A 57,358-nucleotide genomic window follows, 5' to 3' on the forward strand; every position below is an offset into this window, starting at 1 on the left:
CATCCTCGTGGCATTCCAGCGGTTCAAACCCACCGGCCTCTACGTAGGCGCGGGCACTCACGCCCAGGTTGGCACCGTGGATATGCCGATGCCCGTCGCGGGCCTGGTAGGCCTGCTGATAGCGAATCTGCGCGGCCGGGTCGAAGCCTTCGCTCCAGGCGTCCACGGTGACTGTGCCGCACACCGCGTCGCAACCTTGGGCCAGTTGGGCCACCAACCAGTCAGGGGCGACACGGCTGTCGGCGTCGGTGCAGGAAATCCACCGCGCGCCTTGCTCCAGCAAGTACCCTGCACCCACGCCGCGGGCGTGCCCGACGTTGCGGGCCTGCACGTGCAGGCAATGCACCTCGTGGGCCTGGGCAATGGCCGCGCTGGCATCGCTGCAACTGTCGAGTACTACCAGAATCTGTACCGCTTCACCCAGCAAGCCCGGGTGGTTGGCGGCGATCCGCGCAGCTCTCAGGCAATCATCCAATAGGGCTTCTTCGTTATGTGCCGGGATCAGAATACCGATCATCGTAAACCCTCGTGGCGAGCGACCGAGGTGCCATCGAGGCTCCACAGGTTGAGCAGGAAATCCGGGTCCTGGTACTGCACCAACGGTGCTACACCCAGACGCTGTTGGAGCACGGCGTGCACCTGTTCGGCGGTTTGCGGGCAACCGTCAATGGGCACTCGCCAATGACAGGCCAGAATTTGCCCGTCAGCGGTCAAGGCGGCGAGGGCGCAATCGATCAGACGATTAAAATCATCGACATCAAGGTAATAACAAAGCTCACTCAATACGATCAGTTCGAATTGCCCGCCGGGCCATTGTTCTGGCAGGCGACGCTGCTCCACGCGGGCATGAGGAAAATGCTCCAGCCGCGCCTGTGCCAGACGCACCGCAGCGGTGGCGGTGTCGCAACACAGCAGGCGGTCGCAACGCGGCGCCAGCTCGGCACTCAGTTCGCCGTTGGCACAACCCGGCTCGAATATCGACGCATAGCGCAGCCGCGTCAGCACGGCCAAGGTCAGGGCGCGCTTGCGTTGTTCGTACCAGCGCTGACGAAAAGCCCAAGGGTCGTCATTGCCGGCAAACAACTGGTCGAAGTAGGGGGTTGCCACACTCATACGAATACCATCTCAAAAGGTTGCAGCAAGCGCTCCACCACATAGGGCGCCAGCACCGGTGGCAGGCCGATTTGCGGGTCGCCCTCCAATTGGCTGGCAAAGGCGTGGATCGCATGGCGTTTGCGCGCCACTTGCTCGGCGGTCAGCGGGATCTTGCGCGCCCGATGCCAGGGCACCTTGTGGTCTTCGGCGGTGGCCCAGTGCCAGGTCCACACCGGTAGCTCACACAACACTGCGCCGACGGCCTTGGTTGCCTTGGCACTGGCGCGGCCCACGGCCTCATGGTCGCAATGCCCGTCCTCGCACCACGTGGCGAACACCACGTCGTTGGGCTTGAGGTGGCGCTGGATAAACTCGCAAAGCTGGGCTTCGCGCTCGGCCACATGGCTGTCGGCAAACCCGCCGCGCAGCCATTTCAAACTGTGCAGCGGCAAGCCAAGGCGGTGCAAGGCCTGGGCCGATTCCTGCGGACGCACCACACTCAGACGCTCCACCGGCCAGCGCCGGGAGCCCGGGTGGCTGGCGCTGCCATCGGTGACGGAGATCAGCTGGATAGGGCGATCCAGCGCAGCCAACCCTTGCAGCAAGCCGCCGCTGCCCAGCACTTCATCATCCGGGTGCGGGGCGACGATCACCGCTCGATGCCCTGGCGGCACCAACTGCGCCACACTGATGTGCGGCAACTCGGCCAATCGTGCGCTGTTTTGCCAGTGGCTCAGCGGTGTGCCCTGGCCAACAATCGGATTGGGCTTCATAGCGCCCATCTCCCTGTGGGCTCGCCGGCGACCTGTTCGCCGAGGGCGGCCAAGTCGCGTTCGGCATGGCTTTGCCGCACATACACCGGCAAATCCGCCATCAACTGGGCAAAGTGCGGGTCCTTGCAATACGGCCCGGCGCCGACCCCACGGCCCACATGCTGGATCACTTGCTCGACGGTGTCCTCGATACACGCACGCGTCTGTTGCGCCAGTTGCCGCGCATCGGCGCGTGGCTCGCGGTCGATCTGCGCGGCGCTGGCGCGCAACACGCAGGCGGCGCTGTTCAGGGCGCTGTCGACCGCGCCGAGGTGGGCCAGCGCATGGGGCTCTGCACGTGTGGCGCACTGGGCGCGCAGCACTTCACCCAGGCGTTGCGCCGCGCCGTACCAGCATGCGGCAATGCCGATCCCACCGTGCCAGAAGCCCGGACGGGACAGATAGTCCCCCGGGCCGCCCACGGCAATTCCCCTGGCGGCGCTGAACAGGATGTCGACGCTACCGGTCGCCGCCATGCCCACCGCCTTCCAACCCTCATTCGTCACCGTGATGCCCGGCTGATCCATCGCCACGGCCACCAATTGCTGGCGGTCCTCTTCGTCCCAGGCCGTCAACAAGCCATGGCTGAGCACCGCCGCACCGGAACACCAGGCTTTGCGCCCCTCGACGAGCAATTGCTGCCCGTCGCGACGCACGCGCACCTTGGCGGTCGGCGGCTCGGCCGCCCACATGCCCCAGGTGCTGCCCAGCGGCGGCAAGGGACTGTCGAGTTCGGCAATGATCGCCAGCGCATCGGTATGGCCTTCGAACAACTTGCACAGGCGCAGGTCATGCCCGGCCACCTGGGCCAATTGGCTCAGGCGGGCGAGGGTATGGCCGCTGCCCGGCAGCGGCAGTTGATCAAGGCCTTCCTCTTGAAGGGCCCTCAGCGCATTCCCCAGGGCTTGCGTGTCGGCGTAGCCCCGGTAGCCCTGAAGGAAACCGTGCAACGCCATCTCACACCTCGCCTTCGTGCTGCAGTTCAAACAGCAGCAGCGAGCGAGCGGTGACCGCGTACTCATGCTCGAAATCAAAGCGTTCCTGGCCACGCACAGCCGGGTCGTTGGTGTCGAGCAGGCATGTCCAGAACTCGCCCTCCGGCACCGGCGGCAGGCGGAAATTGACCTGATCGTGATGGGCGTTGACCACCAGCAGCAGCGTGGCGTCGGCCCCGGCACGACGAATCCCGGTTTCCTGGGCGCGGCCATCCATCAGCATGCCCAGGCAGCGGCCCTGGCTGTCTTCCCATTGCTCGGTGGTCATTTCGTTGCCATCCGGCGCGAGCCAGGTGACGTCCTTCACGCCGATGTCTTCGTTGTAGTCGCCCACCAGGAAACGCCCGCGCCGCAGGATCGGGTACGCCAGGCGCAGCTTGATCAGGCGCTTGACGAACTTGAGCAGGGCCTTGCCGTCATCGTCCAGGTCCCAGTTGACCCAGCCGATCTCGCTGTCCTGGCAATAGGCATTGTTGTTGCCGTGTTGAGTGCGAGCGAACTCGTCCCCGGCGACGATCATTGGCGTGCCTTGGGCGAGCAGCAAAGTGGCGAAGAAGTTGCGCATCTGGCGCAGGCGCAGCGCGTTGATCTCCGGGTCGTCGGTAGGGCCTTCGACACCGTGGTTCCAGGACAGGTTGTTATTGCTGCCGTCCTGGTTGTTCTCGTCGTTGGCCTCATTGTGTTTGTCGTTGTACGACACCAGGTCGTGCAGGGTGAAGCCGTCGTGGGCGGTGATGAAGTTCACCGAGCTGTACGGCCTGCGCCCGCGGTGGTTGAACATCTCGCCCGAGGCGGTCATGCGCCCGGCGAAATCGGCGAGTTGGCCATCGTCGCCTTTCCAGAACGCACGCACGGTGTCGCGGAAGCGGTCGTTCCATTCCACCCAGCCTGGTGGGAAGTTGCCCACCTGGTAGCCACCGGGGCCGCAGTCCCAGGGTTCGGCGATGAGTTTCAACTGGCGCAGCACCGGGTCCTGGCGGCAAGCCACGAGGAAACTGTGGCGCTCATCGAACCCGTCGCGGTAGCGACCGAGGATGGTCGCCAGGTCGAAGCGGAAGCCGTCCACGTGCATCTCGGTGGCCCAGTAGCGCAGGGAGTCGGTGACCATTTGCAGCACGCACGGGTGGCTCAGATCCAGGGTATTGCCGGTGCCGGAATCGTTGATGTAGAAACGCTTGTCGTCGGGCATCAGCCGGTAGTAGGAGGCGTTGTCGATGCCGCGCATCGACAGGGTCGGGCCGCGCTCGTTGCCTTCGGCGGTGTGGTTGTAAACCACGTCCAGAATCACTTCCAGCTTCTGCTCATGCAGGTGCGCGACCATCTCCTTGAACTCGGCGATCTTGCCGCTGGCCAGGTAGCGCGGGTCAGGGGCGAAGAACGCAATGCTGTTATAGCCCCAATAGTTGGTCATGCCTTTTTCCAGCAGATGCTGGTCGTTGACGAAGGCGTGCACGGGCAACAGCTCGACCGAGGAAATGCCCAACTGACGGATATGCTTGAGCACGTCATCTTCCATCAAACCGGCGCAGGTCCCCCGCACCGACTCGCCGACCGAAGGATGACGCATGCTGATGCCGCGCAGGTGGGTTTCGTAGATGATCGTGCGGTCCCACGGCACTCGTACCGGTTGGTCGTTGCCCCAGGTGTGCGCCGGGTCGATGACCTTGCACTTGGGCACGAAGGGCGCACTGTCGCGTTCATCGAAACTGAGGTCGTCGTCCGGGTGGCCGATGGTGTAGCCAAACAGCGCTTCGGACCATTTGAGTTCGCCCACCAGTTGCTTGGCGTAGGGGTCGATCAACAGCTTGTTGTGGTTGAAGCGATGACCATTGGCCGGGTCATAGGGGCCGTATACGCGATAACCGTAAATCAGCCCGGGGTGAGCATCGGGCAGGTAGCCATGAAAGATTTCATCGGTGTATTCGGGCAGTTCGATGCGTTCCAGCTCAACCTCGCCGGTATCGTCAAACAGGCACAGCTCCACCTTGGTGGCGTTGGCGGAAAACAGCGCAAAATTCACACCCAGGCCATCCCAGGTGGCGCCGAGGGGGAAGGGCAAACCTTCACGGATCCGCGACGGCTCATGAACCGGCGTCGCTGTGGTGTTGTCGGGTTTGCTCATCGAGTTGCTCCTGCAAGGGGTCTTTTTTCGGGCCGAACGCCGCCGTACTGACGGTGCTTCAGCGCATGGCTTGGACGGAAAAGGGCCTGCAGCGCGTAATGCGTGCTGCAGGCCCGGGAAATCATGGGGCGGGCGGTTTGGGCTTCTTCGGGGCGGCGGGTTTCTTCGCCGCAGGTTTGGCGGCGGCAGGCGCAGCAGGTTTGGGCTTTGCCGCAGCCTTGGGCGCGGTTTTCGGCTTGGCGGCCGGTTTAGGCTTGCTCGGCGTCAGCGCCTCGGCTTCCGCCAGCTTGCGCGCCATCTCCCAGTGGCGATCATGGGCGCCATCAGGCTTGCCTTCAGACTCCCAGATCTGATGCGCCAGTTCGCGAATGCGTTTGTCTTCTTTACTCATCACAAACTCCTCACAGAAAATTTTCAGCTTTCTTGATTATCAGGATTGATAAAGACATTGACCGGGAGATCCCCCAGGGCAGCGCTGATCAACAGCTCCTTGTTGGGTGTGACTACGCCCGTTTGAAAAAGTCCCTTCCAGTTTTGTGCAGGGGCGGCGAACGGTAATTTCACCCGCGTATCGCCCCAAACCTGGGCATTGATCTGGGGAAACATCCCGTTTTCAAGCAGCGGATAAGACCAGCGCGGCACCACCACCAGCAACTGCCTGCCCTGATGTTCACGGTAGAACGCAACCACCCGTTCCGCGTGCTGGCCCAGCACTTCCAGCGGTGTATAGCTGCCATGGCGCAGCAGCTCGGGGCAGGCTTTACGCAGGCCCAGTACCTGGGCGATCACTGCCTGTTTGATACGCCCGTCGCGCCAGTTGAACAACAGTTCGCCGATGTCCGGTGGTGCCTGCAATGCACGTTGCCGCGCAGCGAAGTCCACCGGGCGCCGGTTGTCCGGGTCGACCAGGCTGAAGTCCCAGAACTCATCGCCCTGGTAAATATCCGGCACACCCGGCACGGTCAGATGAAGCAAGGTTTGCGCCAGCCCATTCAGGGCGCCGGCGGGGGCGATGGCCTGCGCAGCGCTGTCCAACGCACTGCGCAGCGGCGCACCGGCCTCACTGAGCAGCAGGCGCTTGAGGAACGCTTCCACCGCCTGTTCGTAAGCCTCGTTGGGCGCGCTCCAACTGCTCTGCAACTTGGCCTCGCGCAGGGCTTTTTGCTGCCACTGCCACAGGCGTTGCTGGTACGCCTCCAGATCAGGGTTGGGCTCCAGCGGCCAACTGCCCAGCAGCACCTGATAAAGAATCAGTTCATCACCCGCCGAGGGGCTCTCGGCGCTCTCGCGCAAAGGCTCGGCCAGGCGGCGCCAGTGCTCGACCTGTTCGGCATACCAGGAGGCGCACTCGCTGAGTACCGCCAGGCGCGCACGGGTGTCTTCGCCGCGTTTGTGGTCGTGGGTGGCGGTGGCCAGCAGGTTGCCGGGGAAGGTCTTCAGGCGTTGTTGATTGGCCGCATGGAAATCTGCCAACGGCGCACTGAATTGCTCGGTACTGAAACCCACATCGTTGCGCGACAACAACACCGCCGAACGATAGAAGGCGGTGTCTTCCACAGCCTTGGCGGCGGCGGGCGAGGTCAGTTGCTGGAAGCGCACGCAGGCATGCTTGAGCATCTTGCGCGCCCGGCCTACCGGGCGATTGCGCCAGGGCTGACCACCCAACCATTGTTCCAGATGGTCGAGCACCGGCCAGTCGCCTTCGTTGAGGGTACTGCGTGCACCCTCCATGGCCTGCTGGAACACCTTGTCGTCGGCCGCACTGCGGCCCTTGGCGCTGATATAGGTGCGGTACACCGGGAAATGCACAATCAGTTCCTGCAGGGCCCGGCGGATGGCGCCCAGGGTCAGGTCGCGGGTCATCACGTCATCGCGGGCCACTTGCAGCAGCGCCTGGGCCACGCTTTCGAAGTCGCCGCCCAAAGAACCATTGAGGATCTGCTGGCGCGCCAGCCGCGCTTCTTCGCTGAAGGCTGAAGGCCGTTCGCTGTGACGCGTCCACATCTCGGCCAGCGGTGCAAAACCTTCGGGATGGTGTTGCAGCAAGGACAACTGGTTCATGAACTCGTAGCCGGTAGTGCCGTCCACCTGCCAGTCTTCACGCAAAGTTTCGCCTTCGCCAAGGATCTTTTCGACGAAGATCGGCAAGTGGCGCTCGGGTGACAGCGCGTCCACACGCCGACGCAATTTGCGGCAATAGCCACGCGGGTCAGCCAGGCCGTCGATATGGTCGATGCGCAGCCCGTCGACCAGCCCAGCGCTGATCAGCTCGAAAATCTTGCCATGGGTGGCTTCGAACACCGCCGTGCGTTCGACCCGCAGGCCGCCCAATTCATTGACGTCGAAGAAGCGCCGCCAGTTGATGTCGTCTGCGGCGGTGCGCCAACTGGCCAGGCGATAAGTCTGTTGTTCCAGCAGGTGATGCAGGCGCTCGAAGCCCTCGGGCTGGCGACTGTCGAATGCGGCCAGGCGTTGTTCAATAGCGGGTAGCAGCTCGCTGGCGCGTTCGGCCAAGGCTTGTTTGAGCGTGGTGGCTTCGGCGTAGGCGTCGTGCTGATAGGCGAGGGCGGCGAAACGTTCGGCCAGCGGTTTGAGTAACTCATCGTTGCCCAGGATCAGGCCGTAGTCCCTGGGGCAAATCGGAAAACGGTGCTCGTAATGCTCGACGTAGAAACTCCCCTGGGCGGCATCGAACTTGAGCGGGAGCGTGCCGTTTTGCAAGGCTTCGCCGTAATCGCTGCCGAGGAAGGGCATCAGCAACTGGCCCTTGAGCAGCGGGTCGGGGGAGTGCCACTGGATGTCGAAAAACTCGCTGTAGGGGCTCAGGCGGCCCCACTCCAGCAGGTCGAGCCACCAAGGGTTATCCGCGCCGCCCACGGCCATATGGTTGGAGACGATATCGAGGATCAAGCCCATGTCGTGCTCACGCAGCGCGGCGACCAGGCGACGCAACGCCGCTTCGCCACCCAGCTCTGGGTTGACGCGGGTCGGGTCTACCACATCGTAGCCGTGCATGGAGCCTGCGCGGGCGCTTAACAGTGGTGAAGCATACAGGTGGCTGATACCCAGTTGGGCAAAGTACGGCACCAGTGGCACCGCGTCATCGAGGGTAAAACCTTTATGAAATTGCAGGCGCTGGGTGGCGCGCAGGGGCAGTGCGTTCATCGGTCACGCTCATAGGCTTGGTTGCGCGCCACGGCCAGCAGTTCGAGGCGACGCGCGGCGCTGTCATTGTCGAGCAGGCTGGCGGCTTCGCCGGGCAAGCGGCGGCGCCAATTGGGGTGGGTGTCGAGGGTGCCCGGCAGGTTGGCTTGCTCCTCGATGCCCAAAGCATCTTCCAGGGGCAACAACACCAGGGGCGCGCGGGTATGGCCCAGGTAGCGCACGCTGGCGTCGATCATATGGTCGGTGTCGTTGCGGATCTCATCGATGAAGTTCTGCGGGTCCTGGCTCAAGGCTTGGCGCAGTGCCTGGCGTTCGCGCAGGCGGTGTTCGCTCCATTGGTCCACGGTGGGCGCATCGATCAGGCCCAGCTGGATATTCCATTCGATATCGCGGCTGTGCCACCAGCCATTGAGGGTCGGCAAGTCGTGGGTACTGGTGGTGGCCAAGGCGTTGTCGGGCCAATCGAGGATGGGCTTGAACTGGCCGTCATGGTTCTGTTCGAACAGCAGCACACGCATACCCAGGATCGAGCGGGCGCTGAGCTTTTCGCGCAGGCCCTCAGGCACGGTGCCAAGGTCTTCACCGAGGACGATGGCCTGGTGGCGGTGCGATTCCAAGGCGAGCAAACGCAGCAGGTCGTCCACCGGGTAATACAAATAGGCGCCTTCGCGGGGTGATGCACCCAGGGGGATCACCCACAGGCGTTGCAGGCCCATCACATGGTCGATGCGCAAGCCGCCGGCATGGGCGAAGTTGGCCCGCAGCATTTCGATAAAGGCGCGAAAGCCATTGCGCTTGAGGCCCTCTGGGGAAAAGGCAGAGATCCCCCAACCTTGGCCTGCGCGGTTGAGAATGTCCGGTGACGCGCCCACGGTCAGGTCGGCCAGCAGTTCGTCTTGACGGCTCCAGGCCTGGCTACCGCCGCCATCGGCACCCACCGCTAGGTCGGCGATCAGGCCGATGCCCATGCCGCTGCCACGGGCGGCTTGTTGCGCGCGCTCAAGGCTACGGGCGATCAGCCATTGGGTGAAGGCGAAATAGCCGATTTCGTCGCGGTTTTCCTCGGCGAACTGCGCCAGGGCCGGGCTTTGCGGCGTGCGCCAGGCTTCGGGCCATTGGCGCCAGTCCAGGTCCTCACCGGCGGCAGCACGCTGGGCCTGTATGGCTTCGAAGCGGCAGTGGTTTTCCAGGGCTTCGCCGCCGGTCTGGCGGAAGCTTTGGAAGTCGGCATGCTGGGGATGCGCGCCGTGGCGGAAGTCTTCATACAGTGTGCGCAGCAGGCGTTGCTTGGCCTTGGCGGCGGCCGGCCAGTCGATCAGCGGGAGCTGTTCCAGGGCATGCAACTCGTCAGCCAACCCGGCAGCTTCGATGGCGTTGCGCACCTCACGTTCACCGAGGATGCACGCCGGCGAAGCATACAGGCTGTTGAGAAACAGGCGGCTGGAGGGTGAATAAGGGCTGAAACGCTCGGTGTCGGCGCTGAACATCGCGTGCATCGGGCTGATCGCCACCGCGTCGGCGCCGCGCTCGGCGGCGGAACGCACCAGGTGCTCCAGAGCCAGGGTGTCGCCAAAACCGCCATCGCCGAGGCGGCGCAAGGCATAGAGTTGGGCGCTGAGGCCCCAGGCGCGAGCGGGTTGGCTGTCGACCGCGTCGGCCACGCTGTAGCAGTGGCTGGGAGCGACGGCCAGGGTGAAGGTTTGCCCGTCGATATGCACCTGGTGGTAGCCCAGGGCGATCACGCCGGGCAGCACAGCCTCGCCATCCAGGCGCAGCTCCAGGGTTTCGCCGATTTCCAGGCTGACGCGACACGGGGTATCGGGGGCGAAATAACGCGCCAGGTCCAGGCCCGCACCACTGTCGGTGGTCATCAACGGCGGCAGGTGGGTGTCTTGCTGCGCCTGCTCAAGTTGCTGCAGGCTGGCGTCGATCTCGGCATCGCTGTCGGCCGGGTGCCCAAGGCCTTTGAGCACAGCGCGCAGGGCGTCAGGCTTTACATGCTGCGGGCGACCGTTGGCATCGATCCAATCGACGGCCAGGCCTGCGCGGCTGGCGAGAATTTCCAGGTTCGCTTCGCTCAAAGAATGTCTCCAACAGGGGATAAGCAAACGCGTGCGCTCAAGGGCGGTAAGTGCGCACCTTGCTGGGCAGGCGTTTGGAAAATAATCGGGTGGGGTGCCGGATGATCCAGGGGCTGTTCACTCAGGTTCAGGTCGATCTGCAGCACACGGCCGTTGCCCAGACGCCAGCGCGCGGTGACGGCATGGTCAGCCAGCACCTGCGCGCCCAGGGCCACCGTGCCGGGCAAGTGCGGCACCACGTGTGTGTGACGCAGGCTCAGCAGGTGACGGTAGAGCTGGGTGTGGTCGTTCTCGACGAAGGAGGGCACCGACTGTAAAAAGGTTTGCAGCGCGTTGGGGTCGGGGATGCGCTGGCGTTGCTCGGGGTCGTGAAACGCCGCGAAGTCGGCAAATTCATTGCGCCGCCCCTCACGCACCGCCTCGGCCAGTTCGCCATGATGGTCGGTAAAAAACAGGAAGGGCTCGGCGGCATTTACTTCGTCGCCCATGAACAGCATCGGGATCATGGGGCACAGCAGCAGCAGGGCGGTCGCGGCTTTCAGGGCCTGGGGCGAACACAACTGGTGCAGGCGTTCGCCCAGAGCGCGGTTGCCAACCTGGTCGTGGTTCTGCAGGAATGCGACGAAGGCGCTGGGGGGCAGTTCCGCACTGGGTTCGCCCCGTGCATGACCATGGCGTGTCGTTTCGCCCTGGTAGATGAACCCCTCGGCCAGGCAGCGCGCCAGCTTGGCGGTGGGCTGCTCGGCAAAATCGCTGTAGTAAGCGTCGGTTTCACCGGTGAGCAGTACGTGCAGCACATTATGAAAGTCGTCATTCCATTGGGCGTCGAAATCGTGCTGCAACAGGCTGGCCTGGTTCAGTTCGTTTTCCAGCATCAGCCACACGTGGCGTCCGCCGTCCACCTGCTGGCGTACCCGTTGTGCCAGTTCCTGTAGAAACCCGGGGTTGTCAATGGCGTGCACGGCATCCAGGCGCAGGCCGTCGAAGCGGTATTCGAGCAGCCACATCAGGGCGTTATCGAGGAAGAAATCCCGCACTTCACGGCGCTCGAAATCAATACCAGCGCCCCAGGGGGTGTGCACGTCCTCCTGGAAGAACCCCTGGGCGTACTGGCCCAGGTAATTGCCGTCGGGGCCGAAGTGGTTGTAGACCACATCGAGGATCACGGCCAAACCGTGGCCGTGGGCACTGTCGATCAGTTGCTTGAGTTGCTCGGGAGTGCCGTAGGTGGCGTGGGGCGCATAGGGCAGCACGCCGTCATAGCCCCAATTGCGTTCGCCGGGAAATTGCGCCAAAGGCATCAATTCAATTGCGGTGACGCCTAGTTCGGCCAGGCGGGGCAGGTGTTTCTCGACGGCAGCGTAGCCGCCCATGGCGCCGACGTGGAGTTCGTAGATCACCGCCGTGTGCCACGGGCGACCCTGCCACTGGCTGTGGCGCCATTCATAGGCGAGGGGGTCGACTACTCGGCTCCACCCATGCACATCCAGCGCCTGGGCCCTGGAAGCGGGGTCGGGCACCGTGTTTTCGCCATCGATATTAAAGCGGTAAAGCGTGCCGGCAGGGCACGCGACTTCGACTTCGAACCAACCACCGGTCTGGGGAAGCATGACGATGGTTTTACCCTGTTCCAATTCAACGCTGACATAAAATGCGTCTGGCGCCCATAACGCAAAGCGCGTGCGGTGCGCGTCCAGCATGATTGCGCCGTGGGGCCAGGTTTCCAGAGTCCTTGACGGCATCTATGAAGACCTCCCTTAGTTGTTCCAGTCGTTACTTGTTCGATTTTCCCAATGCCTTGGCCACCAGTCGTTCATAGAGCTCGGCGTAGGGTTCCACGGCCTGGCACCAGTTGAACGGCTGGGTCATGGCACGGCTGCGCATGGCGTTGAGCAGACCGGGGAAGGCGAACACCTTGAAGGCGCGGCGCAGCGCCTCTTCGTAGCTTTGCACGGTGGATTCATTGAACAGGAAGCCGGTGACGCCATCCTCAATGGTGTCCGCCAGCCCGCCGGTGTTACGCGCCACCGGCAACGAGCCGAAGCGCTGCGCATACATCTGGCTCAGGCCGCAGGGTTCATAGCGTGACGGCATCAGCAGGAAATCGCTGCCGGCGAACATGCGGCGCGCATCGGTCTCGTTGAAGCCGATACGTACCCCCACCTGGCCCGGGAAGCGCAGTGCCAATTCGCGCATGGCCTGTTCTTCTTCCGGCTCGCCACGGCCGATGATCGCAATCTGGCCGCCGTTTTCGACGATGAAACTGGCGACGGCTTCGGTCAGGTCCAGGCCTTTCTGGTAGACCAGGCGCGAGACCACAGCGAACAGCGGGCCAGTGGATGGCTGCAGCTCAAACAACTCGCGCACATGGGCGGCGTTGATAGCCTTGCCCTCCCAGTCGCCGATATTGAAGTTGTGAATCAGATGCGTGTCGGTGGACGTCTCCCAGCTTTCGTCAATACCGTTGGGAATGCCGCTGAGCAGACCTTGCTGGGTCTTGCTGGCGAGGAATCCATCCAGGCCGCAACCGAATTCCGGGGTGGTGATCTCCTGGGCGTAGGTGGCGCTCACGGTGGTGATATGGCTGGAATACGCCATGCCCGCCTTGAGAAACGACATCTTGCCGTAGAACTCCATGCCTTCTTGTTGCAGGGCATGGGGCGGAATGCCCAGCTCTGGCGTCGAGGCCAGGCTGACCACGCCCTGGTAGGCCAGGTTATGAATGGTGAACAGGGTTGGCGTGCGTGACCCACGCCAGTGCATGTACGCCGGAGCCAGGCCCGCAGGCCAGTCATGGGCATGCACCAGGTCCGGGCACCAGTGGATTTGCGCGAGGTTGGCGGCCATGTCGGCGGCGGCCAGGCCCAGACGGGCGAAGCGGATATGGTTGTCTGGCCAGTCGCGACCGTTGTTGGCGCCGTAGGGCGTGCCTTCACGCTCATACAGTTCGGGGCAGATCAGCACGTAGATGACCAGGCCGTCCTTGAGGTCCATGCGCCCGATCTTGCACGGTGGCAACGCAGCGTGGCCGCCTAGTTCACCGACGATATGAATCGGGTTGTCGCTTTCCATCACTTGCGGGTAGCCCGGAATCAGTACTCGCACATCATGCAGGTGAGCCATGGCGCGGGGCAGGGCAGCGGAGACGTCGCCCAGGCCACCGGTTTTCACCAGGTCCGCGAACTCGGAGGTGACAAACAAGACTTTCTTTCGATTCGGATTCTGACTCACGACCGGCCGCACAGTGTTGGGCAGGTCGGCCAAAGACTTTGGCCCTCCTGCCGGCTGACTAAAACGCTCTCCCTGAGTATCTACTGCGGCACTGATCATAATGCACTCCCATCTGTTGGTTGGCTAATGGCCCGCTGCCATCGGCTCCGAGTGACCGCATCCTGCGGCCAGGCACACAAGCGCTATACAAGCTGGCAAGGCGTATGCCAGTTGCAACGTCGGCTTAAAAAGATTGGATGAGCGGGCATTCGGCCTAAAGCGCGCGTGCTCGCCCTTACCTAAAACTTGACCAGCGGCAGGTTTCGAAAGTTTAGATTTTTTGCGGGGTTTTTGTTTTGGAACGGACCCATCGGTCATGAGTCTAGGACAGATCCCAGCGCCTGCTGGGTTTTCAAGCCGATTTTGTAGGACAAAAAACTTTTATCGATATACCGCCCTGCCTCTGTAGGAGCGAGCTTGCTCGCGAAAAACCAAAGGCCGCCGAGTAAAACCAGAATGACCGCGTTATCGTTGGCGTTTTTCGCGAGCAAGCTCGCTCCTACCAAAAGACAGGGTGAAATAACGCACTAAAGTGGTGCGTCAGGTGAGCCCGCGAATGGGCACACCCTTGGCCCAGGCTTGGATATCTTCGATCATCTGCTGATAGAACTGCCGGTAATTCTGCTCGCTCACATACCCCACGTGTGGCGTCGCCAGTAGATTGGGCAAGTGGCGAAACGGATGGTCAGCCGGCAGCGGTTCCTGGGCATATACATCCAGCGCCGCCCCGGCCAGACGACCGCTGCGTAACGCTTGCACCAGCGCCTGCTCATCCACAATCGGCCCGCGTGCGGTGTTCACCAGCCGCGCGGTGGGTTTCATCCAGCCCAACGCTTGCGCATCCACCAGGCCACGGCTGCGCTCGCTGAGCACCAGGTGGATGGTCAGAATATCCGCCTGCTCAAACAGCTCGCGCTTGCTGACCCAACTCACCCCTGATTCCGCCGCTCGCTCGGGCGTGAGGTTCTCACTCCAGGCAATCACCCGCATACCAAAGACCTGGGCGAACCTTGCGACTTTCTGGCCAATGCTGCCCAGCCCCAGAATGCCCAAGGTCTTGCCATGCAGATCGCCGCCCAGACCGACCTGCCATCCGCCCGCACGCAGTGAGTTGGCTTCGGCGAGCAGGTTGCGTGTAGAGGCCATGATCAAGGCCCAGGTCAGTTCCGGTGCGGCGTGTTTATAGCTGTCGGTGCCGCACACCTGGATGCCCAGAGCCTTGGCTGCGGGAAGGTCGATGGCGGCATTGCGCATGCCGCCGGTCACCAGCAATTTGAGCTTGGGCAGCCCTTGCAGCAGGGCTTTGTCAAAGGTTGAGCGTTCGCGCATCAGGCAAATCACCTCGAACCCTTTCAAGCGCTCGATCATGGTGGCGGTATCGGCGGGGTAGTCGTGGAGAAAATGCACCATGCCTACGCTGCCCAGCGTCGACCAATCCACCACGTCACTGGCCACGTTTTGCCAGTCATCCAATACTGCGATCTGTATCGACATACACGCGGGCCTCGAAAAGGTTGAATTAAAGGGCGTTCAACCCCTGCAACAGGGCTTTATGAAACTGTTCCGGCTCTTCCATCTGGGGCGCATGGCCCAGGCCGGGGAACTCCATCAACGTGGCGCGGGGAATCAGCTTGGCCACCTGCTTGCCCAGTACCTCGTAATGACCAATTTTGGCCTTGACCGCCGCCGGCGCCACATCTTTGCCGATAGCGGTGGTGTCGCTGGTGCCGATCAGCAGCAGGGTGGGCACCTGCAAGTCCTTGAACTCGTAGTACACCGGTTGGGTGAAGATCATGTCGTAAATCAACGCCGAGTTCCAGGCAACCTGAAGATGCCCCGGGCCTTTGTTCAAGCCGGCGAGCATGTCTACCCAGCGCTCGTATTCAGGTTTCCAGCGCCCCACGTAATAGGTGTTTCGCTCATAGTTGCGTACACCGTCGGCGCTCAGTTTCAGCTCGCGCTGGTACCACTGGTCGACGCTCTGGTAAGGCACGCCGAGGGCTTTCCAGTCTTCCAGCCCAATGGGGTTCACCAGCCCCAACTGTTCGGTTTGCTGGGGGTACATCAGCGCATAGCGTGTGGCGAGCATGCCGCCGGTGGAATGGCCGATCACCGTGGCCTTTTGAATGCCGAGCTTTTCCAGCAGTTGATGGGTGTTGGTCGCCAGTTGCTGGAAGCTGTACTGGTAGTGGTCGGGCTTGCTGGAGGTGCAAAAGCCGATCTGGTCTGGGGCGATGACGCGGTAACCGGCGTCACTCAGCGCCTTGATCGAACCTTCCCAGGTGGCGCCGCAGAAGTTCTTGCCGTGCATCAGCACCACGCTGCGACCGTTTGGAGTACCGGTGGCGGGGACGTCCATGTAGCCCATTTGCAGGGATTTGCCCTGGGATTGGAAGGCAAAATGATTCAAAGGGTAGGGGTATGCAAAGCCCTGCAACTCAGGACCGTAGGTGTCAGCTAACACGGGCGCCGCGCTGACCGAAAACAAACCGGCTACGCACAATGTACGGATAAAAGGCATGGGTTTTGGCTCCGAGACAGATGCCCGGATGCTCTTTGCTCGCGATTAACGGGGGATTAACGCCCACTGCAACGTCAGTGCTGCGAGTACGCCATACCGCAGGCTTTTCGCCAGGGTTACCAGCAGTAGAAAACGCCACAACGGCTCACGCATCACCCCAGCCACCAACGTCAGCGGGTCACCAATGATCGGCACCCAGCTGAGCAACAACGTCCAATGCCCCCAGCGCGCGTAATGGCTGCGAGCCTTGTCCAGCTGCCTGGTGCTGACCGGGAACCAGCGCCGTTCCTTGAAGCGTTCCACCGAGCGCCCCAGCAGCCAATTGACCAGCGAGCCCAGCACGTTACCCAAAGTCGCGATGCCCAGCAGCAGCCATAGGTTGTAATGCCCGCTGAGCAGCAGGCCCACCAACACGGCTTCCGATTGCAGGGGCAATAACGTCGCGGCGCCAAATGCCGCGACGAACAGCCCCAGGTAACCCATCAACACCGGTCAGTGAGCCGGGTAGTCCGCTACCACTACATCTTTACCGTCTCGGGTCAGGCCAATGATTTGATAGGCCTCGCTGCGTCCGTCCACTTCCATCCCTGGTGAGCCTAAGGGCATACCCGGTGCGGCAAGGCCCAGCAGGTCGTTGCGCTTGCGCAAGGCCAGGACCTGCTCGGCGGGTACGTGGCCTTCGACGAATTTGCCGTCGATGACCGCGGTGTGGCAGGAGCCAAGCCGTGGCGCGACGCCCAGGCGCTGCTTCACCGCGCTCATGTTGGCTTCAACGTGGTCGTTGACCTTGAAACCGTTGCTCTCCAAGTGGCTGATCCACTTTTTGCAGCAGCCGCAGTTGGCGTCGCGGTGGACGTCGATGGGGATCAACTCGGCGGCCTGGGCCAAGGTAGTGGTGAACAAGGCACTGAGCAGGGCCAGTCGCAATGGGGTTTTCATCGTGGGTCTCACTGAAGGCGCGGCGATAAGCCGGGCATTCTCCCTGCTTTTGCGGGTATGTTTGCAATGTGACGCCGTTGTAATGTTTCTAAATTATACGAAGCGCTGGTTTTCCAGTCGCTGCTTGAGCCGGTCCAACGCAATCGCCGACAACGCGACCATGCGCTCGTGCAAAGACGCCAGTTGCAGTTCGGTTTCATAAGTCAGCACCCGCTTGAACAGCGTGCCGCCCTGATGAGCGCGCAAGTAGTAATGAATGGAACCATCAACCGCCAGGGAGGTGAACACGGTTTTGAACTCGCTGGGGCGGCGGGCGATTTGTACGCGGTAACTCATGGAGACGCGTATGCCCAGCAGGTCGATGATTTCGGTAAAGCGCGTGCCGATCGGCAATGAGCCGGTGTTGCCGGTGTCGGCGCTAAGGGAAGTGGGGTGCCACTCGTGCCAGCGGTCGGGCTGGGTCACATAGTCATAAACCGCCTCGATCGGCGTGTGGATGAAGCGTTCCTGACTGATCTGCTCCAAGCGGACCGAATGCTCAGTCGCGTGCATGACACACCTCCTGTGTGGCGGTTTTTACACTAGGAGCTGTGAGGATAGTCTGACGCCCGCGCTTTGCACGGGCGTCGGCAGGCCGTTCGTCAATCCCGCTGAGAACGGCCCGGACAAGGGCTCCCAGCAGGCACTAGATATCCAGCATGGCCAGCACGTCCTTGGGGTAACGCAGGCCTGCGGTTGCATCGGCAGGGAAGATCGCATCCAGCGCAGCCAGTTCGTCCGCGCTGAGAGAAATCGACAGCGCCTCCACATTCTCTTGCAGATAGGTGCGCCGCTTGGTGCCGGGAATCGGGATGATGTAATCGCCTTGAGCCAAGACCCAGGCCAGCGCCAGTTGCCCGGCCGTCACACCTTTGTCTGCCGCCAGCGTCTTGACCTGTTCTACCAGCCGCAGGTTTTTCGCAAAGTTCTCACCCTGAAAGCGCGGGCTGAAGCGTCGGTAATCATCGGCGCCGAAATCATCCGGGCTCTTCAACGCGCCGGTGAGAAAGCCTCGGCCCAGTGGGCTGTACGGCACAAACGCGATGCCCAGGCGCTGGCAGGCCGCGAGGCAGCCATTGTCTTGCTGGTCGCGGCTCCATAGCGAATATTCACTTTGCAGGGCGCTGATGGGATGGACCTTATGCGCCCGTTCCAGAGTAGCGGCGGACGCCTCGCTCAGGCCCAGATAGCGCACCTTGCCCTGTTTCACCAGGTCGGCCATGGCACCCACGGTTTCTTCGATGGCCACGTCGGGGTCGATACGGTGCTGGTAGTACAGGTCCAGCGTATCCACCCCCAGGCGTTGCAAGGTGCCGTCGATGGCGTTGCGGATATAGTCGGGCCGGCCATTCACCCCGCGCACTATGGGGTTGGCAGGGTCGCGCACAATCCCGAATTTACTGGCCAGGAGCACCTGGTCGCGCTTGCCGGCAATAGCCTTGCCGATCAGTTGCTCATTGGTGTGCGGGCCGTACATGTCCGCGGTATCTAGAAAATTGACGCCCAGCTCCAGGGCGCGGTGCAAGGTTGCGGTGGCTTCGGTGGTATCGCTGCCGGGCGTGTAGAAATCGGTCATGCCCATGCAGCCAAGGCCAATGGCAGACACATGTGGGCCGTTTTTACCGAGTTGTCGAGCGTGCATAGGGAAGCTCCTGGTGATGAGGGGCCCATTGTTACCCTTGAAAAAATGCAGATAAACCCGCTAAAAGTGCTATCACTGTTCGTAATATCTAAACAATCTCCCACAGGAGCATTCTCTTGGATCGTTTTAACGCCATGCGCGTGTTCACTCGGATTGTCGAGTTGGGCGGGTTTGCCAAGGCCGCCGACAGCCTGCAATTGCCACGCGCCTCCGTGACAATTCTGATCAAGCAACTGGAGGCCCATCTCGGCGTGCAACTGCTGCAGCGCACCACGCGCCACGTCAGCCCGACCCTGGATGGCGCGGCGTACTATCAACGTTGCGTGCAGTTGCTGACCGATCTTGAGGAAACCGAGGCGGTGTTCTCCACGCGGCGCCAGAACCCTCGGGGCATCTTGAGCATCGATATGCCCCTCAGGCATTGGGAGCTTGATTGTGATTCCGGCCTTGCCAACGTTCACCGCGCTGTACCCACAGATCGAGTTGGAGATCGGCCTCAATGACCGGCCAGTGGATTTGATTCGCGAAGGCGTCGATTGTGTGTTGCGGGGCGGTCCGGCCTTGGACGAATCGCTGGTGGCGCGGCCCTTGGCAATGATGGAACAACTGACGCTGGCCAGCCCCGCGTACCTTGAACGCATGGGCACGCCCACCTGCCTGGAGCAGTTGGCGGGTCACCAAATGGTCGAGTATGTTTCCCGTGCCAGCGGTAAACGGTTTGGCCTGGAATTTCTGCTGGGCAGCGAGTTGCATCCGATCAACCTGCCGAAAGTGGTTGCCGTGAACAGCTCCGCGGGTTACTTCGCTGCGTGCGAAGCCGGCTACGGGCTGATCCAGGCACCTCGTTATCACGCCCTGCGCCAACTGGCCGAGGGCACCCTGGTGCAGGTGCTCCCTGATGTGGCCGTGCCGAAGATGGCGCTGACTGCGTTGTACCCGCCCCATCGGCTATTGTCGCAACGGGTGCGGGTGTTCGTCGATTGGCTGGTGCAGTTGTGCGCCCGGCCCGGCACCGGTTTACAAGGCTAGGCTTGCGCCCTGCGATAGGCGCCAGGCTGTTGCCCGGTAACTTTATGAAAGGCTCGGGTAAACGCCGCCACCGATTGATACCCGGCTGCCAGCGAAACCTCGGCCACGGTCTGGTCCGCCTTGAGCAACCCACAGGCGTGGCGCATGCGGATCATCAGCAGTACTTGCCCGGGTGACTGCCCGCACAATTCGCTGAAGCGCTTGAAAAACGCCGAGCGCGACAACCCGGTACAGGCCGCCATGCTTTCCAGGCTCCAGGGCTCGGCCGGGCGGGCGATCAATTGTTCCAGCAAATGCGCAAACGCCGGTGCCCGGCCCAGCGCCGCCAAGCCGCCAAGCTCGGTGTTGTCGAGTACTTGCTGGCGCAATACATACAGGAACAGCAGGTGGCACAGGCGCTCCAGCAGCGCGGAAGAGGGCGCTGGCGTGCGTGCGCATTCGTGCAGGATCAACTCGAACAGGCTGCGTGCGGCCGTCAGCGACGGGTCGCCGGCGCGCAGGATGATCCAGCTGGGCAGGGTGTCGACGATCAGTGTCGACAAGCCGGATTGAAAGTGAAAGAAACCGCATACTAATCCCACACCGTCGGTGGCCGTGTTGTCGAGGGGCAGCATCGCACGGCGTGGGCACTCCTGGGCGCCGGCTGCCGTGGCTTGGCCGGACAGGCGAAAAGCAAAGTCACGCAGCAGAAACACCGCGTCACCATTATTCAGGTGGTGGGGCATTGGATCGCCGTCGATATGCAGCCAGCATTCGCCTTGCACAATCAAATGGAAGCTCGCCTGTGCCAGGCCGTGGGTGCTCGCGTGCCAGTCACCGTAATAACGGCCGACGTGAAACAAACTGGTGTTGAGTTCGAGGCTATCTAATAACCAATCGACAAGTACATCGGACGAATTCATCTAATGGAAAGACTCAAGAGCAAGTAATCGCTACTTTAGCCTATTGAGCGCTTTTTTTAGAACCAACAGACTGGGGCATTGAAACCCAACAGGAGTCCACTTCATGTCCCGTGTACCGTTGCTCACGCCTGAAACCGCACCGGAAGCCGCCAAACCCTTCCTGGAAAACGCGCTCAAAGCCTCGGGTTTTATTCCTAACCTGCTGGGCGTACTGGCCAACGCACCGGCCGCGCTGGAAACCTACATCACCGTCTCCGGCTTGAATGCCAAGGCAGAACTGAGCCTGGCCGACCGTGAAGTGGTGCAATTGATTGCCGCCACCAGCCACGGTTGTGATTTCTGTGTCGCTGGCCACACCGCGGTTGCCCGCAACAAAGCGAAGCTGCCCGAGGAGGTGATCGAGGCCTTGCGCCGCCGGGGTGAGTTGCCTGACGCACGCTATGAGACACTCGCCGCCTTTACGCGTGAGGTGATCGCCACCCGTGGGGATGTGAGTGACGCGGGCTTTGAGGCGTTCCGTGCCGCCGGCTACACCGACGGCCACGCGCTGGAAGTCATCCTGGGGGTCAGCCTGGCAACCCTGTGCAACTTCGCCAACGTGTTTGCCCGTACCCCGCTGAACCCGGAGCTGGCGCAATACCGTTGGGAAAAACCGGCCAACTGATTTGGCGTTGGCCCACCCGCTGTAAAAGGAGAAACATGAATGCTTGACCCAATCTTGAGCCGTTGGCTCGATGTTCAAGCGCAGGCCCTGGACGTGGGCAGTTGCGATCCACAGGAAGTGCTGCCGCGGCTGGCAGAAGCCAATATTCTGAAAATCGGTGTACCCACCCAGTTGGGCGGCCTGGGCGGTGACGTGGCGGGTGCGGTCGAGGCCATCGCCAATGTAGCCAGCCATTCCCTGGCGGCGGCGTTTGTGTGCTGGGGCCAGCGCTCGTTTATCGAGTACTTGCTGCAGAGTCCCAATCAGCGTCTGCGCGAGCAACTGATGCCTGACCTGCTCAGCGGCAAGTTGGCTGGGGCCACCGGGCTGTCGAATGCGATGAAGTTTCTGTCGGGTATCGAGTCGTTGCAGATCAGCGCCGAGCCCAACGACCACGGTTGGACCCTCAACGGTCGCCTGCACTGGGTGACCAACTTGCGCAAGAATGGCTTTGTCGCTGCGGCGGCCATCGAGCATGCAGGGGGCGGCGCGCCATTTATCCTGGCGATTCCGGATTCGGTGGCCGGGTTGCAGCGCTCCCGCGACCTGGAGCTGCTCGGGCTGCAATCGAGCAACACCGCAGCGCTTGGCCTGGAAGGCGTGGAGCTGAGTCGCGAATGGTTGCTGCACGAGGATGCGCGCAAGTTTTTACCGGCGGTACGCCCGGCGTTTCTAGGCTTGCAGTGCGGCATGTCGATTGGTTTGGCGCGGCGTTCCCTGGCTGAAGTAGCCCACCATTTGGGCGCCAGTCGCACCGTGTTGCGCGACGAGTTGGAAGCCCTGCGCGTGACCCTGGATCATCTGGTCAGCGAGCTTAAAAGCGGGCTGTTGGCCGGGCGCTTTACCGCCGAGCCGATACCACTGTTCAAGCTGCGTATCGCGCTGGCCGAAACCGCCGCCAGCGCTGTGCAGCTTGAACTGCAAGCCAGCGGTGGCAAGGCCTACCTGACCGCCCACGGCAGCGGCTTTGCCCGGCGCTGGCGCGAGTCGGCCTTTGTACCGATCGTAACGCCCAGCCTGGTGCAACTGCGTACCGAGCTACACCGCCAGGCCAATCTATGAGCCAGGCGGTATTGACGGCCCAGGGCATTTGCCTGGGGTATGGCAGCGGGCCGGTGTTGCAAGGCTTCGACTTGCACTTGCAACCGGGTGAAGTGGTGTCGATCCTGGGCCCGAGCGGCGTGGGCAAATCCAGCCTGCTGCGCGTGCTAGCCGGCTTGCAGGCACCTCAGGCTGGCCGCGTGCAGGTATTGGGCGAGCCGTTGAGCGGCCCGCATCCGCGCGTGGTGGTGGCTTTTCAAGACCCGAGCCTGTTGCCTTGGCTGACCCTGGAAAAAAACGTTGCCTTCGGCCTGGATTTCGCTCGCCAACCGCACTTGAGTGGTGAAGAACGCCGCCGTCGTGTTGACCACGCCATTGCAGCGGTGGGGCTGGAGCCTGCGCGTCAGCAGTTCCCGGCGCAATTGTCCGGTGGCATGGCACAGCGCACGGCACTGGCCCGCTGCCTGGCGCGTCAGCCACAAGTGTTACTGCTCGACGAGCCCTTCGGCGCGCTCGATGAAGTGACTCGCGCCGATATGCAGCACCTGTTGCTCAAGGTCAATCGTGAGCAAGGCTCGGCGGCCGTATTGATCACCCACGACATCGACGAAGCGCTGTTGCTGTCGGACCGCATCCTGCTACTGGGTAACCGTCCGGCGCGGACGTTGGGCGAGTGGGCTATCGACCTGCCGCACCCTCGGGAAGAGCAGGTCGAGGCCATTGGCGCGCTGCGTATCGAGATTTTGAAAACCTTACGGCAGGCGAGCCGCCCTCAACCCAACCCCCTTGAACAACAGGAGTTTACCCATGTGTCTGGATGACCTGACCCACTCGCGCCGTGACTTTCTCAAGCTCTCTGCCGTGCTCAGTGCCGCGGGCGCCTTGCCCCTGTTGAGCAGCCTGCAGGCGCGCGCCGCCAATGAGCCCGACGCGCCGGTCCGCATCGGCTACTTGCCCATCACTGACGCCACGCCACTGCTGGTTGCCCACAACAACGGCCTGTTCGAAGCCGAAGGCATCAAGGCCGAGCGCCCGGTGTTGTTGCGTAGCTGGGCCCAGGTGATCGAGGCGTTTATCTCCGGCCAGGTCAACGTGATACACCTGCTGTCGCCAATGACCGTATGGGCGCGCTACGGCAGTAAGGTCCCGGCCAAAGTCGTGGCATGGAACCATGTGGGCGGTTCGGGCTTGACCGTATCCCCAGGCATTACCGACGTGAAGCAACTGGGCGGTAAGTCGGTGGCGATTCCGTTCTGGTACTCGATCCATAACGTGGTGGTGCAGCAACTGTTCCGCGATAACGGCCTCACGCCGGTCACCCGTGCCACCGGCAGTTCGATTGCTGCCAATGAGGTCAACCTGATCGTGTTGCCGCCCTCGGACATGCCTCCGGCTTTGGCGAGCAAACGCATCGACGGCTACATCGTCGCCGAGCCGTTCAATGCCTTGGCAGAAAACCTCAAGGTCGGTCGCGTGCAACGCTTCACGGGTGACGTGTGGCGAAACCATGCCTGCTGCGTGGTGTTCATGCACGAGCACGACCTGGCCAACCGTCCGGAGTGGTCGCAGAAGGTGGTGAACGCCATCGTCAAGGCCCAGGTGTGGACCCGCGACAACCGTGAAGAGGCAGTGAAGCTGCTGTCCAAGGATGGCCCGAACCGTTACACGCCCCATGCCGAGCCGGTGTTGAGCAAAGTCCTGGCGCCGGCGGCCAGCGACCGCGCCTCCTACGTGGCCGACGGCGCGATCCAGCACGCCAACTGGGACGAGCACCGCATCGACTTCCAACCGTACCCGTTCCCCAGCTACACCGAAGAACTGGTGCGGCGCTTGAAGGACACCTTGATCGAAGGCGACAAGAAGTTTCTCGCAGGCCTGGACCCTGCCTTCGTGGCCAAGGACCTGGTGGACGACCGCTTCGTGCGCAACGCGATCGAAGCCGTGGGTGGCATGCAGACCTTCGGTTTGCCGGATGGTTATGAGCGGCACGAGGAGATCGGCGTTTGAACAACAGCAGAATCCCCGGCTGGTGGCTGGGGCTGATTGGCTTGGCGGGTTTGTTGGTGCTGTGGTGGCTGGGCGTGAACGTGTTCGGCGAGGCTGATGGCCTATCGGCGCGCTTTTCCCTGGAGGCCACCGCCAGCAGCTTGTGGGAATTGCTCGGGCGGGGTGAGTTGTACCTGCATATCGCCGTAAGCCTGAAGCGTATTTTCGTCGGGCTGTTTATCGCGTTGTTGGTAGGCGTACCCCTCGGGTTGCTGGTGGGCAGTTCGCGTAACCTAGAGGCGGCGACCACGCCGGCGTTCCAGTTTCTGCGGATGATTTCACCACTGTCCTGGATGCCGATCGTGGTGATGCTGATGGGTGTGGGCGATCAGCCTATCTACTTCCTTCTGGCCTTTGCCGCTGTCTGGCCGATCATGCTCAACACCGCAGCGGGCGTGCGTCAGCTCGACCCGCGCTGGTTACAGTTGAGCAAGAGCTTGAGCGCCACGCGTTGGGAAACCTTGCGCCGGGTGGTCATTCCTGGCGTGGTAGGGCATGTGCTGACCGGCGTGCGCCTGGCCATCGGCATCCTGTGGATCGTGCTGGTGCCCTGCGAAATGCTCGGGGTCAGTGCGGGGCTGGGGTATTACATCCTCGACACCCGTGATCGGCTCGCGTATTCGGAGTTGATGGCGATGGTAGTGGTGATCGGGGTGCTGGGGTTTGCGCTGGATGCGTTAGCGCGTTGGTTGCACCAGCGGTGGGTGCATGGCGGCTGATGGGCTCGAACGTTGCCTGCGTGCTACGCAGGCAACTATTTAGCGTGTTATCAGGTTGCTGGCGAAAAGATTTGCAGATCTCCCGCCAGATCGTTGTCAGCGTTCAGGGTACCCAGCGGGCCCGGTTTGGCATCCGTGGAGTTCGTGCCGTAGCCCACCTTCATGCCTGTTCGTTCGTAAACACCGATGCCAATGCCTCCGGTCGCCTCAGCCAAGCCGGTGACGCCTTGAGTGGAGTTGATGTGTTGGCGGCCCACCAAGGCGATCACTTTACCCTTATGCTTGTGTTGTTCAATGACGCGTGCGGCGTAGTAGTTGAACTCTTTGAGTCTTTTCAGGTTTCGTTCGGTTTCGCTTAGCGTCGTGTAGGCCTTACGGTCATGCCGGTGGCGTGTCAGATAAAAGTGGTCAAGGGGCACGACTTCTATTCCGGCATCCTTGAATTTTCTGATCAACGTCTGCAGATTGAATTGAGGGTGGGCGGGCCGCAAACCGTGGCCGGTATGGCCCATGCCATCGTCCTTGAGTAGTCCATTGTTGTCATAGACGACACCTTCAATGCCGACCACCTTTACATTTTTGCGCTTGAACAGGTCGATGCTTGCGTCAATTTCGCGGAACATGGCCAAATGCTGGTGACTCTCCCCGAATACCACCACGTCCGAATTGTCCAAGGCTTTTTCGATCAGGTCGGGCACTGTCTCGTAAGGTTTCGTTTCTGGAATTATGGGGCGATTTTGTGGGTTCAACGGGTCCAGTTTTTGATGGAAAGCTTCCATTTCTGCGTTGAACCGCTCTTGTGTCGGTTGCCTTCGGCTGGGTGTGAAGTGGCCTTCGTTGGGGGCGCCTTTAATATGTTTTACGTATTCGTCTTTGATGGCGTCCAGATGATCGGTTTTGTTTACGATCGTCGGCGTGTGTCCATTGATGTTCGGCGCTTTTGGGGTGGGTCTTTTGTAGGGTTGAAATCGCGTGTTTTGCCGAGCGTTCATGTGCCCCCGAGGGGAAAAGTCAGCATGGGGTGAGGGTGGCATCAGCGTATGTGCAGGATCAAAAGCTTGAGGCGCACCGTAAGCGTCCTGCTTATGCACATCGTAGGGGTACCATTTACCGTTGTGTTTGACGGCAGAGCCATGAACCCGCTGGTTGCCCACCTTGAAGGTCCCGGTTGCCGCTGCCTCGTAGCGGCTTGCGGCGCTGATCAGCGCTTCGTGGCTTGCGCTTCCCTTCAGGGATGGCACCGCACCAGCTATCGCTTCAACGCTTTCGTAAATGAATTTACCCGAGCCCTTTAGCAGATCACCCACGCCGTTTAACGGGTTCAACTCCTTGAGCAGGGCTGGCACCATGATTTTCGTTGCCTTGAGCGCCTTGCTCACTGCTGACCCAGCCGTACCCAGTACTTTTCCGAGTTTGGCCGCCAAGCCGATGCCGGCGGTGACCAAACCGAAAATATCCAGGGTGACGTCAGTGATCCCCTCGCCGTAGTTGCCGTCCATGAAATTGACGATTGCGGAACGGAAGGGAATAAGGTCGAGCAAAAACTCTTTGAAGTTCGTCAGCTTTTCATGATTACGCTCAAAGGTCGTGGTCCCCGCAGCGGCTTTCTTGATGGCGGGATTGTCCAGGTCCAACGCCTTGAGTACGGAGTCGGCGATATGGTGAGTGCGTGGGTTCAGGAACATATACGGCTGGGGTGCCGTGGAGGGCTGTTCGCGATCCAGCTTGCTTTCCTTCAAATCACCCAGGTCGATCCATGAAAACGGCACAGGGTTGGCCGGGATACTTGCGAGAATCGATTGCCCGCTGTCGACGATCTTGACGTTGTCTCTGTCCGGATAAAATGGCTCTTCCCTGATTATCTCGTTGGAGAACTTGACAGGGGCCGCCGGTGTTTTTCGGTTGCCCCGGCTTCGGATAACGCCGTTTACCGTATCGAACTCATAGGTGGTGGTTTGTCCATTGTTTTGCGCGGTGACCAGTACCGTAGGGCTGGTGTGAAACAAGGTGTCACCTTCGAAAGGGATCATGCCCACCTTGTAACTTTTTTCTTGAAAATAATTGAGCTTGCCCTGGGTCAAGTTTTTTCTGTCTTCGGGCGGCAGGTTGCTGAGCGCGTTGAGGAGAGCTGTTTTTTTAACGGTCTTATGATTGTCCAAGGCGGTAGAAAAGGCATCCTCAAACGCTCGTTGAATATTGAATGGCGCGCTGTGGGTGAAGGCAATAACGGCATCAAGGTCCACGCCGGTATTTTCTTTCGTGAGTACCCAGCGACCCTCCATGACCCGTTCTTCCATGACGATTTCCACCAGTGAGCGCGGCGCGCTGGGCGTATCGCCATTGTATCTGGAAAACATCTTGAGCTCGAAGTCCATGCCAGGGCCGAATGTCTTCACGAGGAGGTCCAGCGCCATGTGTTTACGGCTTGGAAAACTCCCGCCGATGAGCGATGAGGCTTCTATCAGCGTATCGAGTTGTGCTTTGAACAGCGCCTGGGCTTTTTCCAGGTCGGCTGGCTGATACAGGGCATCGTCTTTCGCTGGAAGAATGTCATTGGCCACGGCCCAATCCAACATCACTGCGGCTTGCGCAGAGGCGGGCACGGCGCCAGCAGTGTCGGCGGTGATCATCACTTCGGCATAAGACAGGGCGGCCACGCGGCCTGGAGTCTTGGCTTCAATGGCGGCTACTGCAATGCAAAGGTTCGCCCACGCGGCGCTGCCGTAAACTACCGAATCAGGAATGTCCTTGACCAGCAATTGCGGCGCAGTGCGTCTGAGTAACAGATGTGCGGCCGCGCCAGCGAGCTCAGGGGATTCGCGCCCCGTGTCAATCAAGTGTTGGCGCAGGCTGTTGGTGATGGTCGAAAGCGGTTTGCCCCAATGACTTTTCTGCGCCAGGTCGAAACCCGCCACATGGTTTCGCACAGGCGCCGTCAACGGCTCGGGGTCCAGCATCAATTGGATCGCCGCCAGGGCATAGTCGTTTGCGCTGGTGTCGGTGGCGATACCATTCATTTTGGTTTGCATGGCTTGGCCGAGAGCCTGGCCATCCTTGGAGCTGATCAGGGTTTCGAGCACCTTGACCGGGTCCGCCAGTGCCTGCTCGGAGAAACTCAGGTTTCTACCCAGATGTTCCAGTACGCCGCGCTTGGGATTCCCCTGCGGTAAGTCGGGATCGCTGTTGGCATGTTCGACGGCGGCCGTGCGCAGCGTGTCTTGTTGGCTGACATCCAAGGGGATCGGCCAGGACAGGCCCCCTGCGAAGTTGCCCAAGGGGTGTTGCTGTGCGCGTGCTTTTGCGCTTTGCGCCAAGGCCAGCAAGTCGACCACGGTCTTGGGCAATGGCACGCCGTTTTCAAGCAGGAAGGCTTCGAGGCTTACGGACATGCCAGGTGTCCGTATGTAGGCTTGGTAATGGGCTGAGTCTGGCGCGATATTCATCGGCGTATTTTTCAGCAGGGCCGACACCTCACGTTCTGTCGGGCTTTGCGGCAAGGCCTGGGCAGACTCGTTGAGTTTTTGCGCAAGGTATCGCCAGTTTTTCTGATCACCCAGGCGTTGATCCAATGCCTGGCGCGCGCCGATGCTGTTCGCGCGCTCGTCCAGCCATTGCGCACGCGCCAACAGGGCGCTGTTGCCGTCGAAATGCGGTCCCAGGTCGGCAGCCTCAGGCAGGCCCGTCTCAGTCAGAAGATGCCCCCACGGGTCGACAAGCGTCGGCTCAACGTTGTTCGACTCATACAACGCTTGCAGTGCGTTACTCACCTGATGCCGCTGGCGCTCCAGCAACTGCGGCACGCCTGTGGCAATGACGTCGCCGGTCACTGGGGAGAGGTCCTGGCTCAAGTGATTTTTCCAGTCATCCTTCAAGCCGTTTTGAACCTCCACCGGCAAACTCTGCAGTAGCTGCGCTGCGGCTTCGGGGGCGTCATTAATGCGTTGACGCAAGGTCGCAAGTGCCTTGGCCGGGCTGTCGAAGGTTTCGTAGCCATCGCGAGGTGTGTAGAGCACCGTCAGGCCTTGCTGTTGGCCAGGAAGTAAGGTGCGGTCTGTCTGTGCGCTACTGAATGGGCGTGTCGCCGACGATCCATCGCTGCTGGTGATCAGGAAGGCCCCTGCCAGCAGGCTTCCCTCTGGGCTTGGGGTATCCAATTTGAGCGGGTAGACACCGGGCCTTTCGCCATCCCTCATCGCGCTTTCCCGAGCCTGCAGGGTTGGATACTCAAGCGCCTTGTCGATCAATGATTTGGCGGCGGGCGTTAACGCACCGTCTTCCACGCCCAAGGCGGCGAGGGTGGACAGCATCTCTCGGTGGATACTGAGCAATTCGTTCTGGGGTGACTCGGGGTTGGGTTCGCCCGTGCGTGGCTCGGTCCAGAATCGGGAAAGGCTCAGGGGCAGTTCTTTTTCGATGGTTTGTGCAATCGAAAGGAGGGTGTCGCGAGCGTGCAATTGCTGGCTGCTTTCGCTTGGCGAGGCGCTGGTGTAGAAGCCGACTTCCGTGCTGGCAGTACTGGTCGAGGCCTGGGCGCCGGGAGGTGCCTTGAGCTGGCGCAGTGCGTTGAACAGGGCTTCGGTGATGCTCTGCACCGAGATTAATGTGCGTTGGCCGTGTTCATCAGTGTGATAGCGATGCACATACAGTGACGAGGCGTCTACAGGCGGTGTAGTACCGAAGCTGCGATTCAATTGCTGCTCGATAACACTGCTGAGCGTCGGCTGGCGCAGCAGCAGTGCCTGGATGTCCTGGTTGAGTTGTTGGTATTGATTGAGCAACAAGCGTTGATCAGTTATTTGAAGGCCCTTGATCAGGTCAGAACGAATCGCACTGACCGGCGTGATCGCATCCACGTCCGGAACGGCTATCGTCTGGACCGTCCCTGGCATCGGACGGGTGTGGGCAGGAGCGGCGATTTCATCGCTGGAGACGTTTCGGCGCAGGCGATGGTGGGCGATACCTGAAATCAAGTGAGTTATTCCAATGGCATTGGCCCACGCGTCCTGATGATAATCCGAGGGATGATTCTTCCTTGTTTGGGCCTCGAATGATTGGGATGAGAGCGTCGGAAGGTTCCGAAGGCGCCCGGGGAAATGTTATTAACGAATATGTAACGCGTCGGTGCAGCAACACGGGGAAAGTGGGCTTGCTGCACACAGTGAGCACGCAGGGGCAGCTCGTTAGGGCGGAGTACTCCCGAGGGGATCAGCGACGTTCGTAAACTCGGCCGCCATCATCGTGGCGATCATGCCAGCCACCGCCGCGCGGGAAGAAGAAACAACCGCCCAGGCTCAGCATGATCATCAAGGGAACCAGCAGGATGAGTCGTCGAAGCATTTCACAATTCTCCAAGGGGCTTCAAAGGTCTGTCAGGCGTAGGACAAGCCAAATCTGTTCATCGCCTGTAACATAAGACCCCGCCGACGCCGTGCCATCCCCGTAGTTGGGTATGTGCTTGGCATGCGCGGCGATACACAGTGGATACATCCTTCAGGTCCAGGAATTCGTCATGACCCAAAAGCAACGCTTGAAATACTCGCTTCTGATTGCCCTGGCTGTACTGGGCGCGATGTTCGGCCTGTCTTATCTGCAGAACACTGGCGTGATCAGCGAGAAAACCTTCCAGTACCTGGCCATCGCGATTGCCGTGGTCGTCGTGGTGATCAACGGCATCATGCGCCGCAAGGTCAAGCCTAACTTCTGACGCGTGTCAGTCAGGCACGACCTTCGAGTACCTTGGCAGCCTCTTCATGGAGGCTGTAGCTCTTGTCGGCGTTCAGGGTGATCACACCCTCGCTGCACAGACGCTTGAGTACCTCGCGCACGCTGAGAAACGACAACGGAATGCCCAGCTCCAGCAGGTGGCTGTGCACGCCGCGTACCCCGAGGGTGCGCTGGTTGGCGGCAGCGGTGAGGAGGGCGTCGATGACCTTCAGTCGAATCAGGCTGGTGCGCAAACCGAAACACTTGAGTAGGTGGCGTATGCGCTGGTTGCCTTGCTGTTCGGGCGCGTTGCCGAACGCCTGTGTATCGTTGCCAAAGTGAGTATCGGTGGCCTTTGAATGTCCATCCGTGGGCACTTGCGGGTTATACATGCAAAAACTCCTTTTCTTTTCAGAGCCTGATCAGGAAAAGATGGTGCTCTTGAGTAATAAGACGAACGAGTGAGGCAAATCATGAAACGATGAATGTAGAAAATTTGTCGGTATCAGATTTGTCACCTTTCAAGCGCTGACGATATACAGCCTTGTGCGGCTAAATTATTCCGGTCGATTTGCGTTCTTACGGTGGGGTAACCATCCCTTGTGAGGGTGTTCAATTTGACTGTGGAGTCGGCGTGATTATTTCCAACGGGTTGTCCAGAGTGGGCGTGGCAGGGCTGTTGCTGGGGTTGAGCCTGGCCGTATCGGCACGGGAGCAAGTGACGCAGGCGTCGGCGGATATCCGGCGTACCAGTTATGGCGTGCCGCATATTCGCGCCTTTGACGAGCGTGGTCTGGGGGTGGGTATGGGGTACGCCTATGCCCAGGACAACCTGTGCTTGCTGGCCAATGAAGTGGTCACGGTCAATGGCGAGCGCGCCAAGTTTTTCGGGCCGGACCAAGCGACCCTGGAAGAGCGCAACAACCTCGCCAGCGATGTGTTCTTCAATTGGTTGAATACCCCCGAGGCAGTGGCGGCATTCTGGAAAGCCCAGAGCCCGCAGATGCAACAGCGCCTCGAAGGGTACGTGGCCGGCTACAACCGTTACCTCAAGGAGCAGGGCGCACCCGCGCATTGCCAGGCCGCGTGGGTACGGCCCTTGGTAGTGCAAGACCTGGTCAAGTTGACCCGCAGGCTATTGGTGGAAGGGGGCGTCGGCCAATTCGCCGAAGCCCTGGTCGGGGCAACACCACCCCAAGCCACCGCCGATGTCCAATCCGACGCCAAAGGCTTTGCACTGGCCGCGGCCAACCAGCAACGCTTCACGCTGGACCGAGGCAGCAATGCCGTCGCCGTGGGCCGTGACCGCTCATTCAATGGCCGTGGCATGCTGCTGGCCAACCCGCATTTTCCTTGGCTGGGCGGCATGCGTTTTTACCAGATGCACCTGACCATCCCTGGCCAGCTGGATGTGATGGGCGCCGCATTGCCAGGGCTGCCCGTGGTGAACATCGGTTTCAACCAGCATGTGGCGTGGACCCACACCGTCGACACCTCCAAACACTTCACCCTGTACCGCTTGACCCTCGACCCCAAGGACGCCACCCGTTATCTGCTGGACGGCAAGTCCATCCCACTGGAAAAAACGGCCGTAACAGTGCAGGTCAAGCAAGCTGACGGCAGCCTCAAGGCCGTGTCCCACAACGTCTACAGTTCGCAGTTCGGCCCCGTGGTGCAATGGCCGGGCAAGCTCGACTGGGACAGCCACTACGCCTTCAGCCTGCGCGACGCCAACCTGAGCAACGACCGGGTGCTGCAACAGTGGTACGCCATGAACCGCGCCAGCAGCCTCAAGGAACTGCAAAGCTCGGTGCATACCCTGCAAGGCATCCCCTGGGTCAACACCCTGGCCGCCGATGACCAGGGCCAGAGCCTGTACATGAACCTGTCGGTGGTGCCCAACGTCAGCGCCGCTAAACTGGCAACATGCAGCGACCCACGGGCCGGCCTGCAAATGATCATGCTGGACGGCGCCCACAGCGCCTGCGCCTGGGATATCGACCCGCGCGCGGCCCAGTCCGGTATCTTTCCGGCCGACCAGTTGCCCCAACTGCAACGCACCGACTACGTGCAGCACTCCAATGATTCTGCCTGGATGGCCAACCCCAAGGCGCCGCTGAGCGGCTTCTCGCCGGTGATCAGCCAGGACAACATCGGCCTCGGCCCGCGCGCGCGCTTCGCGCTCCAGCGCCTGCAAACCCTTGAGCAGCAGCCGATCACCGTCACTGATCTGCAAGACATGGTCATGGACAACGAGGTGTACCTGGCGGGCCAGGTCATGCCCGACTTGCTGACATTCTGCGCCAACCAACTCGGCACCGACGCCAACGCGCTACAACCGCTGTGCACCAGCCTGAAAAACTGGGACCAGCGCGCCAACCTCGACAGCGGCGTGGGCCTGGTGCACTTCATCAACCTGATGCAACACCTGCAGCAAATCCCCGATGCCTGGCGCGTGGCCTTCGACCCGGCCCATCCACTGACCACCCCAAGCGGCCTCGCCATTGACCGCGCCCCTGTCGCCAAGGCCCTGCTGGAAGCCATGCTGGCCTCCAGCGCTGAGGTCAGCAAATTGGGGCAGACCCGCTGGGGCGATATCCAAGTCTCCGGCCAAACCCCCATCCACGGCGGCCCGCAAGAACTGGGTATCTACAACGCCATGCAAACCGTGCCCCGCGCCGACGGCAAACGCGAAGTCGTCAGCGGCACCAGCTACCTGCAAATCGTCAGCTTCGACGACAAAGGCCCCAACGCAGTCGGCGTCCTGGCATTCTCCGAGTCCAGCAACCCGGCGTCCGCTTATTCAAAGGACCAGACCCAAGGCTTCTCCGAGAAAAAACTGCACCCGTTGCCCTTCACCGAAGCCCAGATCAAGGCCGACCCGCACTACCAAATCCAAACAGTGAAGGAGTAGGGCAGACGCGCAACCCCTTGATGCCAAGGCAGAATATTTTTTGAAATCAAGGGGTTGCAGGCCTAGGCAAATGAGTACATAATGGCGCCCATCGAACGCAATGAAGCATTAAAAACTTCAATGTATTCAATGGTTTAGAGTAGAGGCAGGCATCACGTAGCCCACTCAAGTTTGTATGCGGTGAATGTCAGCAACAAGGGCATTGATCGTTTGAGGCCGAGTAGCAAAATGGTTATGCAGCGGATTGCAAATCCGCCTACGCCGGTTCGATTCCGACCTCGGCCTCCACTCTTAGAAACCCCGTAGATTAGCGTCTACGGGGTTTTTTAATGCCTGCGATTTAGTCATCGCTTCCGCAATTTTCCGGATCGCTTGCGTAACCCTGCCTTTTTTCAGCAAATTTGAGACGCCGTTAAACGTGGGCTCACCTCATCCGAAACATAGAGTTCTAAGCGAACTTGACCCATCCCTCTTACGGATGATATGCCGGTACCCGGGTTGCCGTCGATAGGATCTGCTCTATGACCTACCTGTCTTCGTTGCTGCTCGAAATCCCCGGCGTGGACCACGGTTTCGAGACTTCGGGAAATTTAACGCTGCCGGAAGGAACACTTTACTGTGCTCAGGTTCACGGTACGCACATCGTCGATGCTGACGGGAAAGGACGAGATGAACGTCCTGTCGCCGATGCACTATTCTCAAGAGGAGTCCAGGGTGCGATAGCGGTCATTACTGCCGATTGCTTGCCTGTTCTGGTTGCTTCGGTTGATCAACCACTTGTAGCGGCAATCCACGCCGGATGGCAGGGTTTGAAAGCAGGTATTCTCGGTCATTCGATCGGCCGGCTAGAGAAAGAAGGTGCTTCTCTTGCGGGATTGAGAATAGCGATAGGCCCATCTATCGGCCCCTGTTGTTATGAGGTGAGCAGGAAGTTTGTCGAAGGTATTGAACATGTCGACAGCCATCTTTGGCAAAACGATTCTGCGCCGTGGACCCCCTATCGCGTGCCACCGGCGAGTGTGCCTTGGGTCGAACCTGAGATCACACATAATGAAGCCTGGTTTGATCTACGAAAATATGCGCTGCGCCACTGGGTGGCGAGCGGTGTGAGTATTGAACAGATTCAGGTGCTCGAACATTGTACTTATTGCCACAGCGCTGATCTGGGCAGCTATCGGCGGCGGAGCCATCAAGTCGAGCCTAAATCCTTCCAGTATTCCTGGATAACGTTCTCGGAATCCGGTTCATTGAATGGCGATTTCAGTCGTTCACAATAGGCAAAAATCGTCCATGGGCGGCGACTCGAACACATCACCTAACCGGCTGTTTTGTAGGACGACGCAGTCACCGATGTTCCGCTGCCAACATTGATCTGAATTGAGAAGTGGTCTCGCAAGATAGCCCGGCAGCTTCGAACACTGCGCAGGTGAAGCTAACGGGTGCAGGGCCTGGAGCAGTTATGATGCGGTCTGCAACCACAGCCACTGGACTGCTTCGATAAAGCGTGCCCCCCTTATAACCCACGGCATTCTGTTGCAGGAAGTCAGCGCTGTTCGATGTATGAGGAACGGTGTCGAGAAGGCTGGCCCTGGCGAGTGCCAGCGTTCCTCCACAGATACCGGCAATTGTCGCTCCACTTGAACGACTAGCATGAAGAAACGCTCGAATATCGGGTGCTTCTGCACGCTCCCAGACCATTCCTCCAATCACGGCTACAACGTCCGGCTTCCAGTCCAGACATTGTTGCAAACTGCTATCGACCGTTACCGCCAATCCACCCTGCGAGCGAAATTGCCCCGTAGCAGAAGCGAAAAACCTGACGTCGATCCCGTAATACGGAGACGCAGTTCCAGCAATGAAAGCGTATTCCCAGTCCGAAAAACCGGGTGTCAGTATCAATCCCACGCGTGGCATCAGTCAGAATCCTCCATGAATGCCAATAACATAGGGCGACAACACACATACATCAAGGGCAGCCGTGGGTTGATAACGGCGCGTCATGCGTGAAACTGATCGAAGCAAATGATGTCCGATTGCTATCGGCCAAGGAAGAGGTCCGCCAAGCGCGCATTGGGTCTACGCTCAGTAAAGCCTCAAGCGACCTCCTCATGCCGGTTCAGCCGCGCGCTTATCCTGCCAGCGCAGGATAACGCCCGGGCTCATCAAAGCTGACAGAGTGAACCATGAAACAAAAAATTCTTCTTGTAGCCGTTTGTGCTGCACTCATCCAAGGCTGTGCCGCCCCTTCCAAAAGCCATGAAGAATCACCTTCAATGCCTACTACCTCAGTTGCTGTAGCCCAGCCAACCTTATCCGCTTACGACTGGAACCTGGTCTCGGCAACGGATGCGTCGGGCAAGCCTCTGGTGGCGATGAACAAAGGCATCGAGCGCAAGTTGCGTGTTGCCTTCGGTGACAAGAACCTGAGCATCAGCGGTGGCTGCAATCGTCAGTTCGGCGGCTTTCACTATCAGGACGGGGTTCTGAAGGTTCAGCCACTGGCCTCTACGCTGATGGCCTGTGACAAGAGCCTGATGGACCTTGATGCCCAGGTAGGGCGGCTGTTCAAGGGTGAGCTGCGCGCTGTGATCACCGGCGATAACGTGGCGCCGATGCTGCAACTGACGACAGCGGATGGCTCGGTGCTCAAGCTGCAAGGCGAGGCCACCCCGCAGACCCGCTACGGTAGCGAGGGTGAGGTCAAGTTTCTGGAAGTGGCGGCCAAGACGGTCAAGTGCAGCCATCCTTTGATTCCAGATTATCAGTGCCTCCAAGTGCGCGAGCGTCGTTATGACGACGCGGGCCTGCAACTGGCGACCCAAGACACCTGGCATCCGCTGTACCAGCCTATCGAAGGCTTTGTGCATCATGACGGCGTGCGCACTGTGCTGCGGGTCAAACAGTACGAATGGAAGAATCCGCCAGCGGATGCGCCTTCGACGGTCTACGTGTTGGATATGGTGGTCGAGCAGGACGCTTCTGGCAGCAAGTAAGCGAACACAAACCCCGTAGATCAGCGTCTACGGGGTTTTTTATTGCCTGTGATTTATACGTGTTTTCGACGAGTGACATGTCTAGATCAAGGGTTCTGGGCCAATCAGGGGTTGTCACGTGCGGATTTGCCGACTACCCTTAAAATGTTTGAATTATTACAAACAATTTCGGTGTGGCTGTTTTTTAGGTCATACGGCTTCAGGACGAGGAACGAAAAATGTTTTCACACGAAGGTACCGCACTAGAGCTGTTGGTCTTGGTTTTTGGCGTCACGGGGTTGTTATTGGTTGCCTGGTTTATTCACCATCAATACGAGCTCAGGTCGCGTAAGCATGTAAAAAAACAACATGCCACTGACCAACAGCGTGAAGCTCAAAGCCGCTGAGTGTCCATCCTCCTTTGCCAGCCTTCGCGGCTGGCTTCAAAAGTGTATGCCTCGATCCCCCCCTAGCTGTACGAGGCGCAGCGCGCCATAACCCACTACTGTCGCAGGCACATCACCACCGCTTGGATGCCGCGCCATGATCATGTCTACCAGTCTGTTATCAGCTTTCGTGCTGTTCGCTTTTGTCTCTTCGATCACCCCGGGACCCAACAACACCATGTTGCTGGCCTCAGGCGTGAATTTCGGCTTTCGCCGTTCGATGCCCCATGCGCTGGGGATCAGCATCGGTTTCATGCTGTTGGTGATTTGTGTGGGGCTTGGCTTGGGCGAGGTGTTCAAGCTGTTTCCGTGGGCCTACACGCTGTTGCGTTATGTCGGCGCCGCGTATTTGTTGTATCTGGCGTGGAAGATTGCCAATGCGGGCGGTATGTCTGATAACCCAAATGAACATGGCAAGCCGATGACCTTCCTCGGTGCGGCGGCCTTCCAGTGGGTCAATCCCAAAGCCTGGATCATGGCGTTGGGGGCGATTACCACCTACACGCCGGCCGAGGGTTATGTCACCAATGTGCTGGTGATCGCCCTGGTTTTTGCGGTGGTCAACCTGCCGAGTGTGTGCGTATGGGTGGGGTGTGGCAGTGGCTTGCGCAACTTGCTGCGCGAGCCGCGCTGGTTACGGATGTTCAACTGGTCCATGGCCGGGCTGTTGGTGCTGTCGCTGTATCCGATGCTGTTTGTGGGCTGAGGCGGGCGTAGGTAACCACGATGCGAAGCCTGCGTTCGGGCACACCGAGCCAAGGCGAGGTGCCGAGGGTGGGGCAAGAGCCCTTTGGCTACTTTGGGCTGGGCCGGCATTCCGGCTCTTTTCCAAAGTGACCCGCCGTCAGGCGGAACCCTAAGTGGCCGTTACCGCAGCAATGGATATGCACACAATCCAATTGTGTCGGCTGTCAGGCCGCCTTCGCGAGCAAGCCCGCTCCCACAGTAGGATCGCGGGGTGTCAGGTAGATAGGCGTCGGCTGTCAGGCCGTCACGGGAGCAAGCTCCCTCGCCACGTTGATGCGGGCTTAGACCGGTGAGATGGTCGCCAACATGCCGATGCCAATGGTCAACACCAAAAAGCCAAACAGGAAAATTGCCATCTTGGTCATAAGGCCTCCGAGGGGAAGGGGACGACAGGAATGTCGGGATGGGGCTATTGTCCGCCTCAAGCGGTTTTCAATACAGGCGCAGATTGAAAAGAAAAAACCGTATCAGATCAGCGCGCAGCGCCTGGGCCGTGGCTTTTGAAGCGAACAGTTTTTATCAAGATCAGTGCAATGGCCGCTACCCGCCTTGAGCGTCACCTGAGACAGCCACTGCATTTGCCCCTAAGATAGCGCCCACTGCACAACAATAAGCGTGGGCCGACCCTCGATGGAAAGACGCCAGTTCAGCGGTGGCATGCAAGGCAAGAACCTGCGCTACCTCAGTGATAACCCCCAGCAATCAACCTCGGTCACCCGTGTCGGTTTTTTGCTGCTCGAACACTTCTCCTTGCCGGCCTTCACCCAGACCCTCGACACGCTGGTGACCGCCAACCTGTTGCGCCCTGATCTGTTCGCTACGCGCACTTTCGGGTGGGGCGAGGGCGAAGTCATCAGCGACTTGGGCCTGATCATTCGCCCGGATGCGAACCTGATGCTGGCGAGCTTGCAGGACTTGGACCTGTTGGTGATCTGCGGTGGTTTTCGCACCGAACTCAAGGCCAGCGAGCCATTTGTCCAATGGCTGCGCAGTGCGGGTGAAGCGGGCGTGCGCCTCGCCGGTTTGTGGAACGGCTCGTGGTTCCTCGGGCGTGCGGGGCTGCTGCAGGGTTATCGCTGTGCCATCCATCCCGAGCATCGGCCGGCACTGGCCGAAGTGTCCAAGGCGGCGCAGGTCACCAGCGAACCCTACGTCATCGACCGCGACCGCCTCACCGCGTCCAGCCCCTCGGGGGCTTTCCATATGGCCCTGGACTGGATCAAGAGCCTGCATGGCAAAGCCTTGGTCGAAGGCATCGAAGATATTCTGGCGTTCGAAGAATCGCGCTACCGCCGCATCAAACCCACCGAAAACATCTGTGTCAGCGCGCCGCTGCGCGAGGTGGTGAAGCTGATGGACGCCAACCTCGAAGAGCCCCTGGAACTCGATCAGCTCGCCGTCTACGCCGGCCGTTCCCGCCGCCAGCTGGAGCGCTTGTTCAAGGAACAACTGGGTACCACGCCGCAACGCTACTACATGGAATTGCGCGTCACTGAAGCGCGACGCCTGTTGCAGCACACCGAGTTGTCACAGGTGGATGTGCTGGTGGCGTGCGGGTTTGTCTCGCCGAGCCATTTCAGCAAATGCTACAGCGCGTATTTCGGCTATCGCCCCTCCAAGGAGAAGCGGTTGGTCAAGTAGCAGGTCGAGCCCTGGGCGATACAGACTCTGCGGTGCTTCAGGGGCTGCGAGGCGATCCCTTCGCAGCCTCGCTGGGGCTCGACAGTTCCCACATTGGGTTCTCGGTATTCTCAGAATCGCTCCAGGCGGTAGAGGTGCAATTGCGGCACCCGCTCACCCGCAGCAAGCTGCCCAACCCACTCGGCCGTCACCGCCGCTTGTGTCAGTCCCAAATGCTGGTGACCAAATGCAAGCAGCACTTTGCCTTCGCACACCCGGTCAATGATCGGCAGCGAGTCGGGCAGGGAAGGGCGAAACCCCATCCAGGGCGTGGCTTCGCTGTCGCTCAAGTCGTGTCGGAACAGCCCTTTGCTCAACCGGTGCAACTGCCAGGCCCGTTGCATATTGGCCGGGCGGTCGAGGCCGGCGAATTCGACCGTGCCGGCCAGGCGCAGGCCACCGGTCATGGGCGTCATGATGAATTTGCGCTCCAGTGAAGTGACCGCGAAGGGCAGGCGCTGTTGTTCGTGGGGCAGCATCAGGTGGTAACCGCGTTCGGTGTCCAGCGGCACTTGTTTGCCGGTGAGAGCTGCGGTGAGTTTGGCCGAGTGGGCGCCGCAGGCGATCAGCACTTGCTGCGCTGTCAGTACGCCTTGGTCGGTCGTCAGGGAAACGCCGCTACCCTCCACGCGTCCGTCCAGAACGCGCTGCTGAAGAAATTGCACCCCCTCAGCCTTGGCCGCGTTAACCAGTTCGCCAACCACCGTGTACGGGTCCAGAAAGTGTCCGGTAGCGGGGAAGAACAACCCGCCTTGTATGGCGTCGCTCAGTTGCGGCGCAGCCTTGCGCACCGCATCGCCGCTCCAGAAGTCCACGGCGACGCCTTGCTGCCGCATGCGTTGCTGCACTGCATCCAGTGCAGCGCGGAATTCAGCGCGCTCATACACCAATAGCGAACCGTCTTCACGCAGCAATCGCGTTTGACCCATCGATTGCAGCAAGCGTTGCCACGCGCCCAGGCTACCTTCGTTCAGCGCGCGAAGGCCGGCCACGGTGCGCTGGTAACGCGCTGGCCGCAGGTTGAGCAACAGGCGGATAAACCAGGGCAGGGCGCGGGGCAGATAGGTCCAGTCCAGGCGCAGCGGGCCCATGGGGTCCAGGAGCATGGCGGGCAAGCGCTTGAGGATCGACAGGTCGGCGATGGGAAACACCTGTTCCGTCGCCAGGTGGCCGGCGTTGCCGTAGGAGGCACCCATGCCGGGTGCCTGCGGGTCGAGCACGACGACTCGGCGGCCTTGGCGTGCCAGCTGCAAGGCGCAGGCGACGCCGATAATGCCGGCGCCGACTACTACGATGTCTGCTTGCTTGGGATCGGCCATGATCATGCTTCTCGCTGGCCGTCGAGCAGGCGCCGCAACCGCAGCGGGTTGTCGTGCTGCAGCGCGGTGGGCAGCAAGGCGTCCGGGACGTCCTGGTAACACACCGGGCGCAGGAATCGCAGGATCGCCGCCGTGCCCACCGAGGTACTGCGCGCATCCGAAGTCGCCGGAAAGGGCCCGCCATGCACCATGGCGTCGCACACTTCTACGCCGGTCGGCCAGCCGTTCACCAGCAGGCGCCCAGCCTTGCGCTCCAGCACCGGCAGCAATGCCCGCGCCTGTGGCAAGTCGTGGTCATCCATCTGCAGGGTGGCGGTGAGTTGGCCTTCCAGGTGTTCGGACACCTGGCGCATGTGCTCGACATCACGGCACTGCACCACCAGCGAGGCGGCGCCGAATACTTCGGCTTGCAGGTGTTCATTGTCCAGGAACGCCTCGGCCTGGGTCACGAACAGATGGGGCTGGCCCTGGTTTGGCCCGGTCGCTGGCAAGCCTTTGGCGGCTATGGTGGTGTGCTGGGCCAGGGTCTTCAGGCCGGTTTCGCAGGCGCTGAAAATACCCGGTGTGAGCATGGTCTGGGACGGGCAACGCGAGAGACGCTCACTGGCGGATTGGACAAAACGGTCCAGAGCGGCGCCTTGCAGGGCGATCACCAGGCCAGGGTTGGTACAGAACTGGCCGGCGCCTTGGGTCAGCGACGCGACGAACCCATCGGCCAAGGCTTCGCTCCGAGCTTCAAGCGCAGCAGGAAACAGGTACACCGGGTTGATCGAGCTCATTTCCGCGTACACCGGGATCGGCTCCGGGCGTGCCTGCGCCGCATGGCACAGGGCGATACCGCCACTGCGCGACCCCGTGAAGCCTACGGCCTTGATGCGCGGGTCGCGCACCAATGCGATACCCACCTCGTTACCCGCGCCGTAGAGCAGTGAAAACACACCTTCCGGCAAGCCACACTCTTTAACCGCCTGGGCGATGGCGCGGCCCACCAGTTCGCTAGTGCCGGGGTGCGCGTTATGCGCCTTGACGATCACCGGGCAACCGGCGGCAAGGGCCGATGCGGTATCGCCGCCCGCCACTGAGAAGGCCAGAGGGAAGTTGCTGGCTCCGAACACGGCTACCGGGCCCAGGGCGATATGGCGCTGGCGCAGGTCGGCGCGGGGCAGGGGTTGGCGCTGGGGCTGTGCGGTATCGACGCGCACGTCGAGCCATTCGCCCAGGCGCACGGTGCGGGCAAAAGCGCGCAGTTGCCCGCAGGTACGGCCGCGTTCACCTTCAATGCGTGCGCGAGGCAAGCCGGTTTCGGCGCAGGCGCGTTCGATCAACTCATCACCCAAGGCTTCGATGTGGGTGGCGATGGTTTCAAGCAACGCGGCGCGATCTGCCAAGGTGGTTTCGCGGTAAGCGTCGAACGCGAGCCAAGCCAGTGCGCAGGCCTGTTCGACGTGTTGCTCATCCCCGCCGGCATAGGCGGGTTCCAGTGGGGTGTTGGTGGCGGGGTTGATGGCCCGGATCGCATCGCGATGGCCGCAAACGGATTGCTGACCGATCAGCATCTTGCCTGTCAGAGTCATGGGGACATCCTGGAACAAAAAGAGGTGTTGTAGGCGCGAGCTTATGTGACGAGCAAGCATGCTTGCGCTGGGGTGCGAAGCGCCCCCAATAAAAGCCGGAGACTGCTGCGCAGTCAGCGGGAGCAAGCTCCCTCGCCACAGCAAGCTCGCGCCTACAGAAAATCAAGCGACGTTCTGTTCGGCCGACCAGTTGGCATACCACTGGCGGAACAGCGCGTACTGCTGCTCGGCATACCGGCGCTGGGCAGCGCTGAGGCCGTCGGTTTCGTTGAAGTGCAGGGCGTAGCCCTGGTCGCCGTTGAGCACCATCAAATGCTTGTAATACAGCACCAGGTCGCAGCCCTCGTCGAACGACGACAACACCGCCAGTGCAGCTTCCAACTCGCGGGCCTGGCGACGCGCCTTGGCATCGCCCTTGGCGGCTTTTTTGCTCAGCGCCACCAGTTGCAGCACTTCGCGGGGCAGTGCGTTGCCGATGCCGGTAATGGCGCCGGTGGCGTTGCAGTTGACGAAGCCGTGCACCACTTGGGTATCGACGCCGACCATCAGAGTCACATCGTCATCCTGGGAGGTGATGTTTTCGGCGGCGTAGCGCAGGTCGGCGGCGCCGCCGAACTCCTTGAAGCCGATCAGGTTCGGGTGCTCGCGGCGCAGTTCGAAGAACAACTCAGCGCGGGTGGCGAAACCGTAGTAGGGGCTGTTGTAGATCACCGCCGGCAGGTTGGGGGCGGCGTTGAGGATCGCTGCAAAGTGGGCCTTTTGCGCAGTGGCCGAAGCACCTCGGGACAGCACGCGGGGAATCACCATCAAACCATCGGCGCCGACTTTGGCGGCATGGGCTGCGTGAGATACGGCTTCACGGCTGTTCACCGCACCGGTGCCGACGATGGTCGGCACACCCGCAGCCACCAGGCGCGCCACGCCTTCCTGGCGCTGGGCCTCGGTGAGCAGCGGCCAGTCGCCCATGGAACCGCAATACACCACGGCACTCATGCCGATGTCGATCAGCTCGCGACCCTTGGCCACCAGGGCATCGAAGTCCGGTTGGCGCTCGGCGGTGCAAGGGGTCATCAGGGCGGGCATGCAGCCGGTGAAGATGTTGTCGCTCATGGTGCTAACTCCGGTTTCAGTTGAATGAATAATGGGCTCAGATGCCCCAGGCAAACGGGTCTTGTTCGTCGATCAGCAAGGTGCTGTCGGCGGTCATGTAGGCGCGGCCGGTGATGAATGGGCGTACGCGTTCGCCGTCCCATTCATAGCGGCCCAGGAACTGGCTGCCGGTGATGCTGGCTTGTACCCAGGGTTCTCCTGCGGCCAGTTTTGCGTCGGCGGCCAGGCAGGCGAGCTTGGCGCTGGTGCCGGTGCCGCAGGGGGAGCGGTCATAGGCTTTGCCGGGGCACATTACGAAGTTGCGGCTGTCGGCGTGGGCGTCGTCGGCGAACAATTCGATATGGTCGATCAGCGCACCGTCTGCGCCACGGATGCCTTGGGCTTCGAGGGCCTTGAGCATGGCCCAGGTGTAGTCGGTCAGGGCCTCCACGTTATCCATCTGCAACTCATGGCCGTGGTCCGACACCAGGAAGAACCAGTTGCCGCCCCAGGCGATGTCGCCCAGCACCACGCCATGCCCAGGCACCTCAACCGCCACCTGCTTGCGGTAGCGGTAAGCGGGCACATTGCGCAGGGTCACGCTGCCGTCTTCGTGCAAGGTGGCCGCGACCGGGCCGACCGGCGTGTCGAGGCTGTGCACGCCCGGTTGGATCAGCCCCAGGTGGTGCAGCGAGGCAATCAGGCCAATGGTGCCGTGGCCGCACATGCCGAGGTAGCCGGCGTTGTTGAAGAAGATCACCCCGCAGGTCGCCCCCGGCGTGACTGGCGCACAGTACAGCGCGCCCACCAGCACATCGTTGCCCCGTGGCTCCAGCAGGCAGGCGCGGCGCCATTGATCGTGGTGGGTGCGCAGGTGGTCCAGTTGATCGGCGATCGAGGCACCCGCCAGTTCGGGAAAGCCGTTCATGACCAGGCGTGTAGGTTCACCGCCGGTGTGTGAGTCAATCACATGCAGTCGTTTCATAAGGCGCTCCATCAGTGGGTAGTCGGGGACAGTGGGGCGCTGTAGTGCGCGTCGATGACGGCTTCGCTTTCGTCCTCTTCCTGCTCCAGGCGTACCAAGTGGGCGGGTACGCCGGTGGCGGCGCCCCAGTAGTAAATGCCCAGGGCGCAGGCCGCCACCACCAGGGTGTCAAACGGGTGGCTGATCACACCAATACCGCCAAAGCTGCCGAGCTTGGAGAGCAGGATGGTCACGGCGTAGAAGCCGATCAGCCAGGCCGAGGAGCGTACTTGTTGCTTGAGGTTCAGGTGCGCGGTCGGCACCCAGCGCGCGCACAGCAGGTACACCACAAACATCAGGATTTGCAGGCCCAACAGCCAAGACACCGTGCTCCAGCCCGACCAGTAGACGATCAACGCAGCGATGATGAATGACAGCGGGCCCAGCACCGCCATGCCCTTGACCCGAAACGGGCGCGCCATGTCGGGTGCATTGCGGCGCAGGGCGGCGACCGTCACCGGGGCCACGGCATAACTGAGGATCAGGGCGGCAGACACCACGTTAATCAGCGCTTCCCAGGACGGGAACGGCAAGGTCCAGAACACCGACAGGCCAAAGGTCAGCCACAGCGCCGGGCGCGGGATGCCGGACTTTTCATCGATGCGCGTGAATATCTTGAAGAAGGTGCCAGTCTGCGCCCAGCCATACACCACGCGCGGGGTGGCGTTCATGTAGATATTGCCGCAGCCGCTGGGAGAGATCACCGCATCGGCCACCACCAGGTAGGCCAGCCAGCCCACGCCCAGCGCCAGGGCGATATCGCGATAGGGCAGGGCCAGTTCCTTGCTGATGCCGGCCCAGCCATTGGCGAGCATGTCGGTAGGCACGCCGCCGAGGAACGCGGTTTGCAGCAGCACATAGATGGCCGTAGACAACAGTACCGAGAGGATCAGGGCGATGGGGATGGTGCGCTGTGGGTTTTTCACTTCGCTGGCCACCGAAATGATCGGCGTCAGGCCCAGGTAGGCAAAGATCACCCCGCCTGCCGACACGGCCATCTCGATACCTGATAAGCCGAACGGCGCGAAGCCATGCACCTGGAAATTCGCCGGCTTGAAGAAGGTGAACAGCACGCCGATCACCAGTAACGGCACGATGAACTTGAACACGCTCACCAGGTTATTGGCGATCGCAAAGGTCTTCACGCTGCGGTAGTTGAGCACAAAGAACAGGCACAGCAGGGCAAATTGCACCAGCCAGCCCAGGGTGGTGGGGTCGCTGGAACCTGCCTTGGTCAGCTGCGGAAACCAGGCTGCGGCGTATTGGCGCGAGGCGACCACTTCAATTGCTACCAGGCTGGAAAACGCGATCAGCGTGATAAAACCCATCAGGTACCCGAGCAGCGGACCGTGGGAATACACCGGGTAGCGCACCACGCCACCGGCGCGGGGCAGGGCGGCGCCGAGTTCGCAGTAGACAATGCCCAGCAGCAGCACGGCGAAACCACCGAGCAACCAGGAAAAAATTCCTGCCGGGCCTGCGATGGCAGACACGTGGCTGGCAGCGAACAACCAACCCGAACCGAAGATGGCCCCCAACCCGATAAAGGTGAGGTCCATCAGTGACAGCTGTTTCTTGAACTTGCCTTGGCCTGACATAGCGGCGCCTTCTTGTGAGTTATTGGATAGGCATGCAGTGGCGCTATCCTGAACCCACATGCCCGGCTGACGATTGATGTTTTATGCGGCGATGGATGACGAATTCAGCACAATTTGCCGCGCTCGACAGCGCTCGTTCCATGGCGCAATCTGCTGGCTGTCGACGAATAAAAGGGCAGATAAAGTCATGTTGCAGAGCGCGTTCGCGAGCCTTTTCCAGGGCAGCCGACCCCACAACATCGTGCAGCTATTGAGCGGGGTAGAGCAGTTGCTGCCGATGCTCGATGTACTGCCCAATGCCGCGATTTTCATCAAGGACATCGACGCCCGCTACGTGCTCGCCAACCGCACCCTGGTGCAACGCTGCGGCCTCAAGCACCTGCAACCGCTGCTGGGCAAGACCAGCGCCGAAGTGTTCCCCGCACAATTGGGCCCCGGCTATACCGAACAGGACCGTCGTGTGCTGAGGCAGGGCCTGGTGTTGGAAGATCAACTCGAATTGCACCTCTACGGCACCCGCGAACCCGGCTGGTGCCTGACCCACAAGTGGCCGCTGTACAACCAACTCGGCGCGATCATCGGCCTGGCCGGAATTTCGGTGGACTTGCAGTCTGCCAGCGAAACCCACCCGGCCTATCAGCGCCTGGCGGCGGTGGACGAACACATCCGCAGCCACTTCAACCGCCGCGTCACCCTGGGTGAATTGACTCGCATCGCCGGGATTTCCGTGGCGCAACTGGAGCGCTACTGCAAACGCGTGTTTCACCTCACGCCTCGGCAAATGATCCAGAAAGTCCGGCTTGAGCATGCCCGGCGGTTGTTGCATACCGAGCTGCCAATTACCGAGGTGGCGCTGCAATGCGGCTACACCGATCACAGCGCGTTTACCCGGCAGTTCAAATCTTCAACCGGGTTCACCCCGAGGCAGTACCGGCAAGCGACGCAAGGCGGCAGGCCAGATGAAAATCTAATGTGGGAGGGGGCTTGCCCCCGATAGCAGTGTGTCAGTCAGGCTATTTTTATCTGATCCACCGCCATCGGGGGCAGCCCCCTCCCACATTTGGATGAAGCCAAGTCGATGCAACGAATGCCGCGCACGCCCCTCATATGCTTACACCGACCCTTTTCACCACGACAGGTACCGAGCTTATGACCGCGGCGAACAACGACCATGTGAACTGGCTGGTGCAACATTCCATGCTCCACGCAGCGCGGCAGCGGGCCAAGCTTTATTCGGGGCAAGGCCGCCTGTGGCAGCAGCCCTATGCACAGACCCGGCCGCGTGACGCTTCGGCCTTGTCGTCGGTGTGGTTCACGGCCTACCCCGCCTCGATTGTCACCCGCGAAGGCGGCACCGTGCTTGAGGCGCTGGGGGACGAAACCTTGTGGCATACCCTGTCCAAGATCGGCATCCAGGGCATTCACAACGGCCCGTTGAAGAAGTCCGGTGGCTTGTCTGGCACCGAGCACACCCCGACCATCGACGGCAATTTCGACCGCATCAGTTTCGACATCGATCCGCAACTGGGCACCGAGGCACAATTGCAGGCCTTGACGCGCATGGCTGCCGCGCACAATGCGGTGATCATCGACGATGTGATCCCGTCGCACACCGGCAAGGGCGCGGACTTTCGCCTGGCTGAAATGGCCTATGAGGACTATCCCGGCCTGTACCACATGGTCGAAATCCGCGAGGAAGACTGGCCGTTGCTGCCCGACGTGGCCGCCGGGCGCGATGCACACAACCTCAGCCCCTCCCAGGTAGACGCACTGCGTGACAAGCACTACATCGTCGGCCAATTGCAGCGGGTGATTTTCTTCGAGCCCGGCGTCAAAGAAACCGACTGGAGCGCCACCCCGGTGGTGCTCGGCGTGGATGGCAAGCCGCGGCGCTGGGTGTACCTGCATTACTTCAAGGAAGGCCAGCCGTCGCTCAACTGGCTCGACCCTTCGTTTGCTGCGCAGCAGATGATCATCGGTGATGCGCTGCACGCCATTGATGTGATGGGCGCGAAAATCCTGCGCCTGGATGCCAACGGCTTTCTCGGCGTGGAGCGCAAGCTCGATGGCACGGCCTGGTCCGAAAGCCATCCGCTGTCGATCACCGGCAATCAGTTACTCGGCGGCGCCATTCGCAAGGCGGGCGGGTTCAGTTTTCAGGAACTCAACCTCACCGTGGACGACATCGCGTCGATGTCCCACGGCGGCGCTGACCTGTCTTATGACTTCATCACCCGGCCGGCCTACCAGCATGCATTGCTGATGGGCGATACCGAATTCCTGCGCCTGATGCTGCGCCAGATGCACAGCCTCGGCATCGACCCCGGCTCGCTGATTCACGCGCTGCAAAACCATGATGAACTGACCCTGGAGCTGGTGCATTTCTGGACGCTGCACGCCCATGACAGCTTCCTGTTCCAGGGCCAGACCTTCCCCGGCAACATCCTGCGCGAGCATATCCGCGAGCAGATGTATGAACGCCTCACCGGCGAACATGCGCCGTATAACCTCAAATTCGTCACCAACGGCGTGTCCTGCACCACCGCCAGCATCATCACCGCAGCCCTGGGTATCCGTGACCTGGAGGCGATCACTTCGGCGGATATACAGCAGGTTCGCCAGATCCACTTGCTACTGGTGATGTACAACGCCATGCAACCTGGGGTGTTTGCCTTGTCCGGCTGGGACCTGGTGGGCGCGCTGCCGTTGGCGGCCGAAGAGGTGGCGCATTTGATGGCCGATGGCGACACCCGCTGGATCCATCGTGGCGCTTATGATCTGGTAGACCTGAACCCCGACGCCGAACTGTCGGCGGGGCAAATGCCGCGCTCAAAAAGCCTGTATGGCAGTCTGAACAGCCAGCTGCAGGACCCGGACTCCTTTGCCTCCCAACTGCAAAAAATCCTCGCCGTACGCCGCGCCTACGACATCGCCGCCAGCCGCCAGATCCTGGTGCCGGACGTCGAGCATCCCGGCTTGCTGATCATGGTCCACGAACTGCCGGCGGGTAAGGGCACTCAAATCACTGCGCTGAACTTTGGCGCCACGCCGATCACCGAAACCCTGCACCTGCCCAACATCGCACCGGGGCCGGTGGTGGATATCATCAATGAGCGGGTGGAAGGCGATTTGACAGAGGAGGGTGCGTTCACGATCACGCTGGACGCGTATGAAGGGTTGGCGTTGCGGGTGGTGAGCAGCACGCCGATGTAAAGGGATATTGGCCCGGCGTAGGAGCGAGCAAGCTCGCTCCTACATGGCAAGCCGTGCCACGCGATCAGTGGTGCTTGTTCTTGTGCTTATGCTTGTTGCCTTTGTGCTTGGCACCGCCTGAACGATGGCCGCTCTCGTCATCGGCCAGGTTATTACCCAGCGCGCCACCGGCTGCGCCCCCCACGCCGGCGCCGATGGTCGAGCCGGTGGTGCCGCCCAGGCGATTGCCAATCAGCGAACCGCCTGCCGAGCCCAAACCGCCGCCAATCGCCGCTTCGGTCTTGTTGCCCTTTTGCGCCCCCACCGCACTCCCGGCGGCGCCCCCCACGCCGGCGCCGATGGCCGCACCGGTCGAGCCACCAAGCTGCTGGCCTACCACGTTGCCCAACACACCGCCGACACCGCCTCCCAGCGCGGCTGTACCATCTCCAGCGGCCAGGGCCCCTTGGGAGATCAGAATGCCCAATGCCAGGGCCGGGAATGTCATTTTCATTTTTTTGTACCTCAAGGGCTGTCTCAGGCGCTCACGGGGTAAAGCACGCCTGGCATTTTGATTAGAGCACACGTCATAACACTTGGGCTTCGGTGATCGCCCCTTGCACAAGAAAAATTTTCTCCAGCCCTCTTGAATTCCTTTTGCGCGTCCATAAATTTTGGATCACGCGATGCCGAATCCGGGTTGCGTACTAAATCACTTGGAGAAACTCAGGAGATTTTAAAATGGCTACTACCCTGTCGTTGGCCCCACTGTTCCGTCAATCGGTGGGCTTTGATCGCTTCAATGACCTGTTCGAGTCGGCGCTGCGCAGCGAGGCTCCGAATTCCTATCCACCTCACAACGTGGAAAAGCACGGTGACGACGCGTACCGCATCGTGATCGCCGTGGCTGGCCTGACCGAGGAGGATCTGGATATCCAGGTCGAGAGGGGTGTATTGACGGTTTCTGGCGGTAAACGCGAAACCGACGATAAGGTCGCTTACCTGCACCAGGGCATTGCCCAACGTGCGTTCCGGTTGTCGTTCCGCTTGGCGGACCATATCGAAGTACGTGGCGCATCCCTGACCAACGGTTTGCTCAACATCGACCTGCTGCGTGAAGTGCCTGAAGAGGCCAAGCCAAAACGCATCATGATTGGTGGTGAGACCAAACCCGAGCTGCGTCAGGTCAGCTTGCAGTAAAACAATCGGCGGTAAAAAGGCGCTCTACGGAGCGCCTTTTTTGTGCGCGCTGCAAACGCAGGCCGGCTAAGCCTGGGTATTGGGTGCAAACAACTGCCTGGCCTCGGCAAAACACTTCTCTGCGATGACCGAGCGCGGTTCGGTCTTGCGCATCACCATGCCCAGGGGCGCAAGGACACTGGCGTCTGGCAGGTGGATAAATGCCAGGTTTTCGATGGGGTTTTCCAGGCCGCTGTCCAACGGCATGATTGCGCAACAGAAGCCTTCGTGGATGGCCTGGAACAGTTGATAGGTGGAGTCGCTTTCCAGAATCGGCTGGGGATCAAGACCGCGACTGCGGAAACTCAAGTCGATGGATTTTCGGTAGTGCATGCCATTGCTGATCATCCCCAGGGGCAGTTCGGCGGCTTCTTCCCAGCTCATCTGCGTGCCTTCGAAGTGGAAGTGGCGAGTGTCGTACAGCAGGCCGACACGGGTTTCGCCCAGTTCGAAAAATTCCAGGTAGTTGGGGCTCACGTGGTCCAGGTAGCACACGCCCAAGTCCAGTTGATTGGTGCCCAGCGCTTCGATGATTTTGTCCGAACTCATGGAGGTGAGGCTGAACTTGAGTTCCGGGAAGCTGTGGGACAAGCCCTGGATGAAGCTGATCGGATTGAAGCCGCTCAGGGGCACCAGGCCCAGGCGCAGGTTACCGACCAACTGGCCGCGACACGCAGCGGCTTCGGCGAACAGGCCGTCATGGGCGGCGAGCAGGGTCCTGGCCCAGGCCAACACGCGTTCGCCGGCCTGAGTAAAGCCTTCGAAACGTTGGCCACGGGTCACCAGTTCCAGGCCCAGTTCGTCCTCCAGGTTGCGCAGGCGCATCGACAGGGTGGGCTGGGTGATGTTGCAGCGGGCAGCGGCCTGGCCGAAATGGCGCGTCTGCTCCAGCGCGATCAGGAATTTAAGTTGTTTGATATCCATGAAGGCACCTGCCTGGAAATAAGTGAACGGTCATGATTGGCGCAAGTGCCTGAAATCCACGGGGTGGAGCCGATGATCGCATTGTAACGACTGGCACGTCCAAATGAGCTTGCCACCGTGCGGCTGCATTGTTCCATTTTTGAGATGGAGCGGCCCGTTTCAGCCACTACCTAACCCTGAGCGCGATGCTTAAGGTGGTCCCACTGTTTTTTTGGGTGGGCCTGCTGACACACGTCCAGGTCGTTGCCCAAGCGTTTCTGTACAGGAAGTACAGGCACGGCCGGGCGCAGTTCCGGCGCACACGCCAGGGAGGTATCGCCAAGCAAGAGGACATGCAAATGACTGCATCAGGTAACGCTGCAAACTTCAATGGGCAAAAGCCGACGATTGACCCCGCTGACACCGCCATGTTGCTGATCGACCACCAGAGTGGTCTGTTCCAGATCGTCAAGGACATTGATGTTCCTCAATTGCGCGCCAATGCCATCGCGCTGGCCAAGGCCGCGACCCTGCTGAAAATACCGGTCATCACCACCGCCTCGGTGCCGCAAGGTCCCAACGGCCCGTTGATCCCGCAAATCCACGAAGCCGCGCCGCACGCCCAGTACGTAGCCCGCCGTGGCGAAATCAACGCGTGGGACAACCCGCAGTTCCATGCCGCCGTCAAAGCCACCGGCAAAAAGACGTTGGTGATCGCCGGCACCCTGACCAGCGTGTGCCTGGCATTCCCGTCCATTGCGGCGGTGCATGAAGGCTACAAGGTGTTCGCGGTGGTCGATGCCTCGGGCAACCACTCCAGGCTGGCCACCGACCTGACCGTCGCACGCCTGGCCCAGGCCGGCGTGGTGCCGATCGACATCATGGGCACGCTGTCGGAGCTGCAAGGCTCCTGGAACCGCCCGGATGCCCAGGAGTGGGCTAACGTCTACACCCAGGCCATGCCGCATTACCAGCTTCTGATCGAGAGCTACATCAAGGCTCAGGAAGTGGCAAACAACCACGAAGTACTAGACTCACAGCGCAAGTAAATACGCTGGGGCCTTTTGCGGCGAGCCCATGTTGGGCGCTGCCTCTATTTATCAGGAGTATGAAGATGTCTACACCTTACGTTCGTTTGGACAAAGACAACGCCGCGGTACTGTTGGTCGACCATCAGGCCGGCTTGCTGTCATTGGTCCGCGACATCGACCCGGACAAATTCAAGAACAACGTGCTGGCCCTGGCTGACCTGGCCAAGTACTTCAAGTTGCCGACCATCCTCACCACCAGTTTCGAAACCGGCCCCAACGGCCCGCTGGTGCCCGAGCTCAAGGCCCTGTTCCCGGATGCGCCGTACATTGCGCGCCCAGGCCAGATCAATGCCTGGGACAACGAAGATTTCGTCAAGGCCATCAAGGCCACCGGCAAGAAGCAATTGATCATTGCCGGCGTCGTGACCGAAGTGTGCGTGGCGTTCCCGGCGCTGTCGGCCCTGGCCGAAGGCTTTGAAGTGTTTGTGGTCACCGACGCCTCCGGCACCTTCAACGAACTGACCCAGCAGTCCGCCTGGGCCCGCATGTCCGCCAACGGCGCGCAACTGATGACCTGGTTTGGCCTGGCCTGTGAGCTGCACCGCGACTGGCGCAACGACATCGAGGGCTTGGGGACGTTGTTCTCCAACCACATTCCGGACTACCGCAACCTGTTCACCAGCTACAACGCCTTGACTGAAGGCAAGTAAGCCCGAGCATGGGGGCTGTGCTGCGACAGGCAGTCCTCATTTCAACCTAGCACCAGGTGCGTTCAGATGAGCATGAACCGGTTTCCAGCTAACGACCTGTTATGAATTGGGCGCAGCTTTTGACCAAAGGTTGTGTCTCGGTCCGCAGGCCTTGGCAGCCCGCTTGAGCCGTTTATGCAGCCCCTGATCAACTATTTCAAAGTGGTGTTCAATCCAGGTATGGGCGCGCTGCTATTTGCGTTGCGCACCGTTGCAGCTGGATTGTTGACCTTGTACCTGGCCTTCATCTTCGACCTAGACCAGCCAAAATGGTCAGTGATGGCGGTGATTATCGTCAGCCAACCCTTGGGTGGCATGGCGTTGCAGCGTAGTTTTTCACAGATTATCGGCACCCTGGTCGGCGCGGCAGTGGCGGTGCTGATCATGGGCGTTTTCCCCCAGGCACCGGTCCCATTCATTGTTACCTTGTCGCTGTGGCTGGCGTTCTGCACGGCGGGTGGCACGTTGCTGCGCTACACCAGTTCCCACGCCTTTGTGCTCAGCGGGTTCACGGCGGTCGTCGTTGGGCTGCTTGCTGTACCGGAGCAGGATAATACCTTGATGCTGGCGATCACCCGACTCACTGAGACGCTGTTGGCGGTTGCCTGTGTCGGCGTGGTCAGCCTGTTGACGGCGCGCCCGGAAGCGGTCGCCCGGGGGTACTTTGCCAAAGTAGATCAAGTCCTGAAATTGATGGCGGCCCATGCGGCGGCGGTGATTCGTACCGAGGAGAGCGAGGCCGATTTCCGTAAGCGCCAGATGCAGTTACTCGGAGAAATCAACGCACTGGAAGGCCTGCGCCGGCATTTGTATTTCGATGCGCCACGGTTGCGCAGTGCCAACGGCCTGGTGCAACTGCTGGGTAATCAATTGGTATTGCTGACTTCACGTCTGACAGTGCTGCGTCGTCAACGCACGCTGATCGATGAGCGTTGGCAAGGTGAGCTTCCCGAAGACATTCAACAGCTGCGCGCTGACGAACTCGCGTTCCTGGATGAGTTGGCAGTGGCGGGGCGTTCATTATCGACGCAGGCGCGCCAGCGCTTTAGCGTGTTGCAGCAGCGCTTTGACCAGCAGGCCAATAAGGTTGAGCAACGTGATGAGCCCATAACAGGTACGTTACGCGCGCTGGCGTGGGCCTTGCGTTGGGAGCAGGCCAGGCTGTTGCAACAACTGGAAGAGATCCTGCAACTGAGTGATGCCATTCAGGAGGGCCGTCCGGCCAACTGCCTGCACCGCCAGAGCCGAAGTAATCCGCTGTACCTGGACTGGCGCTTGGCGGGAATGAACGCTGCCCGTGCGTTTATTGCCTTGCTTGTGTGTGGATTGATCTGGATCGAAACGGCTTGGGATGGCGCCCGGGCAGGGATGATCCTGGTGGGAATTCTGTGCTCATTGATGGCGACCTTTCCACGGCCCTTGGCGGCAAGCCAGAACTACGCACGTGGGTTTGGCCTGTCGCTGGTGATTTCAGCGGTCTATCAGTTCATGCTGGTGCCCGCCATTGGCGACGTCGAAATGCTGCTGTTGATTCTGGCGCCGTTGCTCTATGTGATTGCTGTGGGCCTGGCCAGCCCACTGACTGCGGGGATAGGCATGGGCCTGGGGCTTTCGACCTTCCTGATGGTGGGCCCGCAGAATATCGGGGCCTGGCAAAACACCGCGAGTCAGTGGTTCGAATTTGCCGGTGCCTATATCGGAGCTTGCACCTTGTCGTTACTGGTGTACTCCTGGGTGTTTCCATTCAATCCGGCCCGGCGCATTCACCGTCTGTTCGATGAGAGCCGGGAGCAGGTCTACGTATTGCTCAAGACCTCAGCGACGGATCAGCAGCAGTTCGCCTTTGAAAGCCGGATGATGGATCGCCTGACCATGATGCTGGGTTTGTTGCCCGCGACCAAAGACCCGCGAGCCCATGCGCTGTTCGAGGTCACTCTGGCCTGCATGGCCCTGGGCGTGGCGTTGAACCAGCTCAAGCAACAAGGGCAGAACAATACATTGCTGACGGCGCAAACCCAGGCCCGTTTGCAGTCGGTTCTGGACCAGTCAGGCCGTTATGTGGCGGGAAGGCCCACCGTCGACTGGCAGGCATTGACCGATGCATTGCGGCACCTGGGCGATGACCTGGACCAACTGCATGCCGCTGAGCTTTCGTCCGGGCATGAACAGCTCTGGTCGGTGTTTCGCATTCGCGTGGCACTGCTGATCGTTGCCTCGTTTATTGAGCGCTACCGCGAATTTCTTGAGCTCGATGAAAAAGGAGTGCCGTCTCTTGCACATTGATTTTGAGGTAGGTGGCGTCTACCTGCCGCCCATTGCGCAGGCTTTGTTGCTGGCGCTGCCGATTTTCATGGTGCTGGGCTGGTCCTTGCGTCGGCTGGGCGTGCTGCGGTTTGTGTGGCATGAGGCGCTGTTCGAAGGCGCGCTCTATGTCTGCGTGTGTGCTGTTGTGATTCTAGTAATGGGAGCCTCGTCACCTTGAAAAAATACATCGCCCAACTGATTACCCTGGCGGTTGTCTTGCTGGCGCTGGTCCTGGGCTGGTTCGCCTGGGAGCACTACACCCGTTCACCCTGGACTCGCGATGCCAGGGTGCGCGCTGATGTGGTGACCTTGTCGGCGGACGTCTCCGGGCTGATCGCCAGTTTGCGGGTTCAGGATAACCAGCATGTGAGCAAAGGGGACCTGCTACTGCAAATCGACCCGGCGCGCTATGCCCTGGCAGTCGAGCACGCACGACGCTCTGTTGAAGTGGCCCAGGCCGCAATGGGCCAGTCGGAGGCTGCAATTATTGCCAGCCAGGCGCAGCTCAAACAGCGCCAAAGTGAAGAGCGGCGCCGGCGTAGCCTCAAACAAGGGTTCGCCATCTCCGGTGAGGAGTGGGAGAAGTCCAATACCGACGTGGCTATCGCTCAGGCGCAGTTGCTCAGCAACCAGGCCAACCTGGGGCTGGCCCAAGCCAATGTGCAGCTGGCAAAGGCTGCCTTGACCCAGGCCGAACTCGACCTGCAGCGCACCCGGGTGGTGGCACCCGTCAGTGGTTATGTGACCAACCTGCTGACCCGCCAAGGCGATTACGCCAGTGCCGGCGGTGCCTTGCTGGCGTTGGTGGACAGCGATTCGTTTTATGTCAGTGGCTACTTTGAGGAAACCAAGTTACCGCGTATCGCACAAGGTAACCCAGTGCGGATCCAGTTGATGAGCGGCGAGACCTTTAGCGGAACCGTGCAGAGCATCGCCTTCGCCATCACCGACCGGGAGAACGCGCCTGGCAGTCGCTTGCTGGCCAACATCAACCCCAGCTACACCTGGGTCAAGCTGGCCCAGCGGGTCCCCGTAAGAATCAGGATCGATCCTGCCTATGCCGCCAAGGACCGCTTGCGCGCAGGCACTACGGCGACGGTGACGGTGCTTGAACAACAGGAGCAACGCTGATGAGTGTGTCATTGCGCCGGCTTATAAGGGTCTCAATCTCGCTGACTGTCTCGTTGTCGGCGACAGGGGCCTATGCCGATAACTCCATGGACCAGAGAGATAACCTCAGCACCGGTATCAATGAGCGCCAAAAGGCTGAGCTGTCGGTCACGCCGGGATTTGTCAGCGGCTCGTCTCTTAACGGCTTGCTGCGCAATTACTACCTGGGCCGCGATAATCACAACACACCGTCCAGGCGTGACCAGCGCGAATGGGTGCAGGGCGTGTACTTGTCCTTTCGTTCGGGATACACCGACACACCCATTGGTGTCGGGCTCGACGTGCATGGTTTTTATGGGCTCAAGCTGGATGGAGGAGGGGGCAGCGGCGGGGCCGGCTTGCTGCCGCTGGACTCAAAAGGCGCGTCGGAGTCTGACTTCTCGGCTGCGGGCGCGGCGCTCAAGTTGCGCGGGTTTGACAGCCTGATGCAGGCAGGTGATCAGTACCTAGAAAACCCGCTGATCGCCAGTGGCGTCAGCCGAGTCTTTCCCCAGACATTTCGTGGTGTCACGCTCAAGAACTACAGCCTGGAACACCTGACACTGGACACTGGCTGGATCGACTCAACACGCCAGCGCAACCA

49 protein-coding genes, 1 tRNA gene and 1 pseudogene (2 of these 51 running past the window's edge) are annotated in these 57,358 nt (G+C 60.8%); 23 read left to right on the forward strand and 28 right to left on the reverse strand.

Annotated elements, in window-relative coordinates:
- The 16 genes from JMV15_RS07575 to JMV15_RS07650 form a co-directional block, all read right to left on the reverse strand.
- Positions 1–517 carry the 5' portion of a glycosyltransferase gene (locus JMV15_RS07575; RefSeq protein WP_020302308.1) on the reverse strand. The gene continues 143 nt to the left of window position 1, outside the view, so 517 of the gene's 660 nt are visible here — the first part of the coding sequence; the start codon lies at positions 515–517; its stop codon lies beyond the left edge, outside the window.
- Positions 514–1,113 carry an SAM-dependent methyltransferase gene (locus JMV15_RS07580; protein ID WP_014718613.1) on the reverse strand — a complete coding sequence of 200 codons (600 nt, stop codon included), beginning with the start codon at positions 1,111–1,113 and terminating at the stop codon, positions 514–516. Before JMV15_RS07580 ends, JMV15_RS07575 begins: the two co-directional genes overlap by 4 nt.
- Positions 1,110–1,868, reverse strand: coding sequence for a PIG-L deacetylase family protein (locus JMV15_RS07585; protein ID WP_038450289.1), 759 nt, complete (start codon positions 1,866–1,868; stop codon positions 1,110–1,112). Before JMV15_RS07585 ends, JMV15_RS07580 begins: the two co-directional genes overlap by 4 nt.
- Positions 1,865–2,863: an acyl-CoA dehydrogenase family protein gene (locus JMV15_RS07590; RefSeq protein ID WP_069868534.1), complete on the reverse strand. Its 999-nt coding sequence runs from the start codon at positions 2,861–2,863 to the stop codon at positions 1,865–1,867. Before JMV15_RS07590 ends, JMV15_RS07585 begins: the two co-directional genes overlap by 4 nt.
- 1 nt (position 2,864) lies before the next feature.
- Positions 2,865–5,024, reverse strand: a complete 2,160-nt coding sequence (glgX, locus tag JMV15_RS07595; RefSeq protein WP_014718610.1) for a glycogen debranching protein GlgX — start codon at positions 5,022–5,024, stop codon at positions 2,865–2,867.
- A 121-nt stretch (positions 5,025–5,145) separates the two neighbouring features.
- Positions 5,146–5,415, reverse strand: a complete 270-nt coding sequence (locus tag JMV15_RS07600; protein WP_003191595.1) for a DUF2934 domain-containing protein — start codon at positions 5,413–5,415, stop codon at positions 5,146–5,148.
- A 23-nt stretch (positions 5,416–5,438) separates the two neighbouring features.
- Complete coding sequence (locus JMV15_RS07605; protein WP_038450286.1) at positions 5,439–8,189, reverse strand: malto-oligosyltrehalose synthase; 2,751 nt, start codon at positions 8,187–8,189, stop codon at positions 5,439–5,441.
- Positions 8,186–10,270: a 4-alpha-glucanotransferase gene (gene malQ / locus JMV15_RS07610; protein ID WP_201491328.1), complete on the reverse strand. Its 2,085-nt coding sequence runs from the start codon at positions 10,268–10,270 to the stop codon at positions 8,186–8,188. Before malQ ends, JMV15_RS07605 begins: the two co-directional genes overlap by 4 nt.
- The gene (gene treZ, locus JMV15_RS07615; protein ID WP_014718607.1) at positions 10,267–12,012 is read right to left on the reverse strand and encodes a malto-oligosyltrehalose trehalohydrolase; all 1,746 of its coding nucleotides are present in this window, start codon (positions 12,010–12,012) and stop codon (positions 10,267–10,269) included. Before treZ ends, malQ begins: the two co-directional genes overlap by 4 nt.
- Positions 12,013–12,043: 31 nt before the next feature.
- Positions 12,044–13,600, reverse strand: coding sequence for a glycogen synthase GlgA (gene glgA / locus JMV15_RS07620; RefSeq protein WP_072434630.1), 1,557 nt, complete (start codon positions 13,598–13,600; stop codon positions 12,044–12,046).
- Positions 13,601–14,080: 480 nt separating this feature from the next.
- Entirely contained in the window at positions 14,081–15,034 is a 954-nt protein-coding gene (locus JMV15_RS07625; RefSeq protein WP_038450281.1) for a D-2-hydroxyacid dehydrogenase family protein, read from the reverse strand.
- A gap of 25 nt (positions 15,035–15,059) precedes the next feature.
- Positions 15,060–16,061 carry an alpha/beta fold hydrolase gene (locus tag JMV15_RS07630; RefSeq protein ID WP_038450279.1) on the reverse strand — a complete coding sequence of 334 codons (1,002 nt, stop codon included), beginning with the start codon at positions 16,059–16,061 and terminating at the stop codon, positions 15,060–15,062.
- A 45-nt stretch (positions 16,062–16,106) separates the two neighbouring features.
- Positions 16,107–16,550, reverse strand: coding sequence for a YqaA family protein (locus JMV15_RS07635; protein ID WP_032872364.1), 444 nt, complete (start codon positions 16,548–16,550; stop codon positions 16,107–16,109).
- A gap of 3 nt (positions 16,551–16,553) precedes the next feature.
- Entirely contained in the window at positions 16,554–17,000 is a 447-nt protein-coding gene (locus tag JMV15_RS07640; protein ID WP_014718602.1) for a DUF411 domain-containing protein, read from the reverse strand.
- A gap of 93 nt (positions 17,001–17,093) precedes the next feature.
- Positions 17,094–17,552, reverse strand: a complete 459-nt coding sequence (locus JMV15_RS07645) for an SRPBCC family protein (RefSeq protein WP_038450277.1) — start codon at positions 17,550–17,552, stop codon at positions 17,094–17,096.
- 133 nt (positions 17,553–17,685) lie between these two features.
- Positions 17,686–18,681, reverse strand: a complete 996-nt coding sequence (locus JMV15_RS07650; protein WP_038450275.1) for an aldo/keto reductase — start codon at positions 18,679–18,681, stop codon at positions 17,686–17,688.
- 116 nt (positions 18,682–18,797) lie between these two features.
- Between JMV15_RS07650 and JMV15_RS07655 the strand changes: the two are divergent.
- Positions 18,798–19,710, forward strand: a pseudogene (locus JMV15_RS07655) (LysR family transcriptional regulator).
- On the opposite strand, the gene JMV15_RS07660 reads toward JMV15_RS07655, so the two are convergent.
- On the reverse strand, positions 19,707–20,612 hold the full coding sequence (locus JMV15_RS07660) for an AraC family transcriptional regulator (protein WP_201491329.1): 906 nt from the start codon (positions 20,610–20,612) through the stop codon (positions 19,707–19,709). The pseudogene JMV15_RS07655 and the gene JMV15_RS07660 overlap by 4 nt on opposite strands.
- Before the next feature lie 103 nt (positions 20,613–20,715).
- Between JMV15_RS07660 and JMV15_RS07665 the strand changes: the two genes are divergently transcribed.
- The 5 genes from JMV15_RS07665 to JMV15_RS07685 are packed head-to-tail and all read left to right on the forward strand — an operon-like array spanning position 20,716 to position 25,121.
- Positions 20,716–21,276, forward strand: a complete 561-nt coding sequence (locus JMV15_RS07665; RefSeq protein WP_032902407.1) for a carboxymuconolactone decarboxylase family protein — start codon at positions 20,716–20,718, stop codon at positions 21,274–21,276.
- Between the two features lie 39 nt (positions 21,277–21,315).
- Positions 21,316–22,377 (forward strand): acyl-CoA dehydrogenase family protein, encoded by a 1,062-nt coding sequence (locus JMV15_RS07670; protein ID WP_014718596.1) that lies wholly within the window; start codon positions 21,316–21,318, stop codon positions 22,375–22,377.
- The gene (locus JMV15_RS07675; protein WP_014718595.1) at positions 22,374–23,177 is read left to right on the forward strand and encodes an ABC transporter ATP-binding protein; all 804 of its coding nucleotides are present in this window, start codon (positions 22,374–22,376) and stop codon (positions 23,175–23,177) included. The genes JMV15_RS07670 and JMV15_RS07675 overlap by 4 nt, the downstream gene beginning before the upstream one ends.
- Positions 23,164–24,363: an ABC transporter substrate-binding protein gene (locus JMV15_RS07680; protein ID WP_038450268.1), complete on the forward strand. Its 1,200-nt coding sequence runs from the start codon at positions 23,164–23,166 to the stop codon at positions 24,361–24,363. Before JMV15_RS07675 ends, JMV15_RS07680 begins: the two co-directional genes overlap by 14 nt.
- Positions 24,360–25,121, forward strand: a complete 762-nt coding sequence (locus JMV15_RS07685; protein ID WP_038450266.1) for an ABC transporter permease — start codon at positions 24,360–24,362, stop codon at positions 25,119–25,121. Before JMV15_RS07680 ends, JMV15_RS07685 begins: the two co-directional genes overlap by 4 nt.
- A gap of 50 nt (positions 25,122–25,171) precedes the next feature.
- On the opposite strand, the gene JMV15_RS07690 is transcribed toward JMV15_RS07685, so the two are convergent.
- On the reverse strand, positions 25,172–30,091 hold the full coding sequence (locus tag JMV15_RS07690; RefSeq protein WP_201491330.1) for a membrane-targeted effector domain-containing toxin: 4,920 nt from the start codon (positions 30,089–30,091) through the stop codon (positions 25,172–25,174).
- A 235-nt stretch (positions 30,092–30,326) separates the two neighbouring features.
- Entirely contained in the window at positions 30,327–30,458 is a 132-nt protein-coding gene (locus tag JMV15_RS28565; protein WP_019817128.1) for a hypothetical protein, read from the reverse strand.
- Positions 30,459–30,630: 172 nt separating this feature from the next.
- Between JMV15_RS28565 and JMV15_RS07695 the strand changes: the two genes are divergently transcribed.
- On the forward strand, positions 30,631–30,825 hold the full coding sequence (locus tag JMV15_RS07695; protein WP_014718591.1) for a hypothetical protein: 195 nt from the start codon (positions 30,631–30,633) through the stop codon (positions 30,823–30,825).
- Positions 30,826–30,835: 10 nt separating this feature from the next.
- On the opposite strand, the gene JMV15_RS07700 is transcribed toward JMV15_RS07695, so the two are convergent.
- Entirely contained in the window at positions 30,836–31,216 is a 381-nt protein-coding gene (locus JMV15_RS07700; RefSeq protein WP_019817127.1) for a hypothetical protein, read from the reverse strand.
- A gap of 242 nt (positions 31,217–31,458) precedes the next feature.
- Between JMV15_RS07700 and pvdQ the strand changes: the two genes are divergently transcribed.
- From pvdQ to JMV15_RS07715, 3 genes are all read left to right on the forward strand, one after another.
- Positions 31,459–33,738: a bifunctional acylase PvdQ gene (gene pvdQ, locus JMV15_RS07705; protein ID WP_069868531.1), complete on the forward strand. Its 2,280-nt coding sequence runs from the start codon at positions 31,459–31,461 to the stop codon at positions 33,736–33,738.
- Between the two features lie 214 nt (positions 33,739–33,952).
- A tRNA-Cys gene (locus JMV15_RS07710) sits at positions 33,953–34,026 on the forward strand.
- A 233-nt stretch (positions 34,027–34,259) separates the two neighbouring features.
- On the forward strand, positions 34,260–35,015 hold the full coding sequence (locus JMV15_RS07715) for a polyphenol oxidase family protein (protein ID WP_081339069.1): 756 nt from the start codon (positions 34,260–34,262) through the stop codon (positions 35,013–35,015).
- Between the two features lie 67 nt (positions 35,016–35,082).
- On the opposite strand, the gene JMV15_RS07720 is transcribed toward JMV15_RS07715, so the two are convergent.
- Positions 35,083–35,652, reverse strand: a complete 570-nt coding sequence (locus tag JMV15_RS07720) for a DJ-1/PfpI family protein (protein WP_019817124.1) — start codon at positions 35,650–35,652, stop codon at positions 35,083–35,085.
- Positions 35,653–36,011: 359 nt separating this feature from the next.
- On the opposite strand from JMV15_RS07720, the gene JMV15_RS07725 reads away from it, so the two are divergent.
- From JMV15_RS07725 to JMV15_RS07740, 4 genes are all read left to right on the forward strand, one after another.
- Positions 36,012–36,731 (forward strand): META and DUF4377 domain-containing protein, encoded by a 720-nt coding sequence (locus tag JMV15_RS07725; protein WP_230957570.1) that lies wholly within the window; start codon positions 36,012–36,014, stop codon positions 36,729–36,731.
- A 218-nt stretch (positions 36,732–36,949) separates the two neighbouring features.
- Positions 36,950–37,117 (forward strand): hypothetical protein, encoded by a 168-nt coding sequence (locus JMV15_RS07730; RefSeq protein WP_166644900.1) that lies wholly within the window; start codon positions 36,950–36,952, stop codon positions 37,115–37,117.
- A 136-nt stretch (positions 37,118–37,253) separates the two neighbouring features.
- Positions 37,254–37,862 carry a LysE family translocator gene (locus JMV15_RS07735; RefSeq protein ID WP_069868529.1) on the forward strand — a complete coding sequence of 203 codons (609 nt, stop codon included), beginning with the start codon at positions 37,254–37,256 and terminating at the stop codon, positions 37,860–37,862.
- A gap of 698 nt (positions 37,863–38,560) precedes the next feature.
- Positions 38,561–39,544, forward strand: a complete 984-nt coding sequence (locus JMV15_RS07740; protein WP_051661087.1) for a GlxA family transcriptional regulator — start codon at positions 38,561–38,563, stop codon at positions 39,542–39,544.
- Positions 39,545–39,654: 110 nt separating this feature from the next.
- On the opposite strand, the gene JMV15_RS07745 is transcribed toward JMV15_RS07740, so the two are convergent.
- From JMV15_RS07745 to JMV15_RS07765, 5 genes are all read right to left on the reverse strand, one after another.
- A complete protein-coding gene (locus JMV15_RS07745) occupies positions 39,655–40,902 on the reverse strand; it encodes an NAD(P)/FAD-dependent oxidoreductase (RefSeq protein WP_069868957.1) in 1,248 nt (415 codons plus the stop codon).
- 2 nt (positions 40,903–40,904) lie between these two features.
- The gene (locus JMV15_RS07750; RefSeq protein WP_038450259.1) at positions 40,905–42,476 is read right to left on the reverse strand and encodes an aldehyde dehydrogenase (NADP(+)); all 1,572 of its coding nucleotides are present in this window, start codon (positions 42,474–42,476) and stop codon (positions 40,905–40,907) included.
- Between the two features lie 162 nt (positions 42,477–42,638).
- The gene (locus JMV15_RS07755; RefSeq protein WP_069868527.1) at positions 42,639–43,586 is read right to left on the reverse strand and encodes a dihydrodipicolinate synthase family protein; all 948 of its coding nucleotides are present in this window, start codon (positions 43,584–43,586) and stop codon (positions 42,639–42,641) included.
- A gap of 37 nt (positions 43,587–43,623) precedes the next feature.
- The gene (locus JMV15_RS07760) at positions 43,624–44,550 is read right to left on the reverse strand and encodes a 4-hydroxyproline epimerase (RefSeq protein WP_069868526.1); all 927 of its coding nucleotides are present in this window, start codon (positions 44,548–44,550) and stop codon (positions 43,624–43,626) included.
- Positions 44,551–44,561: 11 nt separating this feature from the next.
- Positions 44,562–46,187 (reverse strand): APC family permease, encoded by a 1,626-nt coding sequence (locus tag JMV15_RS07765; protein ID WP_014718577.1) that lies wholly within the window; start codon positions 46,185–46,187, stop codon positions 44,562–44,564.
- 187 nt (positions 46,188–46,374) lie between these two features.
- Here JMV15_RS07765 and JMV15_RS07770 point away from each other — a divergent pair, with 187 nt between their 5' ends.
- Entirely contained in the window at positions 46,375–47,184 is an 810-nt protein-coding gene (locus JMV15_RS07770) for an AraC family transcriptional regulator (RefSeq protein ID WP_201491331.1), read from the forward strand.
- Positions 47,185–47,336: 152 nt separating this feature from the next.
- The gene (gene treS / locus JMV15_RS07775; protein ID WP_014718575.1) at positions 47,337–49,400 is read left to right on the forward strand and encodes a maltose alpha-D-glucosyltransferase; all 2,064 of its coding nucleotides are present in this window, start codon (positions 47,337–47,339) and stop codon (positions 49,398–49,400) included.
- A 64-nt stretch (positions 49,401–49,464) separates the two neighbouring features.
- Here treS and JMV15_RS07780 read toward each other — a convergent pair whose 3' ends face one another.
- Positions 49,465–49,893, reverse strand: coding sequence for a glycine zipper domain-containing protein (locus tag JMV15_RS07780; RefSeq protein ID WP_014718574.1), 429 nt, complete (start codon positions 49,891–49,893; stop codon positions 49,465–49,467).
- A 227-nt stretch (positions 49,894–50,120) separates the two neighbouring features.
- Between JMV15_RS07780 and JMV15_RS07785 the strand changes: the two genes are divergently transcribed.
- On the forward strand, positions 50,121–50,579 hold the full coding sequence (locus JMV15_RS07785; protein ID WP_014718573.1) for an Hsp20 family protein: 459 nt from the start codon (positions 50,121–50,123) through the stop codon (positions 50,577–50,579).
- Between the two features lie 66 nt (positions 50,580–50,645).
- Here the strand turns inward: JMV15_RS07785 and JMV15_RS07790 are convergent, their stop codons facing one another.
- Positions 50,646–51,542 carry a LysR family transcriptional regulator gene (locus JMV15_RS07790; RefSeq protein ID WP_069868521.1) on the reverse strand — a complete coding sequence of 299 codons (897 nt, stop codon included), beginning with the start codon at positions 51,540–51,542 and terminating at the stop codon, positions 50,646–50,648.
- A 338-nt stretch (positions 51,543–51,880) separates the two neighbouring features.
- Between JMV15_RS07790 and JMV15_RS07795 the strand changes: the two genes are divergently transcribed.
- The 6 genes from JMV15_RS07795 to JMV15_RS07820 all read left to right on the forward strand — a co-directional run.
- Positions 51,881–52,570, forward strand: coding sequence for an isochorismatase family protein (locus JMV15_RS07795; RefSeq protein WP_032902445.1), 690 nt, complete (start codon positions 51,881–51,883; stop codon positions 52,568–52,570).
- A gap of 65 nt (positions 52,571–52,635) precedes the next feature.
- Positions 52,636–53,262: an isochorismate family cysteine hydrolase YcaC gene (gene ycaC, locus JMV15_RS07800; RefSeq protein ID WP_003191542.1), complete on the forward strand. Its 627-nt coding sequence runs from the start codon at positions 52,636–52,638 to the stop codon at positions 53,260–53,262.
- A gap of 174 nt (positions 53,263–53,436) precedes the next feature.
- Positions 53,437–55,584, forward strand: coding sequence for an FUSC family protein (locus JMV15_RS07805; protein ID WP_003191540.1), 2,148 nt, complete (start codon positions 53,437–53,439; stop codon positions 55,582–55,584).
- On the forward strand, positions 55,574–55,783 hold the full coding sequence (locus tag JMV15_RS07810) for a DUF1656 domain-containing protein (protein ID WP_003191536.1): 210 nt from the start codon (positions 55,574–55,576) through the stop codon (positions 55,781–55,783). The genes JMV15_RS07805 and JMV15_RS07810 overlap by 11 nt, the downstream gene beginning before the upstream one ends.
- Entirely contained in the window at positions 55,780–56,736 is a 957-nt protein-coding gene (locus JMV15_RS07815; RefSeq protein ID WP_003191534.1) for an HlyD family efflux transporter periplasmic adaptor subunit, read from the forward strand. Before JMV15_RS07810 ends, JMV15_RS07815 begins: the two co-directional genes overlap by 4 nt.
- Positions 56,736–57,358, forward strand: the start of a protein-coding gene (locus JMV15_RS07820) for an OprD family outer membrane porin (protein ID WP_014718570.1). The gene runs 799 nt beyond the window's last position; 623 of the gene's 1,422 nt are visible here — the first part of the coding sequence; its start codon is at positions 56,736–56,738; its stop codon lies off the right edge, out of view. The genes JMV15_RS07815 and JMV15_RS07820 overlap by 1 nt, the downstream gene beginning before the upstream one ends.

The organism is Pseudomonas paracarnis, from assembly GCF_904063055.1.
GTDB classification, from domain to species: domain Bacteria; phylum Pseudomonadota; class Gammaproteobacteria; order Pseudomonadales; family Pseudomonadaceae; genus Aquipseudomonas; species Aquipseudomonas paracarnis.

What these genes read in the sequence shown, in the direction of transcription:
- JMV15_RS07580 (WP_014718613.1), bottom strand. Translation starts at nt 1,113, where the DNA reads ATGAGTGTGGCAACCCCCTACTTCGACCAGTTGTTTGCCGGCAATGAC.
- JMV15_RS07585 (WP_038450289.1), bottom strand. Translation starts at nt 1,868, where the DNA reads ATGAAGCCCAATCCGATTGTTGGCCAGGGCACACCGCTGAGCCACTGG.
- JMV15_RS07590 (WP_069868534.1), bottom strand. Translation starts at nt 2,863, where the DNA reads ATGGCGTTGCACGGTTTCCTTCAGGGCTACCGGGGCTACGCCGACACG.
- glgX (WP_014718610.1), bottom strand. Translation starts at nt 5,024, where the DNA reads ATGAGCAAACCCGACAACACCACAGCGACGCCGGTTCATGAGCCGTCG.
- JMV15_RS07600 (WP_003191595.1), bottom strand. Translation starts at nt 5,415, where the DNA reads ATGAGTAAAGAAGACAAACGCATTCGCGAACTGGCGCATCAGATCTGG.
- JMV15_RS07605 (WP_038450286.1), bottom strand. Translation starts at nt 8,189, where the DNA reads ATGAACGCACTGCCCCTGCGCGCCACCCAGCGCCTGCAATTTCATAAA.
- treZ (WP_014718607.1), bottom strand. Translation starts at nt 12,012, where the DNA reads ATGCCGTCAAGGACTCTGGAAACCTGGCCCCACGGCGCAATCATGCTG.
- glgA (WP_072434630.1), bottom strand. Translation starts at nt 13,600, where the DNA reads ATGATCAGTGCCGCAGTAGATACTCAGGGAGAGCGTTTTAGTCAGCCG.
- JMV15_RS07625 (WP_038450281.1), bottom strand. Translation starts at nt 15,034, where the DNA reads ATGTCGATACAGATCGCAGTATTGGATGACTGGCAAAACGTGGCCAGT.
- JMV15_RS07630 (WP_038450279.1), bottom strand. Translation starts at nt 16,061, where the DNA reads ATGCCTTTTATCCGTACATTGTGCGTAGCCGGTTTGTTTTCGGTCAGC.
- JMV15_RS07640 (WP_014718602.1), bottom strand. Translation starts at nt 17,000, where the DNA reads ATGAAAACCCCATTGCGACTGGCCCTGCTCAGTGCCTTGTTCACCACT.
- JMV15_RS07645 (WP_038450277.1), bottom strand. Translation starts at nt 17,552, where the DNA reads ATGCACGCGACTGAGCATTCGGTCCGCTTGGAGCAGATCAGTCAGGAA.
- JMV15_RS07650 (WP_038450275.1), bottom strand. Translation starts at nt 18,681, where the DNA reads ATGCACGCTCGACAACTCGGTAAAAACGGCCCACATGTGTCTGCCATT.
- JMV15_RS07660 (WP_201491329.1), bottom strand. Translation starts at nt 20,612, where the DNA reads ATGAATTCGTCCGATGTACTTGTCGATTGGTTATTAGATAGCCTCGAA.
- JMV15_RS07665 (WP_032902407.1), top strand. Translation starts at nt 20,716, where the DNA reads ATGTCCCGTGTACCGTTGCTCACGCCTGAAACCGCACCGGAAGCCGCC.
- JMV15_RS07670 (WP_014718596.1), top strand. Translation starts at nt 21,316, where the DNA reads ATGCTTGACCCAATCTTGAGCCGTTGGCTCGATGTTCAAGCGCAGGCC.
- JMV15_RS07675 (WP_014718595.1), top strand. Translation starts at nt 22,374, where the DNA reads ATGAGCCAGGCGGTATTGACGGCCCAGGGCATTTGCCTGGGGTATGGC.
- JMV15_RS07680 (WP_038450268.1), top strand. Translation starts at nt 23,164, where the DNA reads ATGTGTCTGGATGACCTGACCCACTCGCGCCGTGACTTTCTCAAGCTC.
- JMV15_RS28565 (WP_019817128.1), bottom strand. Translation starts at nt 30,458, where the DNA reads ATGCTTCGACGACTCATCCTGCTGGTTCCCTTGATGATCATGCTGAGC.
- JMV15_RS07695 (WP_014718591.1), top strand. Translation starts at nt 30,631, where the DNA reads ATGACCCAAAAGCAACGCTTGAAATACTCGCTTCTGATTGCCCTGGCT.
- JMV15_RS07700 (WP_019817127.1), bottom strand. Translation starts at nt 31,216, where the DNA reads ATGTATAACCCGCAAGTGCCCACGGATGGACATTCAAAGGCCACCGAT.
- JMV15_RS07715 (WP_081339069.1), top strand. Translation starts at nt 34,260, where the DNA reads ATGACCTACCTGTCTTCGTTGCTGCTCGAAATCCCCGGCGTGGACCAC.
- JMV15_RS07720 (WP_019817124.1), bottom strand. Translation starts at nt 35,652, where the DNA reads ATGCCACGCGTGGGATTGATACTGACACCCGGTTTTTCGGACTGGGAA.
- JMV15_RS07725 (WP_230957570.1), top strand. Translation starts at nt 36,012, where the DNA reads ATGCCTACTACCTCAGTTGCTGTAGCCCAGCCAACCTTATCCGCTTAC.
- JMV15_RS07730 (WP_166644900.1), top strand. Translation starts at nt 36,950, where the DNA reads ATGTTTTCACACGAAGGTACCGCACTAGAGCTGTTGGTCTTGGTTTTT.
- JMV15_RS07735 (WP_069868529.1), top strand. Translation starts at nt 37,254, where the DNA reads ATGATCATGTCTACCAGTCTGTTATCAGCTTTCGTGCTGTTCGCTTTT.
- JMV15_RS07740 (WP_051661087.1), top strand. Translation starts at nt 38,561, where the DNA reads ATGCAAGGCAAGAACCTGCGCTACCTCAGTGATAACCCCCAGCAATCA.
- JMV15_RS07745 (WP_069868957.1), bottom strand. Translation starts at nt 40,902, where the DNA reads ATGGCCGATCCCAAGCAAGCAGACATCGTAGTAGTCGGCGCCGGCATT.
- JMV15_RS07750 (WP_038450259.1), bottom strand. Translation starts at nt 42,476, where the DNA reads ATGACTCTGACAGGCAAGATGCTGATCGGTCAGCAATCCGTTTGCGGC.
- JMV15_RS07755 (WP_069868527.1), bottom strand. Translation starts at nt 43,586, where the DNA reads ATGAGCGACAACATCTTCACCGGCTGCATGCCCGCCCTGATGACCCCT.
- JMV15_RS07760 (WP_069868526.1), bottom strand. Translation starts at nt 44,550, where the DNA reads ATGAAACGACTGCATGTGATTGACTCACACACCGGCGGTGAACCTACA.
- JMV15_RS07765 (WP_014718577.1), bottom strand. Translation starts at nt 46,187, where the DNA reads ATGTCAGGCCAAGGCAAGTTCAAGAAACAGCTGTCACTGATGGACCTC.
- JMV15_RS07770 (WP_201491331.1), top strand. Translation starts at nt 46,375, where the DNA reads ATGTTGCAGAGCGCGTTCGCGAGCCTTTTCCAGGGCAGCCGACCCCAC.
- treS (WP_014718575.1), top strand. Translation starts at nt 47,337, where the DNA reads ATGACCGCGGCGAACAACGACCATGTGAACTGGCTGGTGCAACATTCC.
- JMV15_RS07780 (WP_014718574.1), bottom strand. Translation starts at nt 49,893, where the DNA reads ATGAAAATGACATTCCCGGCCCTGGCATTGGGCATTCTGATCTCCCAA.
- JMV15_RS07785 (WP_014718573.1), top strand. Translation starts at nt 50,121, where the DNA reads ATGGCTACTACCCTGTCGTTGGCCCCACTGTTCCGTCAATCGGTGGGC.
- JMV15_RS07790 (WP_069868521.1), bottom strand. Translation starts at nt 51,542, where the DNA reads ATGGATATCAAACAACTTAAATTCCTGATCGCGCTGGAGCAGACGCGC.
- JMV15_RS07795 (WP_032902445.1), top strand. Translation starts at nt 51,881, where the DNA reads ATGACTGCATCAGGTAACGCTGCAAACTTCAATGGGCAAAAGCCGACG.
- ycaC (WP_003191542.1), top strand. Translation starts at nt 52,636, where the DNA reads ATGTCTACACCTTACGTTCGTTTGGACAAAGACAACGCCGCGGTACTG.
- JMV15_RS07805 (WP_003191540.1), top strand. Translation starts at nt 53,437, where the DNA reads ATGCAGCCCCTGATCAACTATTTCAAAGTGGTGTTCAATCCAGGTATG.